At 38.1% G+C, this 57,671-nt stretch carries 56 protein-coding genes and 1 other RNA gene (2 of these 57 running past the window's edge); 6 read left to right on the top strand and 51 right to left on the bottom strand.

What is annotated here, in order from left to right:
- Positions 1–2,146 carry the 5' portion of a DUF5717 family protein gene (locus E7274_RS00590; RefSeq protein ID WP_304172852.1) on the bottom strand. It extends 1,364 nt beyond the left edge of the window, so the window shows 2,146 of its 3,510 coding nt (coding positions 1–2,146); its start codon is at positions 2,144–2,146; its stop codon lies off the left edge, out of view.
- A 163-nt stretch (positions 2,147–2,309) separates the two neighbouring features.
- On the opposite strand from E7274_RS00590, the gene E7274_RS00595 reads away from it, so the two are divergent.
- Positions 2,310–3,398: a pyridoxal phosphate-dependent aminotransferase gene (locus tag E7274_RS00595; protein WP_044934680.1), complete on the top strand. Its 1,089-nt coding sequence runs from the start codon at positions 2,310–2,312 to the stop codon at positions 3,396–3,398.
- Here the strand turns inward: E7274_RS00595 and E7274_RS00600 are convergent.
- Entirely contained in the window at positions 3,387–4,385 is a 999-nt protein-coding gene (locus E7274_RS00600) for a glycoside hydrolase family 25 protein (RefSeq protein WP_304172854.1), read from the bottom strand. The two genes, E7274_RS00595 and E7274_RS00600, sit on opposite strands and share 12 nt — an antisense overlap.
- A 5-nt stretch (positions 4,386–4,390) precedes the next feature.
- On the bottom strand, positions 4,391–4,915 hold the full coding sequence (locus E7274_RS00605) for a GNAT family N-acetyltransferase (RefSeq protein WP_304172855.1): 525 nt from the start codon (positions 4,913–4,915) through the stop codon (positions 4,391–4,393).
- 130 nt (positions 4,916–5,045) lie between these two features.
- Here E7274_RS00605 and E7274_RS00610 point away from each other — a divergent pair, with 130 nt between their 5' ends.
- Entirely contained in the window at positions 5,046–5,693 is a 648-nt protein-coding gene (locus E7274_RS00610; RefSeq protein WP_304172857.1) for an HAD family hydrolase, read from the top strand.
- 11 nt (positions 5,694–5,704) lie between these two features.
- On the opposite strand, the gene E7274_RS00615 is transcribed toward E7274_RS00610, so the two are convergent.
- The 6 genes from E7274_RS00615 to secG form a co-directional block, all read right to left on the bottom strand.
- Positions 5,705–6,838, bottom strand: coding sequence for a D-alanyl-D-alanine carboxypeptidase family protein (locus tag E7274_RS00615; RefSeq protein WP_304172859.1), 1,134 nt, complete (start codon positions 6,836–6,838; stop codon positions 5,705–5,707).
- A 123-nt stretch (positions 6,839–6,961) separates the two neighbouring features.
- Positions 6,962–7,303, bottom strand: a transfer-messenger RNA (tmRNA) gene (gene ssrA / locus E7274_RS00620).
- 7 nt (positions 7,304–7,310) lie between these two features.
- Entirely contained in the window at positions 7,311–7,853 is a 543-nt protein-coding gene (locus E7274_RS00625) for a Maf family protein (protein WP_044934687.1), read from the bottom strand.
- Entirely contained in the window at positions 7,853–8,320 is a 468-nt protein-coding gene (gene smpB / locus E7274_RS00630; RefSeq protein WP_044934689.1) for an SsrA-binding protein SmpB, read from the bottom strand. Before smpB ends, E7274_RS00625 begins: the two co-directional genes overlap by 1 nt.
- A gap of 15 nt (positions 8,321–8,335) precedes the next feature.
- A complete protein-coding gene (gene rnr, locus E7274_RS00635; RefSeq protein WP_304172860.1) occupies positions 8,336–10,591 on the bottom strand; it encodes a ribonuclease R in 2,256 nt (751 codons plus the stop codon).
- Between the two features lie 54 nt (positions 10,592–10,645).
- Entirely contained in the window at positions 10,646–10,888 is a 243-nt protein-coding gene (gene secG, locus E7274_RS00640) for a preprotein translocase subunit SecG (RefSeq protein WP_033154215.1), read from the bottom strand.
- A gap of 167 nt (positions 10,889–11,055) precedes the next feature.
- Between secG and E7274_RS00645 the strand changes: the two genes are divergently transcribed.
- On the top strand, positions 11,056–11,910 hold the full coding sequence (locus tag E7274_RS00645; RefSeq protein ID WP_304172862.1) for a putative ABC transporter permease: 855 nt from the start codon (positions 11,056–11,058) through the stop codon (positions 11,908–11,910).
- A 48-nt stretch (positions 11,911–11,958) separates the two neighbouring features.
- Here E7274_RS00645 and yajC read toward each other — a convergent pair whose 3' ends face one another.
- The 11 genes from yajC to mtaB form a co-directional block, all read right to left on the bottom strand.
- Complete coding sequence (yajC, locus tag E7274_RS00650) at positions 11,959–12,315, bottom strand: preprotein translocase subunit YajC (protein ID WP_097075534.1); 357 nt, start codon at positions 12,313–12,315, stop codon at positions 11,959–11,961.
- A 109-nt stretch (positions 12,316–12,424) separates the two neighbouring features.
- Complete coding sequence (gene tgt / locus E7274_RS00655; RefSeq protein ID WP_074788997.1) at positions 12,425–13,561, bottom strand: tRNA guanosine(34) transglycosylase Tgt; 1,137 nt, start codon at positions 13,559–13,561, stop codon at positions 12,425–12,427.
- Positions 13,558–14,652, bottom strand: coding sequence for a chorismate synthase (aroC, locus tag E7274_RS00660; protein WP_304172864.1), 1,095 nt, complete (start codon positions 14,650–14,652; stop codon positions 13,558–13,560). Before aroC ends, tgt begins: the two co-directional genes overlap by 4 nt.
- Positions 14,653–14,712: 60 nt before the next feature.
- A complete protein-coding gene (locus E7274_RS00665; RefSeq protein WP_304172866.1) occupies positions 14,713–15,768 on the bottom strand; it encodes a lactonase family protein in 1,056 nt (351 codons plus the stop codon).
- 21 nt (positions 15,769–15,789) lie between these two features.
- Entirely contained in the window at positions 15,790–17,016 is a 1,227-nt protein-coding gene (locus tag E7274_RS00670) for a peptidase U32 family protein (RefSeq protein ID WP_044934700.1), read from the bottom strand.
- The gene (locus E7274_RS00675) at positions 17,013–17,660 is read right to left on the bottom strand and encodes an O-methyltransferase (RefSeq protein WP_044934702.1); all 648 of its coding nucleotides are present in this window, start codon (positions 17,658–17,660) and stop codon (positions 17,013–17,015) included. Before E7274_RS00675 ends, E7274_RS00670 begins: the two co-directional genes overlap by 4 nt.
- Before the next feature lies 1 nt (position 17,661).
- On the bottom strand, positions 17,662–19,338 hold the full coding sequence (locus tag E7274_RS00680) for a ribonuclease J (protein ID WP_044934705.1): 1,677 nt from the start codon (positions 19,336–19,338) through the stop codon (positions 17,662–17,664).
- Positions 19,339–19,363: 25 nt separating this feature from the next.
- Positions 19,364–19,627, bottom strand: coding sequence for a DUF1292 domain-containing protein (locus E7274_RS00685; protein WP_090393874.1), 264 nt, complete (start codon positions 19,625–19,627; stop codon positions 19,364–19,366).
- An 8-nt stretch (positions 19,628–19,635) separates the two neighbouring features.
- Positions 19,636–20,067 (bottom strand): Holliday junction resolvase RuvX, encoded by a 432-nt coding sequence (ruvX, locus tag E7274_RS00690; protein ID WP_033154224.1) that lies wholly within the window; start codon positions 20,065–20,067, stop codon positions 19,636–19,638.
- Positions 20,067–20,333, bottom strand: coding sequence for an IreB family regulatory phosphoprotein (locus E7274_RS00695; RefSeq protein WP_044934710.1), 267 nt, complete (start codon positions 20,331–20,333; stop codon positions 20,067–20,069). Before E7274_RS00695 ends, ruvX begins: the two co-directional genes overlap by 1 nt.
- Positions 20,334–20,401: 68 nt before the next feature.
- Positions 20,402–21,724, bottom strand: coding sequence for a tRNA (N(6)-L-threonylcarbamoyladenosine(37)-C(2))-methylthiotransferase MtaB (mtaB, locus tag E7274_RS00700; protein ID WP_304172868.1), 1,323 nt, complete (start codon positions 21,722–21,724; stop codon positions 20,402–20,404).
- Between the two features lie 112 nt (positions 21,725–21,836).
- On the opposite strand from mtaB, the gene E7274_RS00705 reads away from it, so the two are divergent.
- Entirely contained in the window at positions 21,837–22,067 is a 231-nt protein-coding gene (locus tag E7274_RS00705) for an HPr family phosphocarrier protein (RefSeq protein WP_028243612.1), read from the top strand.
- Between the two features lie 60 nt (positions 22,068–22,127).
- Here E7274_RS00705 and thiI read toward each other — a convergent pair whose 3' ends face one another.
- The 17 genes from thiI to E7274_RS00790 form a co-directional block, all read right to left on the bottom strand.
- Positions 22,128–23,309 carry a tRNA uracil 4-sulfurtransferase ThiI gene (thiI, locus tag E7274_RS00710; protein WP_044934718.1) on the bottom strand — a complete coding sequence of 394 codons (1,182 nt, stop codon included), beginning with the start codon at positions 23,307–23,309 and terminating at the stop codon, positions 22,128–22,130.
- Positions 23,310–23,332: 23 nt separating this feature from the next.
- The gene (locus E7274_RS00715; RefSeq protein ID WP_304172870.1) at positions 23,333–24,481 is read right to left on the bottom strand and encodes a cysteine desulfurase family protein; all 1,149 of its coding nucleotides are present in this window, start codon (positions 24,479–24,481) and stop codon (positions 23,333–23,335) included.
- Positions 24,478–25,218 (bottom strand): RsmE family RNA methyltransferase, encoded by a 741-nt coding sequence (locus E7274_RS00720; protein WP_304172872.1) that lies wholly within the window; start codon positions 25,216–25,218, stop codon positions 24,478–24,480. The genes E7274_RS00715 and E7274_RS00720 overlap by 4 nt, the downstream gene beginning before the upstream one ends.
- Positions 25,219–25,222: 4 nt before the next feature.
- Positions 25,223–26,179, bottom strand: a complete 957-nt coding sequence (prmA, locus tag E7274_RS00725; RefSeq protein WP_304172874.1) for a 50S ribosomal protein L11 methyltransferase — start codon at positions 26,177–26,179, stop codon at positions 25,223–25,225.
- A 48-nt stretch (positions 26,180–26,227) separates the two neighbouring features.
- Positions 26,228–27,082 (bottom strand): DUF2225 domain-containing protein, encoded by an 855-nt coding sequence (locus E7274_RS00730; RefSeq protein WP_044934725.1) that lies wholly within the window; start codon positions 27,080–27,082, stop codon positions 26,228–26,230.
- Between the two features lie 38 nt (positions 27,083–27,120).
- Positions 27,121–28,791 carry a glutamine--tRNA ligase/YqeY domain fusion protein gene (locus E7274_RS00735; protein ID WP_304172875.1) on the bottom strand — a complete coding sequence of 557 codons (1,671 nt, stop codon included), beginning with the start codon at positions 28,789–28,791 and terminating at the stop codon, positions 27,121–27,123.
- A 38-nt stretch (positions 28,792–28,829) separates the two neighbouring features.
- Positions 28,830–29,696, bottom strand: coding sequence for a hypothetical protein (locus tag E7274_RS00740; protein ID WP_304172877.1), 867 nt, complete (start codon positions 29,694–29,696; stop codon positions 28,830–28,832).
- A 101-nt stretch (positions 29,697–29,797) separates the two neighbouring features.
- The gene (locus tag E7274_RS00745) at positions 29,798–30,850 is read right to left on the bottom strand and encodes a galactose ABC transporter substrate-binding protein (RefSeq protein ID WP_304172879.1); all 1,053 of its coding nucleotides are present in this window, start codon (positions 30,848–30,850) and stop codon (positions 29,798–29,800) included.
- Between the two features lie 9 nt (positions 30,851–30,859).
- Positions 30,860–31,804 (bottom strand): substrate-binding domain-containing protein, encoded by a 945-nt coding sequence (locus tag E7274_RS00750; protein ID WP_304172881.1) that lies wholly within the window; start codon positions 31,802–31,804, stop codon positions 30,860–30,862.
- Positions 31,791–33,614, bottom strand: a complete 1,824-nt coding sequence (locus E7274_RS00755; RefSeq protein WP_304172883.1) for a sensor histidine kinase — start codon at positions 33,612–33,614, stop codon at positions 31,791–31,793. The genes E7274_RS00750 and E7274_RS00755 overlap by 14 nt, the downstream gene beginning before the upstream one ends.
- On the bottom strand, positions 33,614–35,215 hold the full coding sequence (locus tag E7274_RS00760) for a response regulator transcription factor (RefSeq protein WP_304172884.1): 1,602 nt from the start codon (positions 35,213–35,215) through the stop codon (positions 33,614–33,616). The genes E7274_RS00755 and E7274_RS00760 overlap by 1 nt, the downstream gene beginning before the upstream one ends.
- Positions 35,216–35,368: 153 nt before the next feature.
- Positions 35,369–36,535 (bottom strand): multiple monosaccharide ABC transporter permease, encoded by a 1,167-nt coding sequence (gene mmsB / locus E7274_RS00765; RefSeq protein WP_081828632.1) that lies wholly within the window; start codon positions 36,533–36,535, stop codon positions 35,369–35,371.
- Positions 36,525–38,087, bottom strand: coding sequence for a multiple monosaccharide ABC transporter ATP-binding protein (gene mmsA, locus E7274_RS00770; protein ID WP_033154238.1), 1,563 nt, complete (start codon positions 38,085–38,087; stop codon positions 36,525–36,527). Before mmsA ends, mmsB begins: the two co-directional genes overlap by 11 nt.
- Before the next feature lie 68 nt (positions 38,088–38,155).
- Positions 38,156–39,295 (bottom strand): multiple monosaccharide ABC transporter substrate-binding protein, encoded by a 1,140-nt coding sequence (chvE, locus tag E7274_RS00775; RefSeq protein ID WP_044934744.1) that lies wholly within the window; start codon positions 39,293–39,295, stop codon positions 38,156–38,158.
- A gap of 139 nt (positions 39,296–39,434) precedes the next feature.
- Positions 39,435–40,940 (bottom strand): NAD-dependent dihydropyrimidine dehydrogenase subunit PreA, encoded by a 1,506-nt coding sequence (gene preA, locus E7274_RS00780; RefSeq protein ID WP_304172886.1) that lies wholly within the window; start codon positions 40,938–40,940, stop codon positions 39,435–39,437.
- Positions 40,941–41,065: 125 nt separating this feature from the next.
- Positions 41,066–41,371, bottom strand: coding sequence for an AzlD domain-containing protein (locus E7274_RS00785; RefSeq protein WP_304172888.1), 306 nt, complete (start codon positions 41,369–41,371; stop codon positions 41,066–41,068).
- Positions 41,364–42,095, bottom strand: a complete 732-nt coding sequence (locus E7274_RS00790; RefSeq protein WP_304172890.1) for an AzlC family ABC transporter permease — start codon at positions 42,093–42,095, stop codon at positions 41,364–41,366. The genes E7274_RS00785 and E7274_RS00790 overlap by 8 nt, the downstream gene beginning before the upstream one ends.
- Positions 42,096–42,173: 78 nt before the next feature.
- Here E7274_RS00790 and E7274_RS00795 point away from each other — a divergent pair, with 78 nt between their 5' ends.
- On the top strand, positions 42,174–42,983 hold the full coding sequence (locus tag E7274_RS00795; protein ID WP_304172892.1) for a hypothetical protein: 810 nt from the start codon (positions 42,174–42,176) through the stop codon (positions 42,981–42,983).
- 22 nt (positions 42,984–43,005) lie between these two features.
- Here the strand turns inward: E7274_RS00795 and ilvC are convergent, their stop codons facing one another.
- The 3 genes from ilvC to E7274_RS00810 all read right to left on the bottom strand — a co-directional run bounded on the left by ilvC (position 43,006) and on the right by E7274_RS00810 (position 45,325).
- Positions 43,006–44,034, bottom strand: coding sequence for a ketol-acid reductoisomerase (gene ilvC / locus E7274_RS00800; RefSeq protein ID WP_033154243.1), 1,029 nt, complete (start codon positions 44,032–44,034; stop codon positions 43,006–43,008).
- A gap of 13 nt (positions 44,035–44,047) precedes the next feature.
- A complete protein-coding gene (ilvN, locus tag E7274_RS00805) occupies positions 44,048–44,548 on the bottom strand; it encodes an acetolactate synthase small subunit (protein ID WP_033154244.1) in 501 nt (166 codons plus the stop codon).
- A 120-nt stretch (positions 44,549–44,668) separates the two neighbouring features.
- Entirely contained in the window at positions 44,669–45,325 is a 657-nt protein-coding gene (locus E7274_RS00810) for a 4'-phosphopantetheinyl transferase family protein (RefSeq protein WP_304172893.1), read from the bottom strand.
- 89 nt (positions 45,326–45,414) lie between these two features.
- Between E7274_RS00810 and E7274_RS00815 the strand changes: the two genes are divergently transcribed.
- Complete coding sequence (locus E7274_RS00815) at positions 45,415–46,569, top strand: glycosyltransferase (protein ID WP_304172895.1); 1,155 nt, start codon at positions 45,415–45,417, stop codon at positions 46,567–46,569.
- Here E7274_RS00815 and E7274_RS00820 read toward each other — a convergent pair.
- The 11 genes from E7274_RS00820 to E7274_RS00870 all read right to left on the bottom strand — a co-directional run.
- Complete coding sequence (locus E7274_RS00820) at positions 46,566–47,543, bottom strand: aldolase catalytic domain-containing protein (protein ID WP_304172897.1); 978 nt, start codon at positions 47,541–47,543, stop codon at positions 46,566–46,568. The two genes, E7274_RS00815 and E7274_RS00820, sit on opposite strands and share 4 nt — an antisense overlap.
- A 137-nt stretch (positions 47,544–47,680) precedes the next feature.
- Positions 47,681–48,181 (bottom strand): hypothetical protein, encoded by a 501-nt coding sequence (locus tag E7274_RS00825; protein WP_304172899.1) that lies wholly within the window; start codon positions 48,179–48,181, stop codon positions 47,681–47,683.
- A complete protein-coding gene (locus E7274_RS00830) occupies positions 48,165–48,656 on the bottom strand; it encodes a DUF3592 domain-containing protein (protein WP_304172901.1) in 492 nt (163 codons plus the stop codon). Before E7274_RS00830 ends, E7274_RS00825 begins: the two co-directional genes overlap by 17 nt.
- A gap of 21 nt (positions 48,657–48,677) precedes the next feature.
- Positions 48,678–50,534, bottom strand: a complete 1,857-nt coding sequence (locus E7274_RS00835; protein WP_304172903.1) for a methyl-accepting chemotaxis protein — start codon at positions 50,532–50,534, stop codon at positions 48,678–48,680.
- 236 nt (positions 50,535–50,770) lie between these two features.
- Positions 50,771–51,781 (bottom strand): GGGtGRT protein, encoded by a 1,011-nt coding sequence (locus E7274_RS00840; RefSeq protein ID WP_304172905.1) that lies wholly within the window; start codon positions 51,779–51,781, stop codon positions 50,771–50,773.
- A 21-nt stretch (positions 51,782–51,802) separates the two neighbouring features.
- Complete coding sequence (locus tag E7274_RS00845) at positions 51,803–52,495, bottom strand: iron-sulfur cluster assembly scaffold protein (protein ID WP_033154250.1); 693 nt, start codon at positions 52,493–52,495, stop codon at positions 51,803–51,805.
- A 159-nt stretch (positions 52,496–52,654) separates the two neighbouring features.
- Positions 52,655–53,410, bottom strand: coding sequence for a TPM domain-containing protein (locus tag E7274_RS00850; protein ID WP_304172907.1), 756 nt, complete (start codon positions 53,408–53,410; stop codon positions 52,655–52,657).
- Complete coding sequence (locus E7274_RS00855) at positions 53,397–55,049, bottom strand: hypothetical protein (RefSeq protein ID WP_304172909.1); 1,653 nt, start codon at positions 55,047–55,049, stop codon at positions 53,397–53,399. The genes E7274_RS00850 and E7274_RS00855 overlap by 14 nt, the downstream gene beginning before the upstream one ends.
- A gap of 15 nt (positions 55,050–55,064) precedes the next feature.
- A complete protein-coding gene (locus E7274_RS00860; RefSeq protein WP_304172911.1) occupies positions 55,065–56,246 on the bottom strand; it encodes an SPFH domain-containing protein in 1,182 nt (393 codons plus the stop codon).
- A gap of 93 nt (positions 56,247–56,339) precedes the next feature.
- On the bottom strand, positions 56,340–57,008 hold the full coding sequence (locus tag E7274_RS00865; RefSeq protein ID WP_033154253.1) for an acyltransferase: 669 nt from the start codon (positions 57,006–57,008) through the stop codon (positions 56,340–56,342).
- 24 nt (positions 57,009–57,032) lie between these two features.
- A protein-coding gene (locus E7274_RS00870; protein WP_304172913.1) for a DNA topoisomerase III crosses the window boundary here: on the bottom strand, positions 57,033–57,671 show its 3' end. 3,171 nt of this gene lie beyond the right edge of the window; the window shows 639 of its 3,810 coding nt (coding positions 3,172–3,810); its start codon lies beyond the right edge, outside the window; the stop codon is at positions 57,033–57,035.

The raw sequence follows: 57,671 nt of genomic DNA on the forward strand, positions 1-57,671 counted from the left end.
TATCCTCAAGGAAGAAAACACCTTCACTGCCTATGTAGTTAACATAAGCTTTATGATCTGAAACATTAGCAATCACAGGTGTTTTGAACTCATCCTGATATAAGAAAATTCTACGTATATCCGGATTGATAACGGCCAGCTTCTTTTTGAACGCCAGCTCTGAAACAAGCTTTGCAACCTCTTTATCAAAAATCCCAAGCTCCATGAGACGCTGATAACATACAGCAAGATTGTCATCCAAACGACCAAGCTTTAGCTGCTCAAGTGCAAAGGTTTCTATCGCTGATTCATAATGATCATAGGTATCACTGTCTTCTGCCCTGTGCAAAATAATATTGGCATAAAGAAGCGCTTTCTTTTCATAAGAAAGATCGTTGTTGTATTTAAAGAACATAGTAAGAAGCTGTGGAAACCTATCTACAGAATAGGTAGGCATAGCTTCCATGTATGCCTCAAAAATACCAGATACATGAAGGTTTGCTTCGATAGCCATTTTAAACCACTTGAAGAATTTTTCTTCGATGTAGTTTGCCTTTAAAAGATATGTAACAATGGCAAGTAAAAACTGTAAATCAGGATAGATTTCATAGCAGGCTTCGATAATAGGAAGCGCTTTAGGATTGTAGGTCCTCTCAGATTCAATAACATGAATCATCTGAATAGCAATATCTTTTGAAATTGCATTTTTCTTTCTCGCCCAATTAAGTACTTTAATTGTAAGTTCATCGAAGGATGATATTAAATATGGATCCTGGACAAAAATATAGTAAGCCTCAATGTAAAGAAGAGGCGAATCAAATCCTCTAGATACCCAGTCTGAAATATCCCTGAGCTTTGCAGTAGGGTTCTTTATGTATTCTTTTCTCAGGAACATCAAAAACCAGAAAAGCCTAACATCATCAGGATGCTCAAGATAAATAGACTCTATGTTGCCAGTAAGCCTATCTACGTATGATTCTTCCCTTTCGATGAGGGTGCAAATATACAGAAGAAAAGCCCACTGCGTGCTGCTTTTATCTTCGATAGTTCGCTTCAAATCCTGAATAATCCAAAGAGCTTCTTGCTTTTGGTTGTTTGTAACATAAACCAACGCTCTCATCAAAAGAGTAAAATTGTCTTCTTCATCCTCTTCTGAAATGGAATCTAATACAGAAAGTGTTTCCTGACACCACTGGCCTGTAGTGATTTTGCGAAGTCTAAAGTCTTCGTAGAGACGACATGCCTTAAGAATCTGCATATCCTTCTTGTGCTTTTCAGAATCTAAAGTGGCATCCTCTTTTAAAGATGATGCGATAATAGTGATTTCCTTATGAATGCCTCTGTAATCAAATGAAATCTTTGCATAATTAAGACCTTCATGCATTCTATCTTTGTGAATGTAATAATTCATATTGAAGATAGAGCCAAGGAAAAAGTCAGATGTAATATGTTCCTTTTCAACTGACACAAAATCAGCATCGCATGAAACTTTTATATCGATGTAGCCCCATGTAGAACGAACAATTTCTATTTCACCACGAATGTTTTCATTTACCTCGTAGTATTTGTCACATCTCTCCTGCACATCAAAGGACATCTTTGGCTTTAGTCCTGTAGAAACAAGGAATTCATCTACATTAACAGCAGCAATCGGAGCTGCTTTGAAGCCACGATATAATAATCTGGTGCGTTTATCTAAATCAGAAATGAACTCAGCGAATCGGTCTGAATAGAACACAGAAACAGCTTCGCTGAAATGATTTTGAGCAAGCTCTGCAAAAGCCTTTAAATCATGAATTTCCCCAACAGAAGTGATTAAAGGTCGAGTAGCGTATGTAATGGTAAAAGGAATGTGCTTTTCAATTCCTACCGCTACAATAATGAACTCACCTGAAAGAGCCTCTCCTGATTTGTAATTGAAATCGTCCACTTTATATTCGATACGAACGTTTTCCTTGTCAAACCAAGGGTCACTAACCTGCACGTATGGATTTGTACAATAGACTACGCCCCTGATTTTAACGTTGTTAAGACTCTTAAAGAAAAAACTGCCAGTAAATGTATCGCCCACATAGCATGTCTCTTCTATCTGTTCTCTTTCGAATTCTATATTTGGTTTTAAGTCATCGAATTTATCCTCTGATATTCGATAGATTCTTTTTCTCAAAACATTCTTCCTCTACATTCCAAGGATTAGGTATACACCCACTAATCCTAGCATATTCTTTTCAAATTATAGCACAACATGTTGTGTTTTCAAACGAAATAGAAACAAAAAGATGGATATTTGTTAAACGTGGTGCTACTATATAAAAAACGAGGTGATAGGCATGATTAAACACAAAGACCACTTCCATGGAAGTGATTTAGAAAAAATTGAACAAATCTACGGAATTAAAAAAGAAAACATCATTAGCTTCTCTGCTAATGTTAATCCACTTGGGATTTCTCCTAAATTAAGAGAAGGAATCAAGGAGCAAATCGATTGCATTACAACATACCCTGACAGAGATTACGTACAGCTTCGTCAGTGCATTGCAAACTACTGCTCTACAGAGGTTGAAAACATAATTGTAGGAAATGGTTCAACAGAGCTGATTTCCCTTTTCATCCAGATTCAGCAGCCTAAAAAGGCTCTTATTTTGGGACCAACATACTCAGAATACGAACGTGAAATCGCTTTATGCGGAGGTAAGACTATCTACTATCCTCTTCGTGAAGAAAATGATTTCGTACTTGATCCAGCTCATTTTATAAGCAAGCTATCAGAAGATATCGATATGCTTATTATTTGCAATCCAAACAACCCTACAGGTACTGCAATTAACGTCCATGACATGCGTCTTATTCTTGATGCCTGCAAGGAAAGCGATATTTTTGTAATGGTAGATGAAACATACGTGGAATTTGCAGAAAATGTAAAAGAAATATCTGCAGTCAGTCTTACCAGAACCTATACAAACATCGCAATACTGAGAGGAACTTCCAAGTTCTTTGCAGCCCCTGGTCTTCGATTAGGCTATGCTATTTGTTCTAATTCCGATTTAATGCAGATTATGAACCAGCGTAAAGATCCATGGTCAATTAATTCAATCGCTGTAATAGCCGGCACTCTAATGTTTACTGATGAGGATTACATTCAAGAAACAAGAGATTTAATAAAATCAGAAAGAGACCGCTTGTTCAAGCTTTTTGATGAAAGTAGCCGTTTCAAGCCATATAAGCCACAGGGCAATTTCATGCTTTTAAAAATATTAGAAGACGGCATTACAAGTGGGGATTTATTTGACAGATGTATTCGTCAGGGTCTCATGATCAGAGATTGTTCCACATTCCCTTATCTTGGCGAAAAATACATTAGAATTTGCTTTATGAATCCAGAAGATAATACAAAATTGGCTAGCCTTTTATTGGGCTAGCCAAATATCTAAATCGACATTTCCATTTATTCCATTTACACTACCAGTTTCAGAGTACTGCCATATGTCAAACTCATATGGCCAGTAAAACTCTTTGTTATAACCAGCAAACCATTTCTTGTAATCAGTAAGCTGAGTAAAATCTAGAAGCATCGCTCCCATTTCAGTATTATGATAAATCATTGAATCATATCCTGCATTCTGGACAGCCTCTAAAAAAGTAATAGTAAGTGCTGTTCTATCTTCTACTGTAAGGCTATTTGTTCTAGCCTCGCTGTCGCTTACCTTTTCTACGTCAAATACAATTGGAAGCTGAAGTGTATATCCATCTAAAAGATTAAGAACAGTGGATGCTTCCTCTAATACTTCCGCCTGGGAAATAGCCTGCGAAAATACATAAACGCCAACATCAAGGCCTGCAGCTTGAGCTCCTTCGATGTTTTCGATACATTTTTCATCTACAACGATTTTGCCTGTGCCATATCCTCTATAGACAGCTCTGACAAATACAAACTCAACACCATCGGCAGCAACTGCCTCCCAATCGATATCACCCTGATGAGAAGAAACGTCTATTCCTTTTCTAGAAACAACCTGTCCGTCCACTACATAAGAATAAATGCCATTTTCATCTTCCTGAAGATTATTAATATCGAAAGAATTCTTAGGAAGCGAGTCATTAACTGGAACAAAATTGTATTTGGAATTTGCTGCAACAACAATATACTCCGGGTAAAGAGACTTCAAAACAGAAATAATTGTGTTCCCCTCTTCTAATGATTCTTTGATGGAATCAAGAACACTTTTCTGGCCCTCAGCCTTTGCCTCATCTACAAGCTCCTCAACCTGAGCACTGGAATAAGTCTCACCTTCTTGAACCTGTATTCTGCTATGTGTATCAGCAACTATATAAATAATGCCAACTGCTATCAAAGTAAAAAATATTGATAATGTAGATACCAATATATATCTAAGCGCTCTTTTCATAACCACTATTTGCTAGGCATATCATTCAAATCACCGATTTGTTTTCTATACCACACAATCCCTTTCCATTCTCCGAATTTGTAACCTATATCTGTAAAATGACCTACCTCTTCAAATCCCAAAGCCTGGTGGAACTTGATGCTAGGCTCATTGTCATCTGTAATAACTCCGTACATGAATTTATATCCCATATCAGAAAGACGCTTCTGAAGCTCACCATATAAGGCCTTTCCTATTCCAGATTGCTTAGGAACATCAGGTGCTAAATATATAGTCGTCTCCACTGAATATTTATATGCATCATGATGACGAACCCTGCCGCCATAAGCCATACCAATCACCTTACCTTCGGAATCACAAGCAACAATGTAAGGATAATCCTTTTTTGTTTCGATAATAGACTGTTCGTAGTCTTCAACTGAGCCATTTACCTCTGTGAAAGTAACAAAAGTATTTGCAACATAGTATCCGTAGATGTCGCAAATCGAAGCGGCATCGGCAATTTCAGCCTCTCTAATATAAAATTCCATCATGTCCTCCTAAATTAGCCGGTAAAAAAATCATAACAAAGGCATACTAATAATTCAATATTTTTCCTTTACAAATACCTATAATAGCTATATAACAATTAGAAGAAAATAGAAAGAAAAGGTTATTACAATGAAATACGACACAATACTATTTGACTTAGATGGTACACTTTTGTACACACTTGAGGATTTAACTGATTCCATTAATCATACACTTACAGAATATGGATTGCCAACTCACCCAATTGAAAACGTCAGACGATTCGTAGGAAACGGACTTAGAATGTTGGTTGTAAGAGCATTACCTGATGGCGAAAATTACGATAAATTCGACCAGTTTTTCGCTGACTTTGTAGATTACTACAACAGTCACAACCGTGTAAAAACAAAGCCATATGATGGCATCCTAGAAACTACTAAAGAACTATCTGAAATGGGTATCAAAATGGCAATCGTTACCAACAAGGGGCAAACAGCCAGCAATTCCCTACTAGATGACTTCTTTAAGCCATATATAAATATTGTTATCGGTGATGATGGAAGTCACAAAAGAAAGCCTGATCCAGAGCCAATCAATCTAGCTCTTGAAGCATTAGATATAAAAGATAAATCGTCAGTTTTATATGTTGGCGATTCTGATGTAGATGCTGCCACTGCTATTAACTCAGGGCTCGATTATATCTTATGTACATATGGATTCCGCGATATGGATGATTTAAAGGAATTCTCACCTGTCGCATTTATCGATTCAATCAACAAAATCAAAGAATATCTATAAAAAGAAAAGGCCTACTGCGTGTAGGCCTTATATATATCTACGTGATCATAAATGCATCTCCAAGAGCTTGAAGACTTTGCTGTACAGCATATGTATTCAGTTCCATCATCAGCTATCATAGAGCTGACAGCACAGTTTCCAGATTCATCAACATATCCAGTCTTAGCGCCCTCAATGGTGCCTCCAATATCCTTATCCTCAATTCTACGCAAGAACCAATTAGATATTGTAATTCCCTCAGGATTAACATTTGTAGCTGTAGAATTATAAACCTTAGTGGTAAGAACCTCTTTGCATAACTCATTGTCCAATGCCGCCATCATAATAATTGACATATCATATGGAGTACTATAATGCTCATCACTATGGAATCCTACAGGGTTTGTAAAATGAGTGCCAGTAAGTCCTAATGCCGAAACCTCTTCATTCATCATAGTAACAAAGCTATCTACATCTCCTGCTACATACATAGCCAGCTGAGCCGCAGCATCGCCACCTGAAGGAAGAATCGTTCCATAGAACAAATCCTTTACAGTAACCTCTTCATCCTCAACAAAACCAGAAGTAGAACCACCACCTGCATATGAATAATCAATAGCCTCGTGGGACATGGTAACAGTTTCGTTAAGCTGTTCCTCAGTTAGATTATTAGCCGCAACCAGAACAGTCATTACCTTTGTCATAGATGCTGGAACAATCTTTTCATAGGAGTTTCTAGTACCAACTATTTCCTTTGTGTCATTGTTAATTAAAATAGCATATTCACTGACTACATCTCCGCCAATAGAAATAGTTGAACTTGTTTCTGCTGCCGAGTATACGCCAGAAGAACTACTTGTTTCTTCTGATTCAGTCTCTGTCTCTGTTTCCTGATTAGGATCTTCTGAAGCACCTGTACTTACCTTAAGCCCAGTAGACTTTTCTTCAGATGCATCAGATGCAGATTCAGTAACACTTTCCTCTGCAGCAACTCGCATAGTATCATCAGTACCTTTTATATGGGAAACAATTAGACCACCGATAATAACGATGGCTAAAGAAATTGCTCCAAGTTCAGAATAAACCTGGATTCTTCGTATAAGTTTTCTTCTTTTACGATAAGCTCTACGCTCCTCGTTTGTCATGTGTCGTGTAGATTTTGCCATAATATTACTCTCCACCCTTTATGATTTAATTCTAACATCCGAAAGGAGCCTCGACAATTTAGAACGTAATTTCTGTTAAATATAACGAAAGTCCCATTTCACAATGTGAAATGAGACTTAAAAAAGTGGACTAGACGGGAGTCGAACCCGTGTCCAAAAGCCAATTCCCGGCCCTTCTACGAGTGTAGTTTGTAATTTTACATTCCCTCCACACAGCTCTTACAAACAAGATATGTGCTTTAGTAGCTTCATGATACGCCCACTATCGCAAAGCTTTGATAGCGTCGTTTCCTACAGAGTCGAAGTCTGGGTCCTAAGGTGTAGGTGCCCTAGGTCAGACTGCCGCAACTAGGCAGCGTATGCTAAATTATCTTCAGCGTTTAATTTTAAGTTTGGCCATTTAACCCATTACCGTGGGACTCGCTTCTTCCGCTGCATGACCCCTGTCGAAACCATTACTAGCCCTTACAGTTTACAGCGACCTATAAACTTTAGCCAAAGGTAAACCAACAACGTTATTGTAATCACCTTTAATCTCCTTAACTAAAACAGCACCTTTGCCCTGAATGCCATAGGCGCCAGCCTTATCCATTGGCTCACCTGTAGCGATGTATTTTTTAATCAATTCAGGACTGTTCTCATACATAACAACTTCAGTACATTCTGCGAATGTATTGATATTTCCTGTCTCGTCAACGATAGCCACTCCAGTATACACCTGATGAGTATTTCCTGACAAGCGCGAAAGCATTAAAAATGCATCTTTTTCATCTTTGGGCTTTCCAAGTATCTTGCCATCGTAGGCAACAACTGTATCTGCAGCCAGAACAACCCTGCCAGGATTCTTATCAGCTATAGCTTTTGCCTTAAGCAGGCTTAAGTCCATAACGACTTCATCCGGCTTAGTTTTGTCTGTAACTTCTTCTACATTGGCAGCCTGCACTTCAAAATCGATACCGACCTGTTGTAAAAGTTCTTTTCTTCGTGGTGAGTTGGATGCAAGTATAATCTTCATTAGCCTAAATTCCTTATCTTAAAGTCTCTTTCTGCTTCGCGCTTCATATCCTTCTTCTGAATATCAGCACGCTTATCGTATAGCTTCTTACCTTTAGCCAAGGCAACCTTTACCTTTACAAGGCCATTATTAAGATAAACCTCAATAGGAACGATAGTATAACCATTTTCCTTGATTTTGCTAAGCAAGCGATTAATCTCTGACTTGTGAAGCAAAAGCTTACGAGGACGAAGTGGGTCTCTATTGAAAATATTACCCTTTTCATATGGATTTACGTGCATCTGATAAATAAACATCTCGCCATTATCAATACGCACAAAAGCCTCCTTTATGGAACATTGACCAAGTCGCATAGATTTGACCTCAGTTCCGTGAAGCTCTATTCCTGCCTCGTACTCCTCCTCGAGAAAGTACTCATGATAAGCTTTTTTATTATTTGCAATTAGTTTTCTGCCTTCTTTATTCATAATCTTTAGCTCCAATTAAAAACGCTGAAATTCGGTAAGGATAAAATCGATAGTACGAGCTTGCTCATCAACAGAATCCAGTATTACTGTAACAGGCTGACCCAATTTAAAGGTACGACCTGTTCGCTCGCCAACAAGTGTAAGATTCTCTTCGATAAAATCATAATGATCATCATACAATGTCGATACGTGAACCAGACCTTCAACTGTATTTTCAAGCTCAACGTACATTCCCCATCCTGTGACTGAAGAAATATTTCCAGTAAATTCCTGACCAATAAAATTCTTCATAAACTGAACCATTTTCAGTTTATCAACTTCTCTCTCACATTCCTCAGCTCTACGCTCAAGCTTGCTTGTTTCAAGTGCTACCTGTGGAAGAAGTGATTCATAATGAGAAACCTTTCTATCGTTCATCCTTCCTCGTAAATGATCCTTTATAATACGATGAATCTGTAAATCAGGATATCTACGAATTGGTGATGTAAAGTGACAATAGTACTGTGCAGCCAAACCAAAATGTCCCTTGCACTCTGTGTCGTATCTTGCCTGTTGCATACTTCTGAGAGTCATCTTTGTAATGACAGCCTCGTCCTCATGACCAGCCAAAGATTCTAACATCTTTTGGATTTCCTTTGGATGAATGCTGTCTTTATTTCCTTTAAGTGTATAACCACAAGCACCTAAGAAACGGCTTAATGACTGAATTTTCTCTGGGTCTGGAGCTCCATGAACACGATATACAAATGGAGATTCCATGAGATTGAAGTGCTCTGCAACAGTTTCATTTGCAGCCAACATAAAATCTTCTATTAGTTTGTGCGCATCATTGCGCTCATATGGTGCCAGACCTACAACCTTTCCTGACTCATCGATTACTATATGAGTCTCTGGGAAATCAAAATCTATAGCTCCTCTCTTCTTACGCTTTGCACGAAGAATCTGGGATAGCTTATACATTTGATCAATCATCTCGGTAACATCAGCGTATTCGCTACGTTTAACCTCATCACCAGTCATAATAGCAAATACATCAGTATATGTCATACGATGATTGCTGTTTATTACAGATTCGCAAATATTGTGATCAATAAGCTCGCCCTTTGGATTGAATGTCATGATGCAAGAAAGGGCCAATCTATCCTCTCCCTCATTCAAAGAACACATTCCATTTGAAAGGGTATGCGGAAGCATTGGAATAACTCTATCAGAAAGATAAACTGAAGTTCCTCGCTTAAGCGCTTCCACATCAAGTGCTGATGATTCCTGCACGTAATTTGTAACATCAGCAATATGAACTCCAAGAACGAAATTTTCCCCATCCATTTCAAGGGAAACACCATCATCGATATCCTTTGTATCCTCACCGTCAATCGTGATGACTGTCAAATCTCTAATGTCATTTCGTCCAGCTCTATCAGCTTCAGAAACAGGCTTAGCAACATTAGTAGCCTGCTTTAAAACCTTATCTGGAAACTCAGGATCAATACCAAAGCCTCTGACAATAGATAAAATATCTACTCCAGGATCATTCTTATGACCAATGATTTCAGTAATGACACCCTCTGGCTTATGAGAATCATCGCCATAGTCATCAATGTGGCAAACTACCTTATGACCAGTAACAGCTCCCATATCCTTGCCAGCAGGAATGAAAATATCTCTATCTAATTTGTTGCTATCAGCAACTACAAAGCCAAATCCATTGCTTTTTTCATAAGTGCCCACAACATCTGAAAAACCGTGAGCAATAATACGAATAACACGAGCTTCCTGGCGTTTACCAGGAGCACCAAAGGTAAGAACAGCTGCTACTGTATCATCCTGCATAGCAAAAGCCGTGTTATCTCTGCTAACAAAATAGTCTTCGTCGCTTCCCTCAACCTCAATAAAACCATATCCATCTTTATGAGATATAAATCTGCCAATAATATCAGGCTCAAGATTCTCATTCTTTGGACGATTTGCATTCTTTGCAACCTGATTAAGAGACTGCTTCTTAGCAGCTACTTCTGCTTTTGAAGGTTTCTTTGATTTATGATCTTTTAGCTTTATGAATTTAGGTCTGTTTTCAGCAATCTGATATTTGCCACGCTTTGTAATTTCTACCTGTCCCTCGTCAACAAGCTCTTGCAGAACCTGCGCAAACTCGCTTCTTTTATCCTTCTCAACATCAAGAAGAATTTCAAGCTCCTTCTTTTTCATTGGAACATAAGCCTGACTTTTAAATACATCCATCAGAAAATGCTTTTGTTTATCGAACTCTCTCATAAACCTCCTAAACAACAAATGCCACCCTTAAAGGGTGGCAAAATAAAATCTTTCTTAAAAGCTACCAATATTCAATACTGCTGAAAGCACGAAGAATAAGATAACGCAAACTGTTGTAAGCTTAACTAATAAGCCTTCACGCGAACGTCCCTTATTACGGCTCCAGTATGAATCAAACTGCTGACCTGATAAAGAACCAAGTCCGTTCTGCTTTCCTTCCTGGAAAAGAATGATAACTGTAAGTGCCACACAAATAGCAATTAATAAAAATATAAGAACTATCTTTAATGTTTGCATAATGCCTCCCGAATAGCTAATATTTAAAAACTAAAATTGCGACCTTTCGCAACATTTGAAGTATATCATAGGGTATATTTGATTTCAAGCAAATTCAGCAAATCTGTGTCCTTTTATTTTGTCCCCAAAACTACTATACTATTACTTAACGCAAAGGAGAATAAGTTATGTTAAGTAGGTATTTTGTATTATTTATTATTTATAGTTTTATCGGGTGGATTTACGAGACGTGTTATTGCACTGTACACGAAAAAGCTTGGGAAAATCGAGGCTTTTTATATGGTCCTTGTATCCCACTTTACGGAGTCGGTGCTACGCTAGCCCAGATTATTTTTGTAGATTTACCTTTCATACATAGTAAGAGTCCTTCATATTTAACAATATTCTTAGGATGTGCCGTCGGCTCTTTCTTTCTAGAATATGGTACATCATATATCTTAGAAAAAAGATTTCACGCAAGATGGTGGGATTACAGTGATTTACCACTCAATATAAATGGACGAGTTTGCCTTATTTTTACATGCTGTTTCGGAATCGCCGGAATAATTGTAACCCAATTTATAGTGCCACCAATCGTAAGCCTTGTTGTCATCATTCCTCAGATAGTCATAGAATTACTGGCATTAATATTTATGTTCCTCTTTGGAATGGACATGGCATTAACAGTTTCTGCACTTACCACATTTGCAAAAGATTTTGAACGTATAAACGAGCAGATAAATAGCCAAATGGCAGAAAAAGTGGAAACACTTACAACAAATCTGGCCGATGCAAAACTTGCTAGAATAGAAAAAGCAAACGAACGTAAAGAAGCTGCTTTTGTAAAACGTGAAATTACTGCCGAAAAACTTGAAGAAATAAAAGAACAATTGTCCAGTGAGGCGGTTAAACAATGGATTATGAATGCTACCGAAACTCAACGTGGCCAGTTCAGACACATTGCCAAATTCACTCACCCAGTAGCTTCTACCAAATCCCTTTTAAATAAAGGATCTGAATATCTTCGTCATCGTAAAAAATAATTAAAAAAAATAGCCACCTAACAAGGTGGCTATTTTAGTCTAAATAATTTATTTAGTCTTTTCTTTTTTATCTTTCTCGTCTTCCTTTGTAGCCTTAACAGCATCCTCAGGCTTTTCAATCTGAGCGATAGCTACCTTCTGCATAGGAATACGGCAGTTCTTGTTGCTTCCGAACTCTACGATAACAGTTGTGTCATCAGGAATTGCAATAACAACACCATAAAAACCGCTTGTAGTAAGAACTGTATCACCTACAGCAAGTGTAGACATCATAGCTGTCTTTTCCTTCTGCTCCTTCTGCTGTGGACGAATCATGAAAAAGTACATGAATACAAAAAGAACTACTACCCAAATAATTAAGCTGATTGAGCTATTAGCTGCAGTTAATAAAACTGAACTGTTCATTAAATTATTCCTCCTAATCGTTGGCCCATTGGCCAGTCACTGAAATTTATTTTACATAAAGAATACTATATTCGCAAGAAAATTATACCATTTAATATATTTTTAAGAATTACTGTTCTCCTGCTTCCATTGAAGCAAGCTTGTTTTTCTTATAAGTAGCAAATTCACCTGCATCTAAAGCGTTTCTAATTTCTTCCATCATTGTGTTGTAGAAGTATAGATTGTGAAGAACACAAAGTCTCATTCCAAGCATTTCCTTTGCCTTAAGCAAATGACGAATGTAAGCTCTTGAGTAAGTCTTGCAAGCTGGACAACCACAGCCTTCTTCGATAGGTCTCATATCCTTTTCAAACTTCTGATTGAAAAGATTAAGCTTACCATGGTTTGTATATACATGACCATGACGACCATTACGGCTAGGATATACACAATCAAAGAAATCAACACCTCTGTCAACGGCCTCTAAAATATTAGCAGGAGTACCAACTCCCATCAAATATGTAGGCTTGTTCTGAGGGAGATATGGTACAACGTGATCAAGAACATCGTACATCTGCTCGTGGCTCTCACCAACCGCAAGACCACCTACTGCATATCCTGGTAAATCAAGCTCTGAAATAGCCTTGGCGTGCTCGATTCTGATGTCATTATAGATTGCTCCCTGATTGATACCAAACAGCAACTGCTCTTTATTAATTGTATCCGGCAATGAATTAAGACGAGCCATCTCTTCCTTACAACGATGAAGCCATCTTGTAGTACGAGCCACAGAATCTTCTACGTATTTACGTTCTGCAAGTGCTGGTGGGCACTCATCAAAAGCCATAGCAATTGTAGAACCAAGGTTTGACTGAATCTGCATTGATTCTTCTGGACCCATAAAGATTTTACGACCATCGATGTGGGAATTGAAGGTTACGCCCTCTTCCTTGATTTTACGAATACCAGCAAGTGAGAACACCTGGAACCCGCCTGAATCTGTAAGGATTGGTCTATCCCATGCCATAAACTTATGAAGACCACCAAGCTCCTTAATAAGCTTATCTCCTGTACGAACATGCAAATGATAGGTGTTTGAAAGCTCCACCTGGCATTTGATATCTCTTAAATCGTCTGTAGATACCGCGCCCTTGATTGCAGCAACTGTACCAACATTCATGAATACAGGTGTTTCGATAACACCGTGAACAGTATGGAATCGACCTCTTTTAGCTCGACCTTCTGTTTTTAACAATTCGTATTTCAATTCTTATAAAACTCCTTAATATAATCTAATCTATCTGTCATATGTGAAAACAACGCATCACAAATTGTAATAGCACACATAGCCTCTACCACAACTACAGCACGAGGAACAATCACAGGATCATGTCTACCGTGGATTTCAATATCTACATCCTCATGTTTTTCATTAACAGTAGCCTGTACTTGCGCAATAGATGGGGTTGGCTTAATAGCACATCTAACAATAATATCATCTCCATCTGAGATGCCGCCCAGGATGCCACCACTGTGATTAGTAAGCTTTGTAACAACTCCATTGTCCATTCTGAAATTGTCGTTATTAATACTGCCTAAAGTCTTTGAAGCAGCAAAGCCATCTCCAATTTCAACGCCTTTTACAGAACCAACAGATACAAGCGCCTGAGCTAATTTAGCATCAAGCTTTTCAAAAACTGGATCACCTATGCCTGCTGGAACACCAGTAATAAGACATTCGATTACTCCACCAGCGCTATCCTTGTTAAGCATACAAGCTTCCAGGTATTCTTCTGCCTTTTTAGCAGCGACTGCATCTGGCATGCAAAGCGGATTGTTATCTCTTTCAGATAAATCAAAATCATAGATTTTAATATCGCCAATAGACTTAGTATAGGCGCAAACGGTAATTCCAACCTCATTTAAAAGCTTGGCGCAAATAGCACCAGCTGCTACACGGCCGATAGTTTCTCTTCCAGATGAACGCCCACCACCGCGGTAGTCTCTAAGGCCAAACTTTTCAATGAAACCGTAATCAGCATGGCCAGGCCTAAAAGTAGTGGCAATATTTCCATAGTCCTTCGAGTGCTGATCTTTGTTTTCAATCATCAAAGATATTGGTGTACCAGTAGTGATACCCTCAAACACACCAGAAAGAATAACAACCTCATCTCCTTCTGCTCTGGCAGTCGTATACTTAGACTGTCCAGGCTTTCTTCTATCAAGATATGGTTGAATATCTTCTTCTGAAAGCTTTAAGCCAGCAGGAAAACCATCTATAACAACGCCAAGGGCTTTGCCATGAGATTCTCCCCAAGTTGTCACTGAAATTCTATTGCCAAATGTAGACCCTGCCATATTCTCCTCCTATGAAAAAAGGGCTGCGCCTTGCAGCCCTTAGATAATACATACGATAATTTATTTTATCTTTACAACAACAATACTATTAGGCTTAGCAATTTTGATAGGTGCATTCTGCATTAATGAATGACCTGTCTTTTTATCAATAGTAAAGCTTCGGATTTCATTTGTATCATGATTTAGTGAAACATAATACTTATCCTTAGGCAAAACAGCAAAGCTCTTTGGATAATCTCCACTGATGAAACTGTGTGAGAAGTATTTAATCTTTCCAGATCTTTCATCACGCTCATACATGCAGATAGCATTTAATCCATCAACACTGGCATATATGAACTTGCCATCCTCGCCAAACTTAATGTTTGTTCCTGTACTGATTTCCTCATCAACACCAACAAGAAGTGATACTGTCTGGATATTTTCAAAATCAGGATGATCCTCGATAATATGATAATCGTAAACTAAAATCTCATTAGACATTTCAGTAATTACATATGCATATTTTCCATCTGGAGAAAACTTCATTTTAAGTGGAGCTGAACCCATTGCGCAACGAACAATATCAACAAGATGAAGCTTGCCCATTTCATAGTCTACTTCGTAAATCTTAATCTGATGAAGACCATTTTCTACAGCACAAAGGAATCTCTCATCTGGAGTAAGTTCAACACATGTGCAATGTGGATACAAAGGACGATCTGCTACTGATTTACCAATTCCCTGATGGAAAATACCATCAGCAATACCGCCTATGCTTCCATCCTCGTTGAGTTTCATCATTGTAACACGACCATCATGATAACCTGCTACAAAAAGATATCTGTTCTGTGAGTCAACGCAAAGGTTACAACCTCTCATACCGCCAACCCATTCCTGGTTCATCTTTTCAAGATCACCATTTTCAAGAATCTTGAAGGAAGCAACACCTTCATCTGCAATAGAATAAAGATATTTGTTATCCTTTGAATTAATGATGTCTGATGGATTGTTGATAGGAGCTACGCTCTGTTCAACCATCTTTCCTGTGTCAGGATCAACATCATAAACATAAATACCAACGCTAGTCTCATGTGTATAGGTTCCCACATAAGCCACATATTTGCTCTCTGCCATTATATTCTCCTCGTAACTAACTTATGCTTCTTTTCTTCTTAGAATGTCGAACTCATCAGGAGTAACGCTAAGCTTAATGAAAAGCTTCTGCTTTGGATGTGGACATGACTCCATATCTTCTCCCTCTTCGTTTTTGATTCCAAGAACTTCTACCTCTATATTATCTCCATTTGGCTTCATAATTTCAATAGTTTCACCAACTGAAAATTTATTACGCTGCTCAATCTCAAAGTATCCCTCTGAATTTAGCTTACCTGTAATACCAAGGTATGTATAACCTATATTATATGTGTTGTTATCATATATCTGCGATTCCTCAGATGGCTTGCCATAGAAGAATCCAGTAGTGAACTGACGATAAGTACATGCAGAAATCTGCTCCTTGTACCAATCAAGGTTTGCAAGATATTTTTCTTCGGATTCCTTGCAGTCATCAATAGCCTTGCGGTATGTACGTGCAACAGTTGCTACATAAAGAGCTGTCTTCATACGTCCTTCAATTTTAAAGCTATCGATACCAGAATCTAAAAGATCAGGAACATGCTCAATCATGCACAAATCTTTTGAATTGAAAATGTATGTACCACGCTCGTTTTCGTATACTGGGAGATACTCTCCTGGACGCTGCTCCTCAACTACTGCATACTTCCAACGACATGGATGTGTGCACTCGCCGTGATTAGCATCTCTACCTGTAAAATAGTTTGAAAGAAGGCATCTACCAGAATATGAAATGCACATAGCACCGTGAATAAATGTTTCAATCTCAAGATCATCAGGAATATTTGCTCTGATTTCTTTGATTTCTTTAAGAGAGAGCTCTCTAGCTGAAACAACACGCTTTGCACCAAGTTCGTACCAGAACTTATATGTACCATAATTTGTGTTGTTTGCCTGTGTGCTTATGTGGCGCTCGATATCAGGACAGATTTCCTTTGCCAACATAAATACAGCAGGATCTGCAATAATAAGAGCATCTGGCTTAATCTCATTAAGCTCTCTAAAATATTCTTTAACGCCTTCGAGGTCTTCGTTGTGAGCAAGGATATTTGATGTAACATAAACCTTTACACCATGCTCGTGAGCAAACTTGATACCCTCAATCATATCCTCTTTAGAAAAGTTTTTAGCCTTAGCACGAAGTCCATAAACTTCTCCACCAATATAAACTGCATCAGCTCCATATATTACAGCAACCTTAAGTACTTCAAGGCTGCTTGCTGGAACTAGTAATTCTGTTTCTCTCATTTTGTTCCTTTCACACTAATACTAACTCCATCCCCCAATGGCAAAATAGTTGTGTTAAATTCTCCATCATGGGTAAGTTCAAATAAGTAATCGCGCATACGTTTATGAATAGTACGATTACGTCTTGTGATTGCATATCTGGATTCGATTATATCGCCATCCTGAAGGACATTGTCTGTTACAACCACTCCTCCATCTCTAATGAGACGCTTGATCTGAGGCCAGAAATTAATGTACTGACCTTTGGCTGCATCCATGAAAATAAAATCATATGGTCCTTCCAATGTAGGAAGAATCTCCATGGCATCACCTTCTAAAAGAGTTATTTGCCCATCCTTACCTGCTCTAACAAAATTGTTGTTTGCAATAGGAATGCGAGGCTCATAGTTTTCTATTGTGGTGATGACTGCATCCTCACCGGCTGTCTCTGCCATAAGGCAAGCTGAAAAGCCAACAGCCGCACCAACCTCAAGAATCTTCTTAGGCTGGTGAAGCTTTATAAGTGTCTGTAAAAGATTTATTGTCTCTGTGCGAATAATGGGCACATAAGTATCCAAAGCCTCTTTCCTGATTTCTGAAAGTACCGGGCTTAGCTCAGGATAAAGACTGTTTAAGTATGTGGTATATCTTTCGTCTACAATCATTTTAAACTTCCATGATAATTGGAATAATCATAGGACGTCTCTGAGTCTCATGCCATACGAAATCAGAAAGATTGTCCCTGATATCTGCCTTAATCTTATTCCAATCTGTAATATTCTTCTCCTCAAGAACTTCCATAGTTTCTGTAAGGACTGCTCGAGCGCTTTCCATAAGGTCTTCTGAATCTCTAACATATACGAAACCACGGGATACAATATCAGGACCAGCTAATACTGTACCTGAAGCACTGTCAAGGGTAAGAACTACGATAATAATTCCATCCTCAGCAAGCTTTTGTCTATCTCTAAGAACGATGTTACCAACATCACCAACGCCGATACCATCAACCATGATAGCACCAGTGTGAACATGACCTGAAACCTTGGCATAATTGTCGCCAAGCTCTAATACATCGCCTGAACGAATAATCTTGATATGGTCATGATCCCATCCTAAAGACTCTGCAATACGTGCCTGAGCTGTAAGGTGCTTGTATTCACCATGAACAGGAATAGCAAACTGTGGACGTACAAGAGAATAAATAAGCTTAATCTCCTCAGCACAAGCATGTCCTGATACGTGTACATCCTGCATAACAATTTCTGCACCACGCATTGTCAAATCGTTAATTACATTTGAAACGGCCTTCTCATTTCCTGGAATTGGGTGAGAAGAAAATACAATCATATCTCCTGGCTTAATCTGAACCTTTTTATGAGTTCCATTAGCCATGCGAGAAAGCGCCGCCATAGACTCGCCCTGAGAACCTGTAGTAACAAGGACTACCTTTTCATCTGGGTAAGACTTAAGTGACTCAATATCGATAAGTGTATTGTCTGGAATCTGTAGGTATCCAAGCTTTGAAGCTGTCTCAATAGTGTTAACCATTGAGCGACCTTCTACACATACCTTACGTCCGTATTTATCTGCAGAGTTGATAATCTGCTGAACACGGTCAACATTTGATGCAAATGTAGCAATAATAATTCTAGATGAATCATTATCAGCAAAGATGGAATCGATAGTCTTTCCTACTGTCTTTTCAGACGCAGTAAAACCAGGGCGCTCAGCATTTGTAGAATCGCACATAAGCGCAAGTACACCCTTTTTACCGATTTCACCAAGGCGCTGTAAATCGATTGGATCACCATAAACAGGTGTGTAATCAACCTTAAAATCGCCTGTATGGACAACAATACCAGCTGGTGAATAAATTGCAAGTGCAGCCGCATCCTGAATACTATGATTTGTACGAATGAACTCTACTCTAAATTCACCTGCATTGATATGTGTGCCATATTTAACTACCTTACGCTTAACCTTAGTAAGCATTTTGTGCTCCTCAAGCTTGTGTTCAATCAAGCCGTTTGTGAGCTTTGTCGAATAAATAGGACAAACATTAAGATCCTTAAATACATAAGGAATAGCACCTATATGATCCTCGTGACCATGGGTGATAAAAAAGCCTTTAAGCTTGTCCTGGTTCTCCTTCAGATATGTTATATCTGGAATAACCAGATCTACGCCCAACATATCATCCTCAGGAAATGAAAGTCCGCAATCCACAACAATAATACTGTCTCCATACTCGAAAGCAGTAATATTCATGCCGATTTGCTCAAGACCTCCAAGTGGAATAATCTTTAGCCTTTCAGCCTTCTGTTCAGTTTTCTTCTTCAAAAATAAACCTCCTAATTGTAATCAATTAATAATCAATGTCAGCTTCGTCGCCAACTAATTCTTCAAATAATTTTGCTACTGCATCAAACTCAACATCGTCCTCAACAACATCGTAAATAACTTCACCGTTGTCTTCTGATACCTCTTTGAGAATAAATGCATCAGCGTCTTCATTTTCATCCTGGCTGTCGCATACAAGAAGATATTTTACACCTGATAACTGTGTCTCTTCGATAACATATACTGGTAAATCTTCTCCGTCAGCTCCTGATAAAATAATCTGTTCCATAAAACTCCTTATTTATCTCGATGATTGTCGAGATAGTCCTGTAATATAATTGCAGCTGCAATTTGATCAATAAATTTCTTTCTGTCTTTTTTATCAACACCAGATTCTTCAAGAATCTCGTCTGCATACATGGTAGTGAGTCTCTCATCAATGAGGACTATAGGTATATCAACACGCTTTTCTAAAAGTTCCTTGAACTTGATAGTGTCTTCACATCGAAAGCCTTCGGAATCATCCATATTCAAAGGATAACCAAGGACGATTGTAGACACTTGATATTCATCACATAATTCTTTGATACGAACTAAAGTATGACGTAGTTTACTAGCTCTATCACGAGTAATAGTTTCTAATTCCTGTGCAGTCAAAAGTAAGGGGTCACTAATCGCGACCCCCACTGTTTTGGTTCCATAATCTAGACCAAGAATTCTGCCACTCATTACTTGCTCCAACTCTCGTTGATGATGTATTCCTTGAGTAGCTCCTCTACAAGCTCATCACGCTCCACCTTCATAATAAGGCTTCGTGCATTGTTATGACTTGTGATATATGTAGGATCACCTGACATGATATATCCTACGATCTGGTTAACAGGATTGTAGCCTTTTTCCGATAATGCTCCATAAACCTGTTCTAAAACTTCTTTTACCCCAACAGGATTTTCTTTTTGAACTTTAAAATATTGTGTGTTACTTAAATCTGCCATATCTACCTCGTATTAATAAAAATATCCCACACTAAAAATCTATTACAATAATATTAATATACAAATGGCTAAATTTCAACAATCAAGTACTCATTATCTTTTGTGATGGAAACAGCTGTTGCCTTAACAATCACATTTGATAATGATTCTCCGTTTGACTTAATAGCACATTTTATATATTCCTTTGAAAATCCTACGAAATAATTTTCACCATCAATCTGCGCTTCTTCTTCAAAAAGAATATCAAGCTCCTGACCAATGTGGTTTTGTCTGTAAGCTTTTGTCTGGATATTACCTGCTTCGATGAGCTTAGCGCTTCTCTCTTTTTTGACTGCATTTATAATCTGATTTGGCATAGTAGCAGCCTTTGTGCCAGCACGCTTTGAATACGCAAATACATGAAGTTCTGCAAATGCGATTTCATCAACATATGCAACAGTCTCATTAAACTCTTCTTCTGTTTCACCAGGAAAACCTACGATAATGTCAGTAGTGATTGCTGGATTTGAAAAATACTTTCTAAGGATGTTAACTCCCTTAGTATACTCCTCAATTGTGTATTTTCTGTTCATTCTTTTAAGAACTGTATCGCAACCTGACTGAAGAGAAAGATGGAAATGAGGACACATCTTTTCAAGGGCAGAAACTCTCTTTGCAAAATCTTCTGTCACTATCTGTGGCTCAAGTGAACCCATACGAATACGTTCAATTCCATCTATTTTATGAACAGCTTCTAGCAAATCAGCTAAGTCATAATCCTTACCATTACCATAAGATGAAAGATGTATTCCTGTAATGACAACCTCTTTGTATCCAGCTTGAGCAAGGCCAGTAACTTCCTTGATTACGTCATCGATATCTCTACTTCTAATACGGCCTCTTGCAAAAGGAATGATGCAATAACTGCAGAATTGATTACAGCCATCCTGAACCTTAACAAAAGCTCGTGTATGCTCAGAGTCCTTTTCGATAATCATATTTTCATATGCAACGTTGCCATCATTTATATCAACGCACTCAAGAATTGGACCTTCTAAAGAATCACGTTCCTCGAAGAATTCATGAACCTTTGCTACCAATTCATTCTTTTTATTGTTGCCAAGAATAATATCTGCACCAAGCTCATCTGCAATATCTTTTCCAAAATTCTGTACATAACAGCCGGCAGCCACAACGCATGCATCTGGATTTAACTTTTTACATTTATGAATCATCTGACGAGATTTTCTGTCAGCAATATTCGTTACGGAACATGTATTTATTACGTAAACATCGGCGCTCTCATCGAATCCTACGATTGTAAAACCGTCCTTTTTGAGGAGTTCTTCCATCGCTTCAGTTTCATATGCATTAACCTTGCAACCAAGGTTATGTAAAGCAGCTTTTTTCATTGAGATTAAAAACCTTTCTATTTTTGTTAAAAGTGCAATACTTTATTGACTTTTAGGTACCATTGTTTTAGTATAAATTTATATTTTAAAACTATTAGAGGAGGCAAGCAGGATGAAAACAGTTCAAATTTCTCTTAACTCAATCGACAAGGTTAAGTCATTCGTTAATACTATTTCACAGTTTGACTATGATTTTGATCTTGTTAGCGGACGTTATGTAATCGACGCCAAGTCTATCATGGGTATTTTCTCCCTTGATTTATCTAAGCCAATCGATCTTACTGTACACGCTGAGGGTGATGCAGAAGACGTAATGTCTACATTAAAGGATTACATCGTTTAATTCTTTAAATCAATGTGTTAAATATTATGAGCTTTGCTATATTAGCAAAGCTCATATTTTTTATCTAACTTTAATAACCTCAACTGTATCTATAGCCTGCTTCATAAGCTCATCTATCTTCTCATCGAGATTGTGCTCATGCTTTTCAATAGCCTCAAGCTTTGGCTTTGTAACAGGATGCTTTGCAACGAAAATTGTACAGCAATCCTCGTAAGGCAATATTGAAGTCTCGTATGTATCGATTTTCTCTGAAATATCTACAATATCCTGCTTATCAAATGCAATAAGTGGTCTGTAAACTGGAAGTGTACATACAGCATTTGTGCAGTTTAATGACTGCATAGTCTGGCTGGCAACCTGTCCGATAGACTCGCCTGTAACAAGACCAAGGCAATCATTTTCCTTAGCAAAATGCTCAGCAATTCTCATCATGTAACGACGCATAATGATTGTAAGCTCTTCATGAGCACACTGCTGATAAATGTAAAGCTGGATATCTGTAAAGTTTACAATATGTAAATCAATTGGGCCTGAATACTTAGCAACAAGCTTTGCTAAATCTACTACCTTTTGCTTCGCCTGCTCTGAAGTATAAGGTGGCGCATGGAAATATGTAGCTGAAAGTGTAACACCACGCTTTGCAATCATGTATCCGGCAACCGGTGAGTCGATACCGCCTGATAAAAGAAGCATTGCCTTACCTGCTGTACCAACTGGCATACCGCAAGGTCCAGGAATCTCTGTAGAATAGATAGCAATATTCTCTCTTACCTCTACGTAAATGATTCTATCTGGATGATGAACATCAACATGCATCTCAGGGAAAGCATCAAGAAGTCTTGCACCAATTTCAGCAGCAACTTCCATAGAAGTCATAGGATACTGCTTGTTTGCTCTTCTACCCATTACCTTGAATGAGAAGTTCTTATCTGCAAATTCCTCATCAACATACTTAATAACAGCCTCAGCCATTTTGTCAAAGCCTTCATCAGGTACTACAACTGTAGGACAAATAGCGCTGATACCAAACACATGCTGTAAAGCTGCGACTGCATCATCATAATCGTATTCACCTTCTACAGAAACTAAAATACGACCGCTCTGCTTCTTAACCACAAAGTGCCCATCAACACCATAAAGTGCTCTTTTAATCTGATGAACTAAGGCATCCTCGAAAACATAACGATTCTTGCCTTTGACACCAATCTCTGAATATTTAATCAAAAATGCTTGATATGTCATTAATAATCTCCTTTAGATTATATTTATAAAACCATCATAGGAACCAATTCAGTCATAGCCTTAATTGCTTCCTCAATTTCTTCCATTGTATTTTCAGGACAGAAACTAAAACGAATAGTACGCTCCAGTAAATCCTTTTCCAAGCCAATAGATTTTAATGTCTCACTGATTGCAGGCTTATTAGAAGAACATGCTGAACCAGCAGAAACATAAATGCCATAAGTATCCTGAAGAGCATTAAGCATAACCTGCGCTCTTGTACGATTCCCCTTTATAGAGACGCTAACAATCTGAGGCGCACTGTTTTCATCGTGATGTCCATTAACTGTAACACCGTCTATTGCAGTAAGGCCTTCTATCAGTCTGAACTTCATTTCATACATGTGCTTTCTAGAAGCTTCGAGATTGTCATATGCTTCCTTCGCAGCAACACCAAGTGCAGCAATAGCTGGAACATTTTCTGTACCAGATCGCATGCCGTTTTCGTGTCCTCCGCCAAGAATCTGAGGAACAACTCGTACTTTATCTTTAATATATATAAATCCAGAACCCTTTGGTCCATGAATCTTATGACCGCTAACTGTAAGAATATCCATTCCCATCTTCTTTGGAATAATATTCATTTTGCCGAATGCCTGAATGGCATCCACATGGAAAATAATTTCTGGATTGGCAGCCTTGATAATTTTAGCAGCTTCTTCTATTGGCTGAAGACTACCAATTTCATTATTCACCATCATGATAGATACAAAAATTGTATCTGGTCTGATTGTAGCCTTAAGCTCCTCTAAATCGATAACACCATATTCGTCAGTACCAAGATAAGTAACATCAAAGCCTTGCTTTTCAAGGGCTTTAACAGGATTCAAAACACTTGCGTGCTCAATCTTAGTAGTAATGATGTGATTGCCAAGACGCTTTCTTGCCTCTACGCCACCTTTAATAGCAAGATTATTTCCTTCTGTACCACCTGAGGTAAAATAGATTTCCTTAGGTTGGCATTTTAAAATGCCAGCAATAATCTCTCTGGATGTTTTGAGGTAATCCTTTCCTTTGTAACCCATGTTGTGCAAAGATGAAGGATTTCCAAAGTTTACCTGCAATGCTTCCTGCATTATTTTAAGCGCACCATCAGAACATCTAGTGGTGGCTGAATTATCAAAGTATATCATTGTAGTTCTAATTCCTCGCTTTTTAGCATTAACATACTGAGTGAACAAATCGCTGCAGTTTCAGTTCTAAGTATTCTTCTACCTAAAGATATAAGCTTGCATTTGTCTTTAACAAGCTCAATTTCGGATTCATCAAATCCACCTTCAGGCCCAATAAATATACCAACACTCTGTCCCTTTTGCAATCCATTTATAACGTCATAAGTATCTTTCATGCCATTTTTGCTTTCGTAAGGAAGCAAAAGCAAATCAAGATTTGCTGCGTATTCCATAGCTTCCTTGAAAGAAATGACATCATGAATAGCAGGCACAATTGAACGTTTTGATTGTTTGGCTGCTGTAAGGGCAACAGTCTGATATCGTGAAAGCTTATTCTTTTTCTTTTTATCATCAAGCTTTACTATACAGTTTTTCATCTGAACAGGAATGATTTCGTATACTCCAAGCTCTACTGTCTTTTCAATGATGGTTTCCATTTTATCACCTTTAGGAATGGCCTGGAAAAGATAAATATTGTTTGAAAGTTCAGTAGAGTTGACCTGCTCATTGACATCGACTAAAAGCTCTTTATCCAAAATGTCGCTAACTGCACAAAGGTAATTATTGCCAGCTGCAGTAGAAACTCGGATGATTTCGCCCTTTTTAATGCGTACAACACGCACCAGGTGATGCATATCATCACCTGTGACAGTAAATCTTCCTTCTATTGGCTCTTCATTAACAAATATTTGCTGCATATTTTTATTTACGAGCGGTAATATTTACCCACTCACCCTGATAATTAATCTCTACTATAGTAAGTCCAACTGCCTCAAGAGCCTCTTTTACTTCATTTTCCTTGAAATTAATAATTCCAGAAGAAATAAAGTAAGCTCCCTTCTTTAATGTTGGATAAATGGCTGGAGCCATACCGATAATGATGTCTGCCAAAATATTAGCAACAACTACATCATATTTTTCATAGCCCACTTTATCCTGTAAATCCTTGTCCTCAGTAAGATTTCCAACAAAGAAATCGCCTGCGTCCCTGGAAATATGATTTACTTCGAAATTCTCATAGGTAGACTCGATACAATCCTCATCGATATCTGTACCAACGATATGGCACTTACCATCTAAAAGCTTATTAGCAATGATAGAAAGAATACCGCTACCGCATCCTATATCAAGAATCTCGTCGCCTTCCTTAAGGTATTTCTTAAGCTGTCTGATGCAAAGCTGAGTAGTCTCGTGCTTTCCTGTTCCAAAAGAAACGCCAGGATCAATTTCAACAACCAGATTGTCCTTTGCATCTGCTGGAATTTCCTCCCATGTAGGCTTAATAAGAATATCTTCGATATAGAAGGCCTTGAAGAATTCCTTCCAATTGTTAACCCAATCTTCCTGCTTTGTAATAGATGTATCGATTGTTCCTTCACCGATATCCATCATATCCTTAAGCTCTGCTAAGCCAGCCTTTACCTCGGAAAGCTTTGACTCATGATCCTCATCCTCTCCTAAATAAAAGCATACTCGAGATGTACCATCATCATCTGGTAAATCAGGCTGAAGCTCTTTGAATTCTCCGCCCTGCTTTTCTCCAGAAACTGGTACATTGTTTTCAATTTCAATAGAGACAATATCTAGTTCCATCAGCATTGCGCTAACAAAATCCTCTGCCTCTGTTGTTGTATTTATAGAATATTTAATCCAATTCATAATTACCTCAAAAAAACACATATCAGAATAATCTGATATGTGTCAATTCTACTTTGCTCCTTGTTTTGCAACAATATCTTCCTTAAGCTCTAAGCACTTATCCTTAAGCTTTCTGGAAGTACTAGGTGACTGAATAAGTCTTGCGATAAGCTTCATAGCTGCATCGTATTTTTTATAGTGAACTGACATATTAGCAAGCATATATTCAACTGCCTCTGATGCCATTCCGCAATATGGAGGAGTTTCTGATGAAACAGCCTTCATAAAGCCTTCATATGCCTGTGAGTAGAAACCTTCGTATTCTTTTTGAATCATATCTACAATCTTTGGATCAGCATCCTTGTTTCCCTCAAGCTCTTTAAGCTGTGCTCTACGAAGCCATGCTATCTTAAGGCAAACGTAAGCTTTCTCAGACATCTTTGCACGCTTTTTCATTGTACAAATCAATGCAAGCTTAAACTTTTCGATTGAATATTCATATGAATATGTCTCAGGAAGTGCTGTCTCCTTCTGTGGCTTAAAGCTTGGGCAGAACTCAGCTCTGATAAGCTTAACACGGGCTGTGTCAATCTTAGCAAATGTAGTATCAAGAGCAGAATAACCACAGTTTGGGCATGACATAAAGTCGTATTTGCATTTGTCAACATGCTCGTAATTAGGTCTTAAATCGAAATCAGGCTCTAATCTCTTAAGCTTTGTAGCAAGTACAGCCTTGATAGGAAAATCCTTATCGCAAACTGGACATCTAACCTTTTTATCAATGATAAAATCCTTCTCAGTTTTAACGACAGGCGCTGCTGCTGTCTTTTGCGCAGCATCCTTCTTGGGCTTGTCATCCGCCAAAATATCAAGCTCTCCGTCCATAGAGAAGCCAAATTTTTCCATTCCAGATAATAAATTCATTTTGCAATCCTTTTCTAAATGATTACTAAATCTATAACTTAGTTGTTTGTAGGCAATTTAAATGAGCTCTTTAAAGAAACAATTCTATTAAACACTAATGCGTCTGGCTGTGAATCCTTACAATCAACACAGAAGAAACCTTGTCTAACAAATTGGAAACTATCATAAGCCTTGGCATCCTTAAGAGATGGCTCAACAAGACAATCTTTAAGAACTGTAAGTGAGTTTGGATTAAGATTTAAACTACCATCCTCATTATACACTCCTTTTTCTTCATCTACAATGTTTTCATAGAGACGAACCTCTGCCTTAAGAGCTGTCTTAGCAGCTACCCAGTGAATTGTTCCCTTAACCTTACGTCCATCAGGAGAATCGCCACCCTTTGTAGCTGGGTCATATGTACAGTGAATGCATGTAACCTTGCCGTTTTCATCTGTCTCATAGCTTGTGCATGTTACAAAGTATGCGTTCATTAAACGTACTTCATTGCCTGGGTAAAGTCTGAAATACTTCTTAGGAGGCTCAATCATGAAGTCCTCTCTATCGATGTATAATTCCTTGCCAAATGGAACCTGTCTGCTTCCAAGCTCAGGATTTTCTAAGTTGTTTGGAGCATCAAGCCATTCAACATCATCGCTCTCGTAATTATCAATAACAAGCTTAACTGGGTCAAGAACAGCCATAACACGACCACGGCTTGTCTTTAAGTCCTCTCTGATGCAGTACTCAAGCATTGCATAATCAGATGAAGAATTAGCCTTTGAAACACCAGAAAGCTCAACAAATTTTCTGATTGATGAAGGTGTGAAACCACGACGTCTAAGAGCTGCAATTGATACAAGACGTGGATCATCCCAACCGTCTACAATTCCATCCTCAACAAGCTTCTTGATATATCTCTTTCCTGTAACAACGTTTGTAAGATACATCTTTGCAAACTCAATCTGACGTGGTGGGTTTGGGAAGCCTGCTGACTTAACAACCCAATCATAAAGAGGTCTGTGGTCCTCAAACTCTAATGTACAGATTGAATGTGTGATACCTTCAAATGCATCCTCAAGTGGATGAGCAAAATCGTACATTGGGTAGATGCACCACTTATCACCTGTGTTGTGATGTGTCATGTGAGCAACTCTGTAAAGAATTGGATCTCTCATATTGATGTTAGGTGAAGCCATATCGATTTTAGCTCTAAGTGTATGGCTACCATCCTCATACTTGCCAGCCTTCATGTCTTCGAACATAGCAAGGTTTTCCTCGATAGAACGGTTTCTATTTGGATCTTCCTTACCTGGATGCTCGAAGTCACCACGGTACTCTCTCATCTCATCAGCTGTAAGATCAGAAACATAAGCAAGGCCCTTTTTGATAAGATCAACTGCTACTTCATACATTCTATCAAAGTAGTTTGAAGCGAAATAGAGATGCTCTCCCCAATCAGCTCCTAACCACTGAATATCTGCCTTAATTGAATCAACGAACTCTACCTTTTCCTTTGTAGGGTTTGTGTCGTCGAATCTCATGTGGAACTCACCGTTGTACTTCTCAGCGAGACCATAGTTTAAAATGATTGACTTTGCATGGCCAATGTGTAAGTAACCATTTGGCTCAGGTGGGAAACGTGTACAAACATGGTCGTAAACGCCCTCCTTTAAATCCTTGTCAATTTCAAGCTCGATAAAATTTTTGCTAACTACTTCTTCACTCATTATCTATTTATTGTCCCTTCAATAATTATATTTTAGATTTATCTAATGTGATTGTGTGTAAACAAATGATCACTGCAATATTCATAATTACCATTACATTTACTGCAGAATCTGAACTCCAAACCTGGGTTTGTAAGCTCTGTGCGCCCGCACACAGCACATTTATGTCTTGCGATAGGTGTGCCATCACGGTACTGAGTACGCGGTGGTGTTGCCTGTCGTTTAAACTCGTTTCGTCTATGGATATCCTTTGGATTGAATCTAGCCATATTTCTAGTCATCATGAAGAAGATGAAGAAATTAAGGAGTGATGCAATCACTGGTACGGCAGCAAAAAATGCACCGGCCATACAGTATCTAAATACTTCATATCCAATAATAACAAGGTAGAATATGGACATCCATTTCATCTTGATTGGAATGATAAAATACAAAAGTACCTGCATATCTGGGAAGCATGTAGAAAATGCAAGGAAAATTGAAAGATTAATGTAGTAAGTGCTGGTAATCTGTCCAATATATCCTACAGGTAATGCTCCACCATAAATAAAGTATGTAATAAACGCTCCAAGAATGGTGAAAACCATACCACCAAAAATATATACATTAAAGCGGAAAGCCCCCCATGTACGCTCTAGAGTCTGTCCCAATTGATAGTAAAGCATAAACATGATGACTGCCCAAATAATGCTGGTATCAGGTGGAATAATAACCCATGAAATGATTCTCCAGATTTGTCCATGGAGAATGTAATATGGCTCCAAGGTAAGATAATTCAGATAAGGTACCCCGGTAAATCTCTGTCCAAAGGATAATAAATATCCGATGGCATATCCGCCAAGCAAATATACTATTAAATTATTAATGGCATATCGGCCAAATTTCTTCTCTAATTTGTCTAACAAAGTAAAACCTCCAAGTAAAAAACGACATAAATATAGACTTTAAAGATTATACCTCTTTAAAGCCTATGTTATCAACTAGATTTTTAGAATTAATAGTAATATCACTGGGAATCAGTATACTGCGAAACATTAGTATTATCTATACGTTCATATGAAACATAATAATATTTTCCATCCACCATTTGAATATCTTCCGGAGGTCTTCCGTCCATTGCAATCCCTACAGCTAATTCAGCTATAATTCTTCCTTTTTCCTGGGCGTTATTCAAAGCGGTACCTTCAATTTTGCCCTCAGCAATATCTGCAAGAACCTCTTCCTGACCATTAACCCCAACAATCAAAGGATCATTTTGCACTCCAAATTCAGTCAATGCATCTAAAGCTCCAAGAGCCATATTGTCATCATTTGCAAGGACCAGCTCAATTTGTCGAGGATATCCCGCAAGCAAAGATGTCATTTTTGTTTGGGCCTGTTTTCTATCCCAATTTGCGATTTCATCTCCAAGCATTTCCATCTCGTATCCCGCAGATTTTATTGTTTCCACAGATACGCGGCTTCTAAGAATAGCATCCTGGTGGCCAGCTTCCCCCTCTAAAAGAACATATTGTATGATGCCATCTCCATTAACATCTATCTCATCAAATCGTTCATTCAAGGCATCAATCACAATCTGCCCCTGTATCTGGCCACTGTCCTCAGGTCTTGCTCCAACATAATAAAGCTTGTTAAAGCGCTTTAAATCATCCTCTACAAGCTCACGGTTAAAGAAAATGATTGGAACATCAGCCGATTTAGCAGCCTCAATTATTACTGAAGGATCTGTTCTATCAACCAGATTCACACATATGACGTCATAGTTTTTTTCGATAAAATCAATAACCTGATCATTCTGTACCAATTGATTCTTGCCAGAATATACAACAGTGCTATCCACTTCCATATCATTGTCAGTGCCATATGCCGCAAGGCAATCCTCGATATTATGCCTAATCTCTTCCGTAAAAGGATCATACTGATTGTACATAGTAATTCCAACCCTTATTACCTGAGGTTCAGTCTTTTCCTTGGATTGAACCATATGGTAGCCCCCAAAAATACCGCCAGCCACAGCAATTAATGCTATTCCACACAAAAATAACCTTCTCTTACTCATTACATCCTCTTATTTAACAAATGGAAATAGGATTTTTTCATACTCCTCTGAATAAATCTGTTCTTTATTGATTATGTAATAAAGAGGCACGCCTTTATCAGAAACCTTTTCTCCATTATTAAGCACAGCCTTTACCGCCAAATACCCCATCGTGTAATCATCCTTGCAAGCAAGAGCCTGAATCAAGCCACTGTCGAGATAATAAACAGCCGCCTGTCTATCATCGACTCCATAAATTGCAAAATCAGATTTTTTATCAATCCCCAATGACATAGCGCAATCAAGCACATTATCATCCAGCAAAATCATTCCACTATACAAACCAGATCTATAAATATTATAAATATGATTTATCAAGGAGCTGTCGTCCATTGTGACAAGTTCCTTTTTCAAATAAACCTCTGAATCTTCTACTGATTCTTCTAGTCCATAGATAAAATTGCAGTTGTTTACCGATTCATTGCTGTACATAACATACAACGCCCCAGTAAGCCCACTATCAATAATATATTTTCCATAGTCGGCACCCATTGAATAGTCATCAGCTATGATAGAATATTTGTCATCATCACAATTTCCATTCTTTACAAATCTAACTTTGTTTTTTAGCCCTTGTTCTTTGATATAAGTGTACAACTCATCATAAAAGCCTGAGGCAACATATACATATTCTGCTCCCTCGTATATCTGTCTATTGATTAACTCAATTTCTCCTTCCACCCCAGCAGATGTAGGACTATTCAAAAATGTAACCTGACACTTATTATCCAGCGCAGCTGTTTCTGCACCAGATTTTAAAGTCTCCCATTCATCTAGATTGTCTCCTGTCACAACAAATGAAATACGCTCATCCTCGCCCTCAAATACGCTTGAGTTGGCATAAACATAAAACTCAACAATAATCAATAGGATAAGCACAAGGAACATGCCAATAAAGAATCTATTTCTTCTCATTTCCATCACCTCCCATATAATCCTGGTAGGAAATCTTTGGCAAATGAATAATGGCAGTTGTTCCTACATCCAATTCACTTTCAATTTTCAGGCCATAGTCCTCCTTAAAATAAAGATTGATACGCTGATTGATATTCCACAATCCGATACCAGAGCCTTTACCTTGAGATTTGCCCTTTTCCTTAAGCAAATCCTTTAGTTTCTCAGGAGGAATTCCCATTCCATTATCCTTAACTTCGATATAAATATCTCCATCCTTCTCATAACCCTTAATATCAATCACACCTTCATCATACAAATCCCCCACAGCATGATAAATGGCATTTTCTATTAGAGGCTGAATAATAAGCTTAATTGTGATGCAATCCTCAATAGCAGGATCAACATCGATGTTTGCTTCGAACTTATTTTTATAGCGGACCTTCTGTATTGCTAAATAATTCTTTGCATGAGTAATCTCATCCCTGATTGTAATAATATTATTTCCCTTGCTAAGACTAATTCTAAAAAGAGATGCAAGGCTTGTAATCATAGAAATAGCCTCTGGATATTTTTCCGATTCAATCATCCAAACAACGGAATCCAATGTGTTATACAGGAAATGAGGATTAATCTGAGCTTGCAAAGCATTTAATTCGGATTTACGTTTTTCTTTTTGCTCCGCAACGCTTTCTTCCATCATGGTTCTCATCTGAACTACCAGAGATTTTATGGTACGGCCCAGATGCCTGATTTCATGAGTTCCACCAATAAATATTACATCCTCATCAAGCATACCTGCATCGATAACCCCAATAGAATCCTCTAGCTTCTTAATTGGATCAGTAACCACTCTTGCAATGAAAAGGTTTCCAAAAAGAATCATAAAAATAGTAATTGTGAGAATGATAAGCATAAATACACGTAGCTGGAAGCTTTCACCTATCAGCTCCTTTACAGGTGTTACGGATACAATTTTCCAGCCTGTGTAGCCTACCGTCTTTACGATAACTGCTCTTTCATTGCCTTCAAATGTCTCGATATAATTTCCATCATCATAACTAGCCGCCACAATATTATTTTCATTAGCAAGACCTGAATATATAGCCTTTTGGGCAGGATGATAGATAATCTCCCCGTTTGAATCTATCAAGTATACATAGCCCTCACCAGACTCATTGGCTTTCATGAACATCTGCTCTATTGCAGAATAATTCATGTCTACCAAAAGGATGCCTCGCCTGATATAGCCCATGTAATTTAAATCAATACTACGGGTGAGTGAAACAACCCAATAGTATCGATAATTATCACTTTCAAACATGTTTTGTACATGTGGCTCCGAGAAATGGAAATTCTCTGCTTTCTCTTCTTCAGTATCGCTAAACCAGGACTGTTCCGTAAAATCCACCCCAGTTTTTCTGGTGGCGATTGGCGCAGCAGAAATAAGGGCCCCATCCTGGGAAATGCAAGCGATGCTAATAAGATCATCCTTGTTTGCCTCGTACAGGATGTCCATTTCTTTAGTCATACTATCGCTAGTTAAATCCAAATTCTTGATTACGCTGTAGTACATACTATTTGAAACACCCATCATATTACGTAAATACGAATTAAGATTCCAGCTTATCTGCTCTACTATCTTCTCATCGTTATCAATAGCATTCTGTCTGGATGTATTGATATAGTTGGTATAAAAGGCCATGGCCATAAAGCTCATGCTGATTATGGCAACCAATGTGAAGGAAATAGAAATAACAAGCTGAATACTCCTTCGCTTTGACGCGCGACGCAATCTATGAAATTGATTTTGAAAATCAAAAAGTTTCATCAGCTTTCCCTTTGTTGTCTATACTTTGATGGTGATATGCCATAGGCTTTCTTGAATACATAGCTAAAATAATTAGGTTCATCATAGCCAACAAGACCTGCTATTACATATGCCTTTTCATCTGTTGTTTCAAGCAGCTCTACCGCCTTTTTCAGTCTGATATTAGTCAGATATGTAACAAAGCTTTCCCCTGTATTTTTCTTAAATACGGCAGAAAAATAATTAGCGCTAACATTAAGGTTTGAGCAAACTTTATCTACTGACAAATCCGAATCCTTATAATGTTCCTTAATATATTCCTTAGCCTTATCTACAAGTACTTCTGTTGAATCCATTCGACTCTTTTTGATTTCCTTTTGGATAAAGAAGCACTTATCTAAGAACCATTTTTCAACTTCCTGGATAGAATCAATATTGTCCAAAAACTCAAAAATATCACCATCATTACCATCAATCGATAATCCAGAAATATCATAGTTCTTTGCAAGTTTAAGGACTTCAAAATAAGCTTCCAGAATAGAAATCTTCATCTGATATAGCCCAATTCCTTTTTGGCTAAAATTAGAAAAGAATTCATGAATAGTTACATTTAACTCTTCAGTCGAACCAATCTTAATTAGTTTAAGAATCGTATTTACGTTATCATTTTCAAATAGATTTATATCTGTCTTATCCGGCTCCACATCCATAATAGAAAATGCCTGATTTTCATCAAAAAGCTTTCTATAGGCAGTAGCCTCTCGTGCAGATTTGAAAGAACTAAATAAATCCTTAAGTTCATTTACCATTAAGCCAACACCAGCAGTGGTTGGCACCTCTATTAGCTTCGCAGAAAGCTTACAAATCATGTCCAGATTAGATACAAACTCTTCGTATTCATTTTCTTTCTCAAAGCAGCCCAGCACAATAACATTGCCCAGATAATTCAAGCAATGATAATTTCCGTAGTCTTTTAATGTTTCCTTTGCAAGTTGATTCAAGGAAACAGAAAACAGCTTTCTATCGGTATTATTAAATTGTTCACTGTTTTCAAAGGATAATTTGATTATGCCGACGGCATAGAAATTCCCCTTAATATCTTCTCCGTAATCCGACGCTATCTCAGCTATCCTATCGACCTCAATATGCCCCTCAATAAGGCCAATAAGAAACTGCTCCCTAAAAAATGGGAAGCTCTCCTGATAGTATTTTTCAAGATTTTGAAGATTGCGTCTCTTGTCAAGCTCCTCGTCCAAGGTGTGTTTAAGACGAGTAAAAATAGAATGCAGCTCATCTGCATCAATAGGCTTTAAAATGTATTCCTCTGCTGAAAGCTCGATTGCTTCCTTGGCATACTCAAACTCATCATAGCCAGAGAAAATAACGAATTTCGTTGCAGGAAGCTCCGCCTTTAACTGCTTTGAAAACTCCAAGCCATTCATGAAAGGCATATTAATATCAGTCATAACAACATCTGGCTGAGCCTCTAGTGCTCTCTCCAAAGCATCCTGACCGTTTTCAGCAGTCGCTACAACATTAAACCCCAAATCCTGCCAATTAATCTTTTTTTCAATAGCGATGCGGACTTCCTCCTCATCATCTACAAGCATAACATTATACATATATTATTCCCCCAATAAAACCTTACTCCTAGTATAACAAAAAGCTGGTTACGGCTACAAGCCTTAGCGTTTCTTCATTCAGCTTAGAATGCTTCTTTCAGAAACCTAAGAGCTTGATGCCTACCAGCTTTATCCTAGTCTATGAAATAACGTTTAGTTCTTTTTACGCTTTGAAAGAACGTCTACAGTAACAGCGCCAAGAAGTACAGCACCCTTTACGATTTTCTGGATATCTGTTGACCATCCAAAAAGTGACATACCGTTGTTAAGAACACCCATGACGAAGGCACCAACAACTGCACCAAGGATAGAACCAGAACCACCAGCTACGGCAGCGCCACCGATATAGCAAGATGCAATGGCATCCATCTCGAAACCATCACCAGCTTTTGGAGTAGATGATCCGTTTCTAGCTGAAAGAACGATACCTGCAATAGCTGAAAGAACGCCCATGTTTGTATATACCCAGAAGAAAACCTTGTTAGTATCGATACCAGAAAGGTTTGCTGCTTTTCTATTACCACCTAAAGCATAAATCTGACGTCCAGCTACAGTCTTTGTAGTAACAAATGCGTAAATTCCAATAAGAACAACCATGATAAGAAGAACAAATGGAAGTCCATTGTAACGAGCAAGCTTGTAGAAGAAGAACCAAATAATGAAGAGCTCAATTACAAGCTTTGTAACTGTCTGCCATGTTGGAGTAAGAACAAAATTATATTTCTTCTTTGTCTTGATTCCTCTGATTTCATTCCAAATAAGAGCTACTGATGCGATAAGTGCAACAGCGATTGAAACCAAATCAAGAATTCCGTCACCAAAGAAAATCTTGTATGTAGGAAGGAAGCCTGCACCGATGAAGTTGTAGTTTGTAGGAAGAGGTCCTTTTGTCTGAGCCTGTAAAAGTGTGTATGTTAATCCTCTACCCATAAGCATTGTAGCAAGGGTAACTACGAATGGTGGGATGCTCAAATATGCTATAAAGAATCCAGCGAACATACCAACTAAAAGACCAATTGCAAGTGCTGCTATAATAGCAACCCACATATTCATTTTGTAATCCATCATCATGATACCAGCTGTGGCACCACACAATGCAACTACTGAACCAACACCAAGGTCAACGTTACCAGTTAATACACAAAGCAACATACCAATTGCAAGGATAACAACGTATCCATTTTGCATAACCAGGTTGTTGATGTTCATTGGTGTAAGGTTTTTGCCACCTGTAAGAATGGCAAATATCAAATAAATAACAATAAGGGCAATGAACATGCCGTATTGTTTCATATCAAGACTTGCTTTTTTATTTTTCATTTCCATCATCCTTTCTATTATGTGCCATTACACACTGCATGATTTTTTCTTGAGATACTTCTGCACTAGAAAGCTCTCCCGCAATCTCGCCCTCATTGATAACGTAAATACGGTCACAGGTACCAATGATTTCAGGCATTTCAGAAGAAATAACAATGACTGCTTTTCCAGCCTTTGCTAAATCGTTGATAATACAGTAAATTTCGTATTTAGCACCAACATCGATACCACGAGTTGGTTCATCCAAAATCAATACATCCGGTTGTGTAAGCATCCATTTAGCAAGGACAACCTTCTGCTGGTTACCACCTGAAAGTGATCCAACAACCTGATTGATGGAATTCGATTTTATGTTAATTTTCTTTTTATATTCTTCAGCCGCAAGGATTTCCTCGTTCCCATTAATAACACCATGCTTTGAAAAGAACTTAGGACGAGCAGCAATTGTCATATTCTCCTTGATATCACCAATAAGAATAAGACCATTTGTCTTTCTATCCTCAGTTACATACGCAAGCTTGTTATCAATAGCATCCTTGACTGTATTTAAATGGACTTCTTTGCCATTTATTTTTACAGTGCCTGAGATTTTCTGACCATAGCTATGACCGAATACACTCATGGCAAATTCGGTACGGCCTGCTCCCATCAGACCAGCCAGGCCAACAACCTCACCAGCTTTAACTTCGATGTTAATGTCTTTAAGTACCTGACGCTCTGGATCATCAGGATGATATACATTCCAATTCTTAACCTCAAAGATTGTATCACCAATAGTGACACCTTCTCTTTCAGGATAACGATTAGTCATTTCACGACCAACCATCGCCTTAATTACTCTATCTTCAGAGAAATCATCTACACCCTTAACAAGTGTTTCGATTGTCTTACCATCTCTGATAATTGTTACGGCATCAGCAACATAGCTAATCTCGTTCAATTTATGAGAAATAATAATACATGTAATACCCTGCTTCTTTAATTCAAACATGATATCAAGAAGCTTCTTTGACTCCTCATCATTCAAAGCCGCTGTAGGCTCATCCAAAATAAGAAGCTCAACCTTTTTTGCCATTGCTTTTGCAATTTCAATAAGCTGTTGTTTACCAACGCCAAGTGAATTTACTGGAGCATTGACATTTTCATTTTCAAGACCAACTCTAGCTAACATTTCCTGGGCTTTTTGTCTTGTCTTTGTCCAATCAATAACGCCCTTCATTTTAAGTTGTTCGTTACCTAGAAAAACATTTTCAGCAATTGAAAGAAGTGGGCTAAGAGCAAGCTCCTGATGGATAATAACGATTCCTTTCGCCTCTGAATCTCTTAAGTTATGGAATTTGCAGATTTCGCCGTGATATTCAACATCTCCCTCATATGAGCCGTATGGATAAACTCCTGATAAAACATTCATCAGAGTAGATTTTCCAGCACCATTTTCCCCACAAAGAGCATGAATCTCTCCCTTTTTAACCTGCAGATTAACATCATCAAGGGCTCTAACTCCAGAAAACTCTTTTACAATATGCTTCATTTCCAAGATGTAATCTGACATATTCTTCTCCTTCTTAAAAGTAATGGCGACTTAAGATTAAGTCGCCACTACAATTAATACATTAATTACTATTCAGCTAACTGCTCCTCTGTGTAGTAGCCGCCGTCAACAATGATTTCTTTGTAGTTGTCCTTATCTACTGCAACTGGTGTGCAAAGGTATGAAGGAACTGTAATCTTTCCATTGTTGTACTGCTCTGTGTCGTTGATTTCTGGCTCTGAGCCTTCAAGAACTGCCTGAACCATTGTTACGCACTTGTCAGCAAGAAGACGTGTGTCTTTGTAGATTGACATTGTCTGTGAGCCAGCGATGATGTTCTTTGTAGCCATAAGCTCTGCATCCTGACCTGTGATAAGTGGCCAATCCTCGCCTACTGTGTAACCTGCTCCCTCAAGAGCTGCCTTACATCCATAAGCAAAACCATCAAAAGCTGTTGCGCAAATATCAAGCTTTTCATCAGCATAGAAACCTGTTAAGTAGTTCTCACAGTTCTGCTGTGCTGTTTCCTGAGACCATCTGAGGATACAAGTATCTTCAAATGATGTTCTACCTGACTTACATACCAATGTACCATCATCAAGGTATGGCTGAAGAACTTCCATAAGTCCGTTGTAAAGCATTACAGCGTTGTTATCATCTGGAGATCCCATGAAGAACTCGATTGTGTAAGTCTCATCTGTGTTAGCCAAATCCTTTGACTCTTCGATGTACTTACCAATTGCTGTACCAACACCCTTGTTATCGAATGTTGCATAGTAAGAAACAGCGTCTGTGTCCATAAGAAGACGGTCGTAAGCGATGATAGGAATACCAGCTTCCTTAGCCTGCTCTTCTACGTTTACAAGAGCTGATGAATCAACTGCAGCGATTACTAAGCAATCAGCGCCAGCAGCAATCATGTTCTCAATCTGAGATACCTGAGCCTGAACGTCATCCTCAGCATACTGAAGATCAACTTCATATCCGAGAGCTTCAAGCTTCTCTTTCATGTTGCTACCATCGTTAATCCATCTCTCTGAAGACTGAGTAGGCATTGCAACTGCAACTCTCTTTCCGTTTGAAGCTGCAGGTGTTGAAGAATCAGAAGATTCTGTTGCTGTGTCAGTTGTAGCAGCTGGATCAGCGCCTGTGTCTGCAGGGCCACATCCTGCAAATAACCCCATTGCAAGAGCGGCTGTCATCATTAAACCTAGAACACGTTTTTTCATTTTACCTTCTCCTCCTGTGTTTTCTTGACAACTTTGTTGTCGTTTTTAACTATGAATAAATAATAACAGTTCATTTTTTTGTTTAAAATATAAAATTCTATTTAAAAACATCAAAATTCTACACAATAAAAAAAGACTCCTAAGAGTCTTTTTTGTGATAAATTCTTTTTTTACTAGGAACTATAGCTCCTTTCGGACAAACTAACAGGCAAAGATGACAACCAACACATTTGCTTCCGTTTAACTTTGGCTTTCGATTTTCAAATTCAATAGCTTGATGTCCACCATCATTGCAAGAAATAACACATCTTCCGCAGCCAATACATTTATCCATATTAAAGGACGGGAAAAGAACTGTATCCCGTTCTAACACATCTGTTGTATCGCTAACCGAATCAAGCCCCGCACCTATTACATCCTTCACAGAACTAAATCCCATTTGCGCTAGGTAATAATTTAGCCCAGACTTTAAATCATCTATAATCCTATAACCATATTGCATAACCGCAGTGGTTATTTGTATCGAGCCAGCCCCCATAAGAATAAACTCTAAGGCATCTCTCCAGGTTTCGATACCACCCATACCACTGATATGTTTTCCTTTTAGTTTTCTATTTTGACCAAGCTCCGAAATGAATCTTAAAGCAATAGGCTTAACTGCATTTCCACTATATCCACCAATAGCAGACTTACCCTTAACTGCTGGTGCTGAAACAAAAGTAAGAGGATTAACACCAACTATACTTTTTATTGTATTAATAGCAGCAATTCCATCTGCCCCACCTCTAATTGCTGCTTCAGCAGCTTCTGACATTGTGCCTACATTTGGTGTAAGCTTTGCCAAAATTGGAATAGAAGCACCTCGTCTTGCCGCTCTTGTAAATCTCTCTACTAATTCAGGCACCTGACCTATATCAGAGCCTAATCCATCCTCCTGCATATTTGGACATGAGAAATTAAGCTCTATTGCATCTGCACCATTCTCAGCACATTCTCTAGCCAGCGACTCCCATTCCTCTTCATTCTGCCCCATAATTGATGCCAAAATAAACTTTGTTGGATAATTCTTTTTCAGCTTTCTGAATATCTTCATATTTTCAGCTACACTATGATCTGAAAGCTGCTCGATATTTTTAAACCCAATAATGCTTCCATTGTCACCAGTAATTGCTGAAAACCTAGGCGAGGCCTCATGTATATCTAATGAGCAGACAGTCTTAAAGCATGCTCCTGCCCAGCCAGCCTCAAAAGCCCTTGCACACATATCGTATGTGGAAGCCACAACAGAGGATGAAAGCAAAAATGGATTTTCCAGAGGAATTCCACAAATATCGCATTTTAATCTGTCTTCATCTTCTGGAAGCTCTATCTCTGCTTTTGAACGAACACCCCAAGCAAGCTCTGTCATTAAGCTCTTAATATGAATTCTATCATCACTAATGCAAACTCTCTCGCAAGGTGCATTACAGCTCATGCACATATTTCCTTCCGGAAGACGCAAAGATGCGACATCAGCATTATCAAACCAAATACTTCTTAACGCGTCCCCAGGATTAAAGAAATCACAAACTTGGTTGCATGGAGCATCCATACACAGCATGCAAGAAATCATTTCACTGCGTTTAATTGTATTCTGTACTAGCATAGGCACGACTCCTTTTCTTAACACAAATTATAATCTATTATGTGTGTCGATTCCGTGAGTAAACCTGCAGTTCACAGATTTTTCTTTATAAGTTCATAAAAAAAGTCACCTCTAAGGATGACTTTCTATATCAGTATTAATTCCGCTATAAATACAACAACGCAACAAAGGGCTGCTACTTTAAATAGGCTTTGATTAAACCAAGCAGCTATTATTCCAACTACAAGTGCTATTATTCCCGCCAGTTTTACTTGAGTGGCATCTATGATAGCCGGAAAAGTCATAACTGCAAGAGTAACATAAGGAACATAATAAAGAAACGAACGAATAAATCGATTCTTAATCTGCTTTCTAAAAACTGTGACCGGCAAAATACGTATAAACGTACTTACAAGCGCTGCCACCAATATATAAATATAAGTTCTAGTCATCGTCTTCCTCCATAGGATGTGGAAATAGTATTGCAGCTACAGCAGCAATTACAACAGTAAGAATAATAGTTTTTGTTCCAGCTGATATGTATGCAAAAACTTCTAATCTAGATGCTAAATAGCTGAGAACAAAGCTTATTATAATTAACACTGCCACTATTCTGTGTTTTCTGGCTTCCGGCATAATGCAAGCTAAAAACATTCCATACAAAGCAACAGAAAATGCACTGACAACTCTAAGAGGCATCAGCTCTCCTGCCACAATCCCACATGAAGTACCAAGAGCCCAACAAGGAACTGCTATAGCACAAGCTCCATAATTATAAATTGGATTGATGAAGCCAGGTCTGTTAATGGTTATGGCAAATATTTCATCAGTAACACTAAATCCCACTAACATTCTATGAATCAAAGGGGTTTTAGGATCAAACTTTTGACTTAAGGCCGTAGACATCAGTAGATATCTGGCATTGACGACTAAAGTCATAATAGCCATTTCCACAAAACCGGCTCCAGCAGCCACTACCGTATATACGGCATATTCACCTGCGCTAGCTCGATTTAAAAAGGAATTAATAAACCCCTGCAATGGAGTAAAATGTGCTGTTCTAGCCAAAATTCCAAGAGAAAATGCAACAGCAAAATATCCTAGTCCAATAGGAACCCCATCTCTTACTCCTTCTCTAAAAACTGTTAAATTAGAATTAGTTTTTTTCAAATTCATTTTATCCCTTTATTTCACCAATTTTTTAAACATTTTTCTTCTCAAAAGTGTAAAATAATATGCATAGGAGGATTCTATATGAAACCTGGCGTATATCAGGCCACTAAAAAAGACGGAACAGTCTATTATCGTGGCAATATCACTTACAACGGAAAACACATAAGCATCGGAAGCTTTCCTACAGAAGCTAAATGCAACAAAGCTTACAATGAGGCTTGGGGCATTTTAAAAAATGAAGATATCACTATCTTAAATTTGCAAAGCAAAATCAAAGAGCTTCCATTTGATAAGTGCATCACTCTAATAAATTTTAGAGACAACCATATTTATATTAAAACTCCAATATATCTTCAGAGAAATTATTTTCTATATTATTTAGATAAAACAACTATCTTGAAATTCGACAATGATGACCTCTTCTACTATTCAAGTCATAAGATTCAGTATCGCGGAGGCCACATGTTTGTCAGTGATTACGGAATGCAGTACAACATTCTTGGCCGTTATGGCATCAAACCTTACAGCGTAAAAGGTAAGGACTTTCTCTTCGCCAATGGCGACGAAACTGATTTCAGATATTCAAACATTATAGTTGTAAATAAATATCACGGCGTATACCGCGAGGAAAAAGGCGGAAAGGTAATTTATGCAGCTAAGATTCATCTTAACGGAGATTTTATTGTAGGCCGTTATAATAGCGAAGCAAAAGCTGCTATAGCTTACAACAAGGCTGTAGATTTATGCAAAGCCCGCGGTATGAAAAAAGCTTTTCCTACCAACTTTATATCTGAATATTCTCCTCGTGAATATGCCGACATCTACACCGAAATCAAGATATCATCTCATCTGTATAAATTCTTTCATAATAAAAACTTCCGCGAGGCTTAGGCCTCGCGGTTTATTTTTTATATTAGTTGTTGATGAACTTGTCTTCCTCATTGTTCCATGAGTAAAGGCTACGAACCTGCTCACCAACTTTTTCTACTGGATGCTCAGCAGCAAGCTTTCTCATTGCCTGGAAGTGAACCTGACGACCAGCTGGTGACATATCAAGAAGGAATTCCTTAGCAAATGTACCATCCTGAATATCAGAAAGAATCTGCTTCATTGCCTTCTTTGTATCCTCTGTAATAATCTTTGGTCCAGTGATGTAATCACCGTACTCAGCTGTATTTGAAATAGAATATCTCATTCCAGCAAAGCCTGACTGGTAGATAAGATCAACGATAAGCTTCATTTCGTGTACACACTCGAAGTATGCATTTCTTGGATCGTATCCAGCCTCAACAAGAGTCTCGAAACCAGCCTGCATAAGAGCACAAACACCACCACAAAGTACTGCCTGCTCACCAAAGAGGTCTGTCTCTGTCTCTGTTCTGAATGTTGTCTCAAGAATACCGGCACGAGCTCCACCGATACCAGCACCATAAGCAAGTGCAAGATCAAGAGCCTTTCCTGTAGCATCCTGATATACAGCAACAAGACAAGGTGTACCCTTACCTGCCTGGTACTCAGAACGTACTGTGTGACCTGGAGCCTTAGGTGCAATCATAGTAACATCAACATCTGCTGGTGGCTTGATGCAACCAAAGTGAATGTTGAAACCATGAGCAAACATAAGCATGTTGCCAGCCTCAAGGTTTGGCTCAATGTCAGCCTTGTACATATCAGCCTGCTTCTCATCGTTGATAAGAATCATAATGATATCAGCTTTCTTTGCAGCCTCTGCTGCTGTATATACTGTAAGGCCCTGCTTCTCAGCCTTTGCCCAAGACTTTGAACCTTCGTAAAGACCAATAATGACGTCGCATCCGCTTTCCTTAAGGTTAAGAGCGTGTGCGTGACCCTGGCTACCATAACCAATAATAGCTATTGTCTTACCCTTCAATAATGAGAGATTACAATCTTCTTGGTAATAAATCTTTGCTTCCTGTGACATTCTTTTATCCTCCTTATAATATAACTACATCCTCTGAGCCGCGGCTAAGACCAGTAACACCGGTGCGAGCAAGCTCTAAGATGTCATAATCTCCAAGCATATCTAAAAATGCTTCCAATTTGTCCTGGTTGCCTGTAAGCTCAAGAATCATAGAATCGTGAGTAACATCAACAACCTTTCCTTTGAAGATTTCAACGATAGTGAGAACATCCTGTCTCTCGTCATTCCTAACAGAAATCTTAACAAGCATAAGCTCTCTCTTTACAGAAGTACCATGCTCCAAAACCTTGAGATCAACAACCTCTGTAAGCTTTGACACCTGCTTTTCAATCTGTTCCAATATCATTTCGTCACCATGTGTAACAATAGTCACACGTGTGTATCGAGGATCAGCAGTGACACCCGCCGAAAAACTGTCGATATTGTATCCCCTTCTTGAAAATAAGCCCGAAATACGGCTTGTAAGACCTGGTGTGTTTTCTACTAAAATAGAAAGAACTTTTTTAGACTCCATAATGCTCTCCTAAAAAATAAAATCTTGTTTGCACTTTAATGCTTTGAAGTACGAAACTATTACAAATTCTATCACAAACAATTTATATGTCAACCAAAAAGATTTCAGAATTTAGTAAATTTAGTAATACTTTCCATCATATGGGTTATAGAGTCCCATTTGAATAGGTTGTCTCTTATCCTCGTAACACAAAGTAATATAATAATCTCTAAATTCAAATCCCTGTTTTGTCCAGTAAGTATTTCCCTTTTCAAAATCGCAGTACTCGCTAAAATCTATCCACTGAAGGACCTGCATAAGCGGTCTATCCATCATTTTGCAGGTAGCCTCTTTAAAGGTCCAAACCTCCGTAAATTTTTTGTTTACCTCAGATTTCTTCAAAGATTCCAGATACTCTAAATCAGCCTTTGTAAAAAAGCGTTCAACCAAATCTCTATCATATGGACGGATTCGTTCAACATCTATTCCAACAGGCTTGTCTGAAATTGCCGCTACTGCAAAAAAATTAGAATGTGAAATACTAAAATCTACGTTTTTCGGCTGTATAAAAATGGGTTTTCCTTGAGAAGTTGATGAATAGACATATGGTCTTTCAATGTGATTTTCCCATAGAAGTTTTTCTAATAGATGGGCAGCACCTAATCTCTCACATTTGCCCCTTAAGGTCTTAGCCTCGTCAACATGCTCTCGTTGCTGGGGACTAATCATGCTGTACACTTCATCAAATATGAACGGATTCTGTAATGGCTCACAATTATATGCTGCTGCTTTAATCATATTCTCCCCCTTTAACGTTTACATAAAGTATAACATAGTGGAAATTAAATATGATAAAATATTTGTGAACTATTCTTATAGGGGGCTATATGAAATTCTTAATTTTTGAGATGAAAACTGTATGCTACAATTCCTATCTTTACTTTGGGGACGCATTAGGCAAAGCCCTTACAGATAAGGGACATACAGTAGAATACTTTAAAGTAGATGAAGACGCTTTGGACGATTTAGAAAACTATGTAGGAGCCAAATACGATGCACTTATCGATTTCAATTCTGATTTACCTCGTGCACTTATGGATGATGATTCCTATTTTCTAGATCATGTTGATGCGCCTTTTTTTGATGTCATTTTGGATCACCCTCTATATCATCATGATTCACTAAAGCATAAGCTTAGCAATTTCAATGTAGTTTGCCTAGATTCAAAGCACAGGGACTATATTTTAAAATACTATCCTCATATCAAATCAGTTACAGTTACACCAATGACGGGCGAATTGGCCTTTGGAAATGATTCTATTAACTGGGATGGCTTTAATGATCGTCCATACGATATCCTTTTATCTGGCACCTATACAGATCCTACCAGACTTGAAGCTGCCATTCATAAGATTCCAGATTTCCTTGCGCAAAACGTATATGAATTGATTGACATGATGCTAGCAGACAGCACCCTTACTATAGAGGACGCTGTTGAAACTCTGGCAAGAAATGAAATCTATGACTACATCAATTCAGATTTACCATTACACACTCAGTCTTTCTATTTAGCAGACGCTTACGTGCGTTGTATAAACAGAAAAAATCTAGTGCTGGAGCTTGATAAATGTAATCACAACTTCCATATATTTGGTGCACTTTGGGAAGAATTAGATTTAAAGCATGCCACTCTCCATCGCGAGATTCCATTCAATCTTACATTTACCGTTTTTTCCAAGGCAAAAATATCGGTAAATATAATGCCTAATTTTAAAGCCGGAAGTCACGACAGAGTATTTTCTGGCCAGCTTAATGGTGCTGTTTCACTCACAGACCCTACCACTTTACTGCTTTCAGAATACCAGCATGATAAAAACATCCTCTTCTACGACTTAAATCATATGGATGAAATTTCTTCAATGGTAGATAGTCATCTGGATAAACCAGATGAGCTAAAAAAAATAGCCCAAAGTGGATTCAGTATCGCAAATGCGAATCACACCTGGGCTAATATTGCAAATTTAATTTTAAAAAATCTTTAATCCAAATTAAGCATTTCCTGGTAGAAAGCGAAGTAATCCTTTCTACCTTCTTTTGTAAACTGGATAGCTGTTCTTGGGTGCTGATTTAATAGACCTGTTGTAAGATATTGCATATCATATCCCCATACAACGCCCTGCTCCTTTAATGGCAGCATATAGTCCTCGACAAACTTAATTGCATATCTTTCCTTGTATTTTGGATTCTTAAGAAAGCCAAGAAGAAGCTCCATAGCACAGTTTCCTGCACCACGTCCCATACTACAATATGTTGCATCCAAATAATCTACATTATCACCAACAGCCTCTATCGTATTTGCGAACGCAAGCTTTTGATTATCATGAGCATGCATTCCCACCTTTTTGCCATACTTAGACGCAATTTCATAGTACATATCAGCAATACGCTCTGTCTGCTCTGGATATAGAGAGCCATAGCTATCTACAATATAAATACATGAAATTGGGGTCTGACATACAATATCAAGCGCAGACTTAATATCCTCCATAGAAGCAGTAGAAATAGCCATAATATTACAAGTAGTCTCGTAACCTTTCTTATATGCATCCTCAATCATCTGAACCGCACTAGGGAGCTGATGAAGATATGTTGCAACACGAATAAGATCCACAGGGCTTTCTGCCTTTGGATGAATATCCTCCTTATAATTGCAACGGCCAACATCTGCCATAATAGCAAGCTTTAAATCAGTGTTATTGTCACCAACAATCTTTCTAATATATTCATCTGATGAAAACTTCCATGGGCCAAACTTATCCTTGTCAAACTGTTCTTTATCGGCTCTATAGCCCATTTCCATATAGTCTACCCCAGCCTTTACATTTGTAAGATAAAGTGCCTTAGCAAATTCATCAGTAAAATAAAAGTCATTAACAAGGCCACCGTCTCTAAGTGTGGCATCAACAACTCTGACACTCTCTCTAACTTCTAAAAGCTTGGATATTTCTTTTTTCATCTTTATGTCCTCCGATACTTTAGTAATTAAAAGTGATAAAGCAAGTATATATGTAACCAGGTAGAAAGTCAAATTGGATTAATTATAACATAAAAACATGGCTCCTCTATATAAGAAGAGCCATGCTATAATTTTTATTAATCCAAGAAAGCTTGTTCAGTTCTAGCAGCAGCAAATGTTGTAAGAAAAACAATATCTAAATCTTTATCATCCTCTATTGTCACGTCAAAACAATTTCCCATGGTTATTACAGATTTTCCTTTAGGAGTTGAGCTTGCAATTATAGCACATGGCTGACCTTTAAGGGTAATAGTATACGTCAATCCAATTTTTCCTTTTGAAAAATCGGTATCAATTCTAATACCTTCTTCATGTAGATAGTCCCAAATATTAGTGCCATCCAGTTTAAATCTTGAATTTGTGGCAAAGTCATCATTAACTTGGGTAGTTAAGGTCTTCGAAACTTTATGAAGTATTTTTCGTCCACTAAGATGATTAATAAAATCAAAATCACTAGCCCCAATCAAAGGCTGAGTCAGCATTTTAGCTTCATATACAATATTACCACTTTCATCTTTCATAAAATATCCAGCTTTAAGAAATTTTCTTTCTTGTTCGAATTTATAAGTTTTTGCCAAAATTCCACTCCTCCTCCTGTTCTTTTAATCTCTGATTTTTTTCTTTTATTTTTCTAGCGTTAACCAAACCCACTGTAACCATCACTCCACCACCAACAATTATTATAATAGGTATTAGCATACTGTTTGGCCAACTTACATCAGTAGGATCTGATGGATTGTAATTAATCTCTATAACATTTCCAACTTCTTCCTTTTCTCGATCATCAAATTTACCTTCATATTCCTGACCATCAACATTATATGTAAAATATATTGTGTATGAAGCATTATAAAGAGTTTCCCCTTCATAGTGAGCCTCCTCGTAAAGTTCAACATCCGTAACTACAGCTTCTGTGGTTGGATAATCAATTCTGCAATTTACAACATAAAATGCAAAAATTCCAAAAATGATTACAATGATTCCAAAGACAGCATTACCATAACCATAAGAATAATCTCTTTCAATCTTAGCGTATCGATTTAATAAATTCATATCTGGAGTCCCCACACTAAATTAAACAATTTCAAATTTCTGGGTACTAGCATTAAGTTGTTTTGTAACATCATTGTTTTGATCCATAGCTTCATTGATGCCCTGGATTTCACCAACGATTTCCGTAGCAGCCTGAGCGCTCATGCCAATAGCATTAGAGCTTTCATTTACAGAATTAGAAATCGTCTCAATTCTATCAGCCATCTCATTCATTACATTGTTTAGATTATCTGCCTTGTCTGAGAATGTAGCCAACATTTCATCAATCATTGTAGCTGTATCTTCAAATTTCGATCCAGTTTCAACGAATGCATCATAATCAGCCAAAACATTTTCATTGATGAATTCAATAACTTGAACCGCATTATCTGAAAGTGTTTTAACAGCCGCTGTAACCTTAGCAGAAATTTCCTGAATATTTCCAGCTGTATCTCTTGAGTTTGCTGCAAGCTTACTAATCTCATCAGCTACAACAGCAAATCCCTTTCCAGCCTCACCAGCTCTGGCAGCTTCGATAGATGCATTAAGAGCAAGCAAGTTTGTCTGGCTGGCAATGTCCAGAATCTCGTTTGTCAAATCACCAATTTGGTTAACCTGCTCAGATTCTTTTACAGAAACCTCGAGAACTCTAGATAATTCTTCCATCTTAGCTCCAGTGTTATCCTTCTTCTCAGTTGCTTCTTTCTTGATTTCATCAGCTGCCGTTTTGATTTCATTTGCTTTAGAAGCGCCTTCTTTTGCCTCTGCATCTATAGCATTAGTAGCCTCTCTAACTTCAAATACCTTGTCATTTAAATCAATTGCTGTAGTAGAAACATTCTCCATTGACGCCGCCAACTCTTCCATTGCTGCTGAAGTATTAGTGACATTATCAGATGCACTTTGAATCTTAACAACCATACTGTCTGAAGATGTACTAAGAACGCTAGCGCCATTTTTAACATCCTTAATAACACCTTGGAGTGTTCCAAGAAACTCATTGATTCCATCAGATATCATAGCTAGTTCAGTTTTTGTCTTAGTATTAATACGAGCTGTAAGGTCTCCTTTTCCTCTATTGATATTATTTATAATTGATTGTAATTCATAAGAAATACCAAGAATAGTTTTGTTAATTCTAATAAATGAAAGCAGGAAGCTAACTATAATAAGAACCACAACTATTCCCATTACAAAGTAGCCCTTCATTGATACTTGCGAAATGTAGCTATCTAAGTATCCTGAAAAACCTTCACTCAATGAAGTAATAGCAGCATCTACAGCATCAATTGATGCATAAGCAGCCTCCAGATTGGTACCATATTCAGTTGAAACATATCCAATAGCTCCAGCCACATCCGAAGCTGCTATATATCCCTTTAATGTTTCAGCAGATGATGCAAAAGCTTCTGTATTTGTTCTTAAATCCGCAACTAATTGTTCACCATCTGATACATTGCTAACTATTATTGATGATTCCATATAAGTAAGATGATTTTCTAAGTCATCTATATATGAGTTCATATCATCAAATTCTGAAGCACTCATTATATCACCTGCTCCGCATTGACCTAAAGTGCGATTTATTTCTGCAGATATATGTATAATATCCTGTCTTAATTGAGCAGATTCCTCAGCACATATCAACTCATTCTCACTCGCCACTAAAGCTTGTGACTTCACACTTTGCATTGCAGTATTTGATATTATCGCATATACGATAAATGCAATTAATATTACTACATTAACAATTATATTTTGAAATGTAATTGATTGGAAAAAATTGCCTTTATTGTGTTCTGCAATCTTTACTACTCCTGCAATGTTTTCCTTTTGCTCTTCTGAAAGATTTTGATCTAATCTCTCTCTAATAGTCTCTTTTCTTTCTTCTCTGCCCATAGAATTACCCCCTATATAAATAAACGTCCATTAGTTTTCTTAATATATTATAATATGACTTTTATAATGAGTAATATAATGCACAAAAAAAACATATTATTTTTAAATATTCATCAAAAAAGAGCTCTTGGATTAACCAAGAGCTCTTTAATAAACAAGGACAGTCGACGCCATTTGAAAATCGCTTCGCGATGGCATCTCCAGTTCTAATTAAATCAGCGCTACGCTTGATTTAATTAGAATCTTCCAGCAGTAGCAGCTTCCTCAACAGAAACAGCAACAGCAACTGTTGCACCTACCATTGGGTTGTTACCCATACCGATAAGACCCATCATCTCAACGTGTGCAGGAACTGAAGATGAACCAGCGAACTGAGCATCTGAGTGCATACGTCCAAGAGTATCTGTCATACCGTATGAAGCAGGACCTGCTGCCATGTTATCTGGGTGAAGTGTACGTCCTGTACCACCGCCTGAAGCAACTGAGAAGTACTTCTTGCCGAGTTCAACGCACTCTTTCTTGTATGTACCAGCTACTGGATGCTGGAAACGTGTTGGGTTTGTAGAGTTACCTGTGATAGATACACCTACGTTCTCATGATGCATGATAGCAACACCTTCCTGAACATCATCAGCGCCGTAGCACTTAACTGTAGCACGAAGACCGTTTGAGTATGCCTTCTCTGATACGATGTTAAGCTTAGCTTCCTTGTAATCGTACTTTGTCTCAACATATGTGAAACCATTGATACGAGAAATAATCTGAGCAGCATCCTTTCCAAGACCGTTAAGGATTACTCTAAGAGGCTTCTTACGAACCTTGTTAGCCTTCTCAGCGATACCGATAGCACCTTCAGCAGCAGCGAATGACTCGTGACCTGCTAAGAAACAGAAGCACTCTGTCTCCTCCTCAAGGAGCATCTTTCCAAGGTTACCATGTCCAAGACCTACCTTACGGTGATCAGCAACAGAACCTGGAATACAGAAAGACTGAAGTCCCTCTCCGATTGCTGCAGCTGCATCAGCAGCCTTGCGGCAATTCTTCTTAATAGCGATTGCAGCACCTACAGTGTAAGCCCAGCAAGCGTTCTCGAAGCAGATAGGCTGAATCTTCTTTACCTGCTCGTATACATCAAGACCTGCGTCCTTAGTAATCTTCTCAGCTTCTTCGATTGAGCTGATACCATACTTATTAAGAACTGCGTTAATCTGATCAATTCTTCTCTCATATGATTCAAATAAAGCCATTTTTGTTTCTCCTTTCCTATATTATTCCTGACGTGGATCGATAATCTTTGCAGCATCGTCAACACGACCGTACTGGCCCTTTGCCTTTTCCCATGCTGTGTTAGGATCATCACCCTTCTTAATGAAGTCTGTCATCTTTCCAAGAGAAACAAACTGATATCCGATAACTTCGTTATCGTCATCAAGTGCGATACCTGTTACATAGCCTTCAGCCATTTCAAGGTAACGAACACCCTTTTCCTTTGTTGCGTACATTGTACCAACCTGTGAACGAAGACCCTTTCCAAGATCCTCAAGACCAGCACCGATTGCAAGTCCGTCATCAGAGAATGCAGACTGTGTACGTCCGTAAACGATCTGAAGGAAAAGCTCTCTCATAGCTGTGTTGATAGCGTCGCAAACAAGGTCTGTATTAAGAGCCTCAAGGATTGTCTTTCCCTGAAGAATCTCTGCAGCCATAGCTGCTGAATGTGTCATACCTGAGCAACCAATTGTCTCAACAAGTGCTTCCTCGATAACACCATTCTTAACATTTAAAGATAATTTGCAGGCACCCTGCTGTGGAGCACACCAGCCAACACCGTGTGTGAAACCGCTAATATCAGAAATCTGCTTAGCGTGTACCCATTTTCCCTCTTCAGGGATAGGAGCTGGTTCATGCTTTGCGCCCTTTGCTACAGGACACATGTTTTCTACTTCTTTTGTGTAAATCATTGTAGAACTCCTTTCTATAATTCCATTAATATACTGCTACCTACATTAATGACCTAATTATATAAACGCATAGAAACGCGTTATTGATTACATTTTCTCACTTTCAGTGGCTTTAGTAAAGTATTCTTTTGTATTTTCGTTAAAAAATTATCTAAATATTTAGAAGCTGTGACCTCCACCTGAATGGCCACCGCCACCACCTCCGGAAAAACCACCGCCACCGCCAGAAAATCCACCGCCACCACCGTGGTATGTGCTTCCAGCTGATGCAATTCTTCTACGAGTTGTATTTAGTACAGTAGATGTTCCTGCAATAGAAGCTCCAATTAGAAGCATTTCTGCAGGAGTAAATGTCTGAACCCTTGCTCTCTCTCTTACTGCTTTTAAGAATACAAGTAAGAATCCAAGAATTATAGAAACTAGCGCTGTAACTATAAGTCTCATTGGCCTAAGGATTATTCCATCATTAATCAATGTATTGCACTGCTCAAAAACAGCATAAATGCATTCGTAGTACTCTCCATTTGACGCATATCTATAAACATTATCTGTAATATCATATGCATCTGCACTTTTTATCTCGTATTGAGCCTTTCCATATCCTGATAAATATAACTCTCGATGGTACATATCAATCAAGAAAGCGACTCCATCCTCTCTTGAGTTGTAATTTTCAGTATAGAAATCAAAAAGAATAGAATCTTCATCTTGCCCATAATTAGACTCATCTGTAGTAGCAACCACATAATTGTAGCTGCTATCCAAAGAATCCAGATAATCTTCAAGCTCATCATATTCATCATCGCTAAGCAAATAAGCATCATCGATGATAGTTACATTTGATTTAGCTTCAGCACGAATAGGAAGTAGCAAGCATACTAAAAATAAGAAAATGAAATATTTAGCCTTTCGCATTTTCTAGCTTTCCTCCCTTCTTCATAAACTGTGGTGATGGGCGTGTTGCAAGTCTGTTGTACTCTCTAACAGTACAGTCAATCGTAAATACGATAATCGCAAACACGATAGCTAAAGCTATGTAATATATTATGTCGTTTGGAAGGTTGATTATTCTAATAAGAATTGCTGCAATCCACCCAAATGTGCCTAGCAAAAGAACTGTCTTCTGTCCCTTTTTAACTGCATTAAAGCCTTTAATAATGAACACAAAACTGAAAATATACATAGCTAACATCAGGACCACATTGAGAACATTTGCGACAACTCTACCATTCTCAATAACATAAAGTATACCTGCTATGATAAATGCATATCCGCCCTTTAAAAGCAAAAATAATACAACGGCACCAGCACCTGAAAGTGCTGCCTTTGTTGACGATTTAGTAATCTTCTTTTTCGCTTTCTTTTTAATTGGCTTAATATTTTTGCTTGTAACAATATCCTTGCTGCCAAAATAACCCTTATCATCAAGATGATTGTCACGTCTATAGACACCATCTGCAATCTTTGCACCATAGTAAGCTATAAATGAAGAAACAAGTGCAGCAAACCCACAAAGATTCTTTATGCGATAAGTGAAGCTAAAAGTCAAGCTCAGCACAAAAAGAACTAAAAATATAACAATAGAAGTAGCCATTGCTGTGGCATACATCTTTCTTTTATCGATAGGCATATCAGAATAAACAGCACCTGAAGCGCCATTGATTACAGAATATGAAACTCTATCATAATTACGTGTAGTCATGAAATAGACAGGAAGATATGCTCCTTCACATCCCTTATATTGTAGCTTCGAAGCAACATCATTACGAATTCGTTCATCTTCTCTGCTAGTCAAATCATATCCATCTGCTTTAGCTTTAACTTTGCTGCAAAGTGAGTTCTTAGCCTCCTCTAATGCATCCTCAACATAGATTTCCTTATCAACAGTAGAATTTTCAACGAAAAATCCTGCCAAAAAGTTTGGATTAAACTTTTCCAATTCATTAAGTGGAAATGGATTAATTGAGCCAGAGACATTGTCGTCAAATGTCTGTGATGCATCAAATGGAACCTTCATATCATCCACGTCAACTCTAACATTAAACTGGGTTTCTTTTGTAACCTCATAATCTCCACTTGTAGATGTCTGTTTACCAACAAATGAAACGTCACCATCTGACGAATAATCATAGAGATAATATGGAGTATAAAGTCCAACAAGTTTATCAATATTGTCATCGATATTTAATCCATCAGGGACAAAATGAATATGTTTAACTTCCTCTAGATATTTTTCACGAGCTTCCTTTTTTGTGAGATTAAAAGGAAGAATATATTTAGGAACACCACTTTTAGAAAAGTGCTCCTGCATAGTAGTCTGAGTACCGCAGTATGGACAAAACTCCATACCATCGTTATCTATTACCTGAATTTCCCCAGCACAATTAGGACAGGTATAAATTGTAGTATTTATACCTGCCTCATTTTCAATATCATTACCTTTGTATGCTCTTGGATCTGTATACTGACCGCAAGAGCTACAAAGCATTTGCATACGTTCTGGCGAAAACTTCAGTTGCCCTCCACAACTTGGGCAAGGGAACATTGTAGCCATTTTTCAACTTCCTTCCTATGGTCTCTTAGTTCCGCAATTTACGCAGAAATTACCGTAGTTTTCATTGCCACAATTTGGACAGAACCATCTACCTGGCTGTGCTGCAGCTGGGTCCTGGACTGGAGCAGCCTGAGGCTGACCCATCTGAGGCTGTACTGGCTGACCTGGCTGACCAGCAAACTGCTGACCTGCTGCCATACCTGCAGCACCTGCATTTAATAAATCAGCTGCATTTGCACCACCAGCCTGCATCGCCATGTTCATGCCAAAGAATCCCATAGCTGCACCGTTTGCATTGCCAGCTGCTGTCTTCATTGCCTCTGCCTGAGCCTGTACAAGTGTTGCACCTGCCATAGCCTGTGAACGAAGTGCTCCAGACTTCTGAAGTTCTCTAAGTAAATCAGCATCCTTGTCAGGAATAACTGTTGTAAGAATCTGAACAGATGTAATTGCAAGACCGTACTTATCTGTCCATTCCTGATCAAGCTCATCGCTCATAGCCTCAGATATTTCCTTTGTATAAGCTGGAATACCTGAAGGTCTAACACCAAGTGCTGTAAGCTTGCCAAGTGCTGGCTGAAGGGCCTGGATAAATGTAGCACGAAGCTGATCCTGAATATCGTCAACTGTGTATTCGTTCTTTACGTTACCTGCAAGGTTAACATAAAGCTGAGTAGGATCAGATACTCTCATGCTGTAGTTACCGTTAAGCTTAAGTGTTGTATCTAAATCTAATCCAATGTTGTTATCAAGAATTCTGAAAGGAATTGGTGATGGTGTGCCGAACTTCAAACCAACAATATCCTTTGTGTTAACGAAATAAACTCTCTGTTGAACTGGCTTCTCACCACCGAATGTAAATCTACGTCCGAATTCCTTAAATACATCGATAAAGTCACCAGCAAAAATAGAAGCAGAACCATTATCTTCCCATTCATATGCGCCTGCCTCTGCAGCAACATCGATAATTCTTCCGCTATCAACTAAAAGAGCACACTGACCTTCGTTTACAATGATTGCAGAGCCATGTGAAATAACATCAACATCTCCCTGAGTATTTGTACCGCGGCCTGTCATCTTGTGAACAGCTCTTTTAACAAGTACATCTGATGACATTGAATCAGATACGAATAACTCTTTCCACTGATTTGCAAGCTCACCAGACACTGAGCCTTTTACTGCTTGAATAAGTCCCATTTTTTATAAATCCTCCCTAATAAAATAATCTTTAATTAGTTTAACAAAAAAGACCCATTCTTTAAAGAACGGGTCTTAAAAAATTTTAATTTTTTAGTTTTTCTTAACGATGTTGTCCTGGCTCTTGAAAATGCTGTCTGCTTCAACAACTCCTCTTACAGAAGAAAGTGGATAAACATTTGAACGAGGGCAAACTACTGTGCCAGGGTTGAGAACTGAGTTGCATCCAACCTCTACATTGTCTCCAAGCATAGCTCCAAATTTCTTTAATCCTGTTTCAATTTTCTCTCCATCACGTGATTTTACAACAACAAGAGTCTTGTCCTGCTTTACATTTGATGTGATTGAACCAGCACCCATATGAGACTTGTAACCAAGAACTGAATCACCAACATAGTTGTAATGAGGTACCTGTACGTTGTTAAAAAGAACAACGTTTTTAAGCTCTGTAGAGTTACCAACTACGCAATTCTTTCCAACAATAGCTGAACCTCTAATAAAAGCGCACTGGCGAACCTCAGCATCCTCATCAATGATAAGTGGTCCGTTTAGATATGCAGAGTCAAAAACCTTAGCTGACTTAGCTACCCAAACATCCTCTCCTCTTTTCTCGAACTTCTCAGGATCAAGAGTTGGGCCAAGCTTTTTAATGAACTCAGAAATCTCTGGAAGAACCTCCCATGGATATTCCTTTCCATCAAACAAATCTTTAGCGATAGTTTCATCTAAATTATACATAGATTTAATTTTTGTCTGTTCCATAATGTTCCCTTTCTTATATGTAAATTACTTTGCATCTGAATAATTATCGAACTCAAACTCAGTTCTGCATTCGTCATTGAGCTTAAGTCTCGCATCAAAGAATAAACCTTTTTTACTTAAAAAGCCAGATATAACATCAGTTTTCTTTTCAAGAATAAGCTTTCTGAATTGGTCCTCTGGAATATCAACACCAGCAACCTTGCCAACATAAAACTGGCAACTATCTACATTGTCCCTTATGTTATTCTTACATCTGTAGCCAAAGTGATTCTTTAAAATAGGCTCACCACACTTAGGACACTTCAAGCCTTCCATAACCTTTTCTTCGTCTTCGAAGACGAACTTTATTCCAGATACCTTACCAGTTTCATCTTTGTTCAAAGCAAGCTTAGCATCAAACTTTGATCCCTTCTTAGACTTAAATCCGGAAATAGTAGATGTGATACCATCCTTTAAAAGTTCTTTCACCTGAGCTTCTTTAAGCTTTACTCCAGCAATCTGGCCAATATTAAATCCGCATGAGTTCTCAGGATCATCCTTTTTGTAATTGCTACATCCGTAACCAAATGGAGTAACAACAACTTTACCTCCACAAACGGGGCAAACTACATCCTTAATATCCTTTGCTTCTACATTGTCAAAATCGAAGGTTATCTCTGATTT

The sequence above is a fragment of the Pseudobutyrivibrio ruminis genome, from assembly GCF_015057245.1.
Classification (GTDB): domain Bacteria; phylum Bacillota; class Clostridia; order Lachnospirales; family Lachnospiraceae; genus Pseudobutyrivibrio; species Pseudobutyrivibrio ruminis_E.

Excerpts from the sequence above, each read along its gene's own strand:
- E7274_RS00615 (WP_304172859.1), bottom strand. The coding sequence starts at position 6,838 with ATGGCAAAATCTACACGACACATGACAAACGAGGAGCGTAGAGCTTAT.
- yajC (WP_097075534.1), bottom strand. The coding sequence starts at position 12,315 with ATGAACAGTTCAGTTTTATTAACTGCAGCTAATAGCTCAATCAGCTTA.
- rnr (WP_304172860.1), bottom strand. The coding sequence starts at position 10,591 with ATGAGAGAGTTCGATAAACAAAAGCATTTTCTGATGGATGTATTTAAA.
- E7274_RS00730 (WP_044934725.1), bottom strand. The coding sequence starts at position 27,082 with ATGAATTTATTATCTGGAATGGAAAAATTTGGCTTCTCTATGGACGGA.
- ruvX (WP_033154224.1), bottom strand. The coding sequence starts at position 20,067 with ATGAGTGGCAGAATTCTTGGTCTAGATTATGGAACCAAAACAGTGGGG.
- E7274_RS00695 (WP_044934710.1), bottom strand. The coding sequence starts at position 20,333 with ATGGCAGATTTAAGTAACACACAATATTTTAAAGTTCAAAAAGAAAAT.
- mtaB (WP_304172868.1), bottom strand. The coding sequence starts at position 21,724 with ATGAAAAAAGCTGCTTTACATAACCTTGGTTGCAAGGTTAATGCATAT.
- E7274_RS00665 (WP_304172866.1), bottom strand. The coding sequence starts at position 15,768 with ATGGCAGAGAGCAAATATGTGGCTTATGTGGGAACCTATACACATGAG.
- E7274_RS00600 (WP_304172854.1), bottom strand. The coding sequence starts at position 4,385 with ATGAAAAGAGCGCTTAGATATATATTGGTATCTACATTATCAATATTT.
- E7274_RS00705 (WP_028243612.1), top strand. The coding sequence starts at position 21,837 with ATGAAAACAGTTCAAATTTCTCTTAACTCAATCGACAAGGTTAAGTCA.
- E7274_RS00745 (WP_304172879.1), bottom strand. The coding sequence starts at position 30,850 with ATGAGTAAGAGAAGGTTATTTTTGTGTGGAATAGCATTAATTGCTGTG.
- E7274_RS00610 (WP_304172857.1), top strand. The coding sequence starts at position 5,046 with ATGAAATACGACACAATACTATTTGACTTAGATGGTACACTTTTGTAC.
- E7274_RS00605 (WP_304172855.1), bottom strand. The coding sequence starts at position 4,915 with ATGGAATTTTATATTAGAGAGGCTGAAATTGCCGATGCCGCTTCGATT.
- E7274_RS00760 (WP_304172884.1), bottom strand. The coding sequence starts at position 35,215 with ATGTATAATGTTATGCTTGTAGATGATGAGGAGGAAGTCCGCATCGCT.
- E7274_RS00675 (WP_044934702.1), bottom strand. The coding sequence starts at position 17,660 with ATGATTGTAGACGAAAGATATACCACATACTTAAACAGTCTTTATCCT.
- E7274_RS00820 (WP_304172897.1), bottom strand. The coding sequence starts at position 47,543 with ATGAAAAAAGAAATATCCAAGCTTTTAGAAGTTAGAGAGAGTGTCAGA.
- secG (WP_033154215.1), bottom strand. The coding sequence starts at position 10,888 with ATGCAAACATTAAAGATAGTTCTTATATTTTTATTAATTGCTATTTGT.
- E7274_RS00835 (WP_304172903.1), bottom strand. The coding sequence starts at position 50,534 with ATGGGCAGAGAAGAAAGAAAAGAGACTATTAGAGAGAGATTAGATCAA.
- E7274_RS00855 (WP_304172909.1), bottom strand. The coding sequence starts at position 55,049 with ATGGCTACAATGTTCCCTTGCCCAAGTTGTGGAGGGCAACTGAAGTTT.
- E7274_RS00815 (WP_304172895.1), top strand. The coding sequence starts at position 45,415 with ATGAAATTCTTAATTTTTGAGATGAAAACTGTATGCTACAATTCCTAT.
- E7274_RS00735 (WP_304172875.1), bottom strand. The coding sequence starts at position 28,791 with ATGAGTGAAGAAGTAGTTAGCAAAAATTTTATCGAGCTTGAAATTGAC.
- ilvC (WP_033154243.1), bottom strand. The coding sequence starts at position 44,034 with ATGTCACAGGAAGCAAAGATTTATTACCAAGAAGATTGTAATCTCTCA.
- E7274_RS00795 (WP_304172892.1), top strand. The coding sequence starts at position 42,174 with ATGAAACCTGGCGTATATCAGGCCACTAAAAAAGACGGAACAGTCTAT.
- mmsB (WP_081828632.1), bottom strand. The coding sequence starts at position 36,535 with ATGAAAAATAAAAAAGCAAGTCTTGATATGAAACAATACGGCATGTTC.
- thiI (WP_044934718.1), bottom strand. The coding sequence starts at position 23,309 with ATGACATATCAAGCATTTTTGATTAAATATTCAGAGATTGGTGTCAAA.
- E7274_RS00595 (WP_044934680.1), top strand. The coding sequence starts at position 2,310 with ATGATTAAACACAAAGACCACTTCCATGGAAGTGATTTAGAAAAAATT.
- E7274_RS00715 (WP_304172870.1), bottom strand. The coding sequence starts at position 24,481 with ATGATATACTTTGATAATTCAGCCACCACTAGATGTTCTGATGGTGCG.
- E7274_RS00845 (WP_033154250.1), bottom strand. The coding sequence starts at position 52,495 with ATGATTTACACAAAAGAAGTAGAAAACATGTGTCCTGTAGCAAAGGGC.
- E7274_RS00645 (WP_304172862.1), top strand. The coding sequence starts at position 11,056 with ATGTTAAGTAGGTATTTTGTATTATTTATTATTTATAGTTTTATCGGG.
- E7274_RS00790 (WP_304172890.1), bottom strand. The coding sequence starts at position 42,095 with ATGAATTTGAAAAAAACTAATTCTAATTTAACAGTTTTTAGAGAAGGA.
- aroC (WP_304172864.1), bottom strand. The coding sequence starts at position 14,652 with ATGGCAGGGTCTACATTTGGCAATAGAATTTCAGTGACAACTTGGGGA.
- chvE (WP_044934744.1), bottom strand. The coding sequence starts at position 39,295 with ATGAAAAAACGTGTTCTAGGTTTAATGATGACAGCCGCTCTTGCAATG.
- E7274_RS00755 (WP_304172883.1), bottom strand. The coding sequence starts at position 33,614 with ATGAAACTTTTTGATTTTCAAAATCAATTTCATAGATTGCGTCGCGCG.
- E7274_RS00830 (WP_304172901.1), bottom strand. The coding sequence starts at position 48,656 with ATGAATTTATTAAATCGATACGCTAAGATTGAAAGAGATTATTCTTAT.
- E7274_RS00670 (WP_044934700.1), bottom strand. The coding sequence starts at position 17,016 with ATGAGAGAAACAGAATTACTAGTTCCAGCAAGCAGCCTTGAAGTACTT.
- E7274_RS00720 (WP_304172872.1), bottom strand. The coding sequence starts at position 25,218 with ATGCAGCAAATATTTGTTAATGAAGAGCCAATAGAAGGAAGATTTACT.
- E7274_RS00625 (WP_044934687.1), bottom strand. The coding sequence starts at position 7,853 with ATGAAGATTATACTTGCATCCAACTCACCACGAAGAAAAGAACTTTTA.
- E7274_RS00785 (WP_304172888.1), bottom strand. The coding sequence starts at position 41,371 with ATGACTAGAACTTATATTTATATATTGGTGGCAGCGCTTGTAAGTACG.
- mmsA (WP_033154238.1), bottom strand. The coding sequence starts at position 38,087 with ATGTCAGATTACATCTTGGAAATGAAGCATATTGTAAAAGAGTTTTCT.
- E7274_RS00850 (WP_304172907.1), bottom strand. The coding sequence starts at position 53,410 with ATGCGAAAGGCTAAATATTTCATTTTCTTATTTTTAGTATGCTTGCTA.
- E7274_RS00860 (WP_304172911.1), bottom strand. The coding sequence starts at position 56,246 with ATGGGACTTATTCAAGCAGTAAAAGGCTCAGTGTCTGGTGAGCTTGCA.
- E7274_RS00750 (WP_304172881.1), bottom strand. The coding sequence starts at position 31,804 with ATGAGAAGAAATAGATTCTTTATTGGCATGTTCCTTGTGCTTATCCTA.
- E7274_RS00685 (WP_090393874.1), bottom strand. The coding sequence starts at position 19,627 with ATGGAACAGATTATTTTATCAGGAGCTGACGGAGAAGATTTACCAGTA.
- E7274_RS00810 (WP_304172893.1), bottom strand. The coding sequence starts at position 45,325 with ATGATTAAAGCAGCAGCATATAATTGTGAGCCATTACAGAATCCGTTC.
- prmA (WP_304172874.1), bottom strand. The coding sequence starts at position 26,179 with ATGAATTGGATTAAATATTCTATAAATACAACAACAGAGGCAGAGGAT.
- preA (WP_304172886.1), bottom strand. The coding sequence starts at position 40,940 with ATGCTAGTACAGAATACAATTAAACGCAGTGAAATGATTTCTTGCATG.
- E7274_RS00865 (WP_033154253.1), bottom strand. The coding sequence starts at position 57,008 with ATGGAACAGACAAAAATTAAATCTATGTATAATTTAGATGAAACTATC.
- smpB (WP_044934689.1), bottom strand. The coding sequence starts at position 8,320 with ATGAATAAAGAAGGCAGAAAACTAATTGCAAATAATAAAAAAGCTTAT.
- ilvN (WP_033154244.1), bottom strand. The coding sequence starts at position 44,548 with ATGGAGTCTAAAAAAGTTCTTTCTATTTTAGTAGAAAACACACCAGGT.
- E7274_RS00840 (WP_304172905.1), bottom strand. The coding sequence starts at position 51,781 with ATGGCTTTATTTGAATCATATGAGAGAAGAATTGATCAGATTAACGCA.